We start from the raw sequence: 55,561 nt of genomic DNA on the forward strand, positions 1-55,561 counted from the left end.
GGCGCGGCGGGGTGGCGAGGTTATACCAGAGCCAGTCGCCCTCGGCCACGCGGCTTGGCTGCTCGGTCACCCGCACCAGCCAGGGTTCGATGGCGAGCTGGAAGTGGCTGAAGGTGTGGGTCAGGCCTTCTAGTTCGCGGCGTTCGCCGAGTTCGAGCTGTTGCTGCTGGCCGAGGTCGTCGAGCTGAGACAGGTCTTCCAGTTCCGGCAGGCTCCAGAGGCCGCCCCACAGTCCCGTTGACGGGCGGCGATAGAGCAGGATGTCGCCGGCGGCATTGGTGAGCAGTGGCATCAGGGTGCGCTTTTGCGGCAGCGTCTTGCGTGGCTTGGGGATGGGGTAGCGGATTTCCAGGCCGAGCAGATGCGCCTGGCAGCCGCTGCGCACCGGGCATAGCAGGCAGGTGGGCTTGCTGCGGGTGCACAGGGTAGCGCCGAGGTCCATCATCGCCTGGGTGTAATGCCCGACCCGTTCGTGCGGCGTAAGGCGCTCGGCGACGTCCCAGAGCTGCTTGGCCACCTTCGGCTCGCCCGGATAGCCCTCCTGCGCCACGTAGCGCGCCAGCACGCGCTTGACGTTGCCGTCGAGGATCGGCGCACGCACGCCCATGCTCAGGCTGGCGATGGCGCCAGCGGTGGAGCGGCCGATACCGGGCAGCTCGCTGAGTGCCTCGACGCTGCGCGGGAACTCGCCGCCGTGCTCGTGCATGATGATCTGCGCGGTTTTCTGCAGGTTGCGTGCGCGGGTGTAGTAGCCCAGGCCCGTCCACAGGTGCAGCACTTCGTCTTCCGGTGCTTCGGCCAGGTCTTTCACCGTCGGCAATGCAGCCATGAAACGGTCGAAGTAACCGAGCACGGTGCTGACCTGGGTCTGCTGCAGCATGATTTCCGAAACCCAGACGCGATAAGGCGTGATGTTCTGCTGCCAGGGAAGATCCTTGCGCCCGTGCTGGTCGTACCAGGCCAGCACGGCGCCGTTGAACTGCTCGGGACTCATCGGTTGAACAGGCCCTTGAGTGCGTCTTTCAGATCCGGGCTGACCTTGTCGCCAAGTTTCTCTTCCAGCTTCTCGGTCAGCTTGTTGCCAGCCAGGCGTGCGGCGATCTTGCCCAGGCCGTCCTGATCCAGGCGGCAGGCCTTGGCGCCCAGCTCCAGCGGACCGCGGCAGCGCAGCGGCCATTCGATGCCGACGTAGCGTTCGTTGACCTGACAGGCCGGGTCCGGCATTTCACGCTTGTCGCCTTCGATGGTGATGCCGACCTTGTAGTCGAGACCCAGTACGCGCAGGTCGAGATCGCCATTGCCGCTGACCGCCAGGCCGGGAACCTGGGCCTTGAGGTCGGGGTTGTGAGCGACGCCGTCGCGCACGCTGAGGCTGCCCTTGAGCTCGCGGAAGGGGGTGTCCTTGCCGGTTGGCGGGTTGCTCAGCGACTTGCGGTTGAGCGTGGCGATGCCGCGACACAGCTGCTGTTCGAGGTTGGCATCGACCAACACGCCGTCGTTGAGGACGAAGCTGGCGTTGCCGTTGAGTGCCTCGACCCACTCCTTCTGGCTGTTGCCGCGGGTGTTGAACTTGGCATCGAGGTCGAGCTGACCTTTGATTGGAGACGGCTGATCATCCTTCTTCAACAGCGGCTCCAGCGGGATGCGGCTGAGGCGTTTTTCCACGCTGATCATCGGCTCGGCCTGGCGCACGTCGATGCGCCCGCTGCCAGCGAAACTGCCGCCTTGCATCTTGCCGCGCGCTTCCTCCAGGGTGATCAGGCCGCCACGGCCATTGGCCTTGAGATTGACGTCAGTGAAAGGCTGTTTGTCGTAGGTGAGCTGGCCGAGGCTGAGCGCCAGTTGCAGGTCGAGTTTGCGCAGCTGGTCCACCGGCAGCACCTTCTCGTTGCTCCAGGCCTGCTGGGTCGGGGCATTGGGCAGCGGGGTGGTGCCGTCCTTGCCGGCGATCGCGATGCTTTCCTTGACCTCGGCCTTGCGCGCAGCAGCGGGGCTGTCCTTGGCTTTCGGTGGCAGGTAGCGATCGAGGTCGAGCTTGTCGCCCTTGAGGTCGACGCGCAGCGCCTGCTTGCTGACATCGGCCACGCCGAGCTTGCCGGTGAAGGTGCTGCCGTCGAGCTTGAGGTTGAGCTCTTCGAACATCATGCCTTTGCTCGAACCGTTCAGGCGGCTGACCAGCTCGAACTGGTTAAGGGCGTCGCTGGCCTGCATGGCCGGCAGTTCGACGCCGATGCCGTCGAGAAACTCGCGCAGGTTCAGCGAGGCGATGGACAGCCCGCCGGAAATCTTGGCGTCCTCGCCCAGCTCGCGCGCCTTGATCTCGCCGAGGGCGCGCAACTGGTTGGCAGAGAGCTTGAGGCCGTTCCATTCGGCGATATTGGCGGCCTGGTCGACCAGCAATTGGCCTTGGGCAGAGAAGTTCAGGGTCTTGCCCTTGAGCGGTTCGCCGGACGCCTCGCCGGTCAGCTTGAGGTCTTCGAACTGGTAGCGCTTGAGGGCGCGGTCGAAGCGCAGTTGGCCTTCGACTTCGCTGCGTGCACGCAGCACCGGCTGGTTGGTGCCGAAGAAGGCGCTGAACTTGACCGGAATGCTGGCGCCTTCGCGAATCGCGCCGGTTTTCAGCTCGATATTCTCGACGGTGAATTGCTGGCCCTTCTGTGCGTCGCTGTAGTCAACACGCGAGTTGCTCAGGGTCAGGCTGTCGATATCCAGCTTGACCGGCTGGGCGGCCGGCTTTTCGTTCGGCTGGCTCGGCGGTGTGTCTTCACTCGGTGTAGGTTCGCTGGGCGCTGGTTGCGTGGTGCTGGCCTGGGCCGGGCGGCCGACGCCTTCCCAGTTGCCATGGCCCTTGTCGTCGCGCTGCAGGTTGAGATTGAGGCCGTCGACACGGATGTCGCTCATCTGCACTTCCTTGCGCAGCAGCGGCATCACGCGCACCGACAGGCCGATCATGCGCAGGTCGGCGAAGGGCTTGTCCGGCGTGTCGGCGCTGGCCAGGGTAGCGTCGGTCAGCTCCAGGCCCAGCCAGGGGAACAGGCTCCAGCCGATATCACCCTTGAGCTGCAGGTCGAGGTTGGCCTTGTCGTGGGCGATCTGGCGGATTTCGTCCTTGTAATCGTTGGGGTCGAACAGATGAGTCAGGGCGAACAGCAGCGCCACTACGATCAGCAGCAAGCCGAGAAGGAAGAGGCCCAGGATCTTGCCGAGCGCTTTCATGGACGAGTCCTTGTTTCGATAACGAAATGTGCGGGCGGCCAGTGGAGGCGCAGCCGTCGATAATGGCGCCGATTATAGCCTTACAGGGCTTCTGCGACCCGCTCGGCAATGGCCAGGCTGGCGGTGAGTCCTGGCGATTCGATGCCGAACAGGTTGGCTAGGCCCGGCAGGCGGTGGTCGGCAGGGGTTTGGATCAGGAAGTCGGCAGCCGGTTCCCCGGGCCCGCTGAGCTTGGCGCGCACGCCGGCATAGCCGGGTTGCAGGCGGTTCGCATCGATTGCCGGGAAGTAGCGGGCAATGGCAGCGGCGAAAGGCGCGCGCAGGTCCTCGTCGACTGCGTAGTCGAGCGCATCCAGCCAGCGCACGTCCGGGCCGAAGCGCAGTTGGCCGGCGAGATCGAGGGTGGCATGGATGCCCAGGCCGGCAGTATTGGCCTCCGGCATCGGGTAGATCAGCCGGGAGAACGGCGAGCGCCCGCTATAGCCGAAGTAGCGGCCCTGGCACAGATGCAGTGGCGGCACTGGCAGGCCTTCGATGGTGCTGGCCAGGCGCTGGGCGAAGGGGCCGCCGGCGTTGATCACCCGTTGTGCGCGCAGGGTAAAGATTTCGCCGGCGCTGTGGCCGCTGGCGATCCAGGCGTCGCCGTCGCGCTGCAAGCGTTCGACGCGGCTGTGCAGCACCAGTTGTGCACCGCGACTCTCCGCCACCGCCAGCAGCGATTGCAGATAGGCATGGCTGTCGATGATGCCTGTGCTCGGCGAGAGCAGGGCGTGGACACCACGCAGGGCGGGTTCCAGCTCCCGCAGGCGCGACCGGTTGACGGGTTGCAGATCGTTCACGCCGCTGGCCTCGGCATTGCTGGCCAGCGCCTCGAGCTTGCCGATTTCGTTCTCCTGCACCGCCACCAGCAGTTTGCCGATCCGCCGATGCGCCACCCCGTGCTGGTTGCACCAGGCGTACAGACGTTCGCGACCCTCCAGGCACAGCTCGGCCTTGAGCGAGCCGGGCGGGTAATAGAGGCCGGCATGAATGACCTCGGAGTTGCGACTGGAGGTGTGGCTGCCGATCAGCCCCTCCGCCTCCAGAATCAGCGTATCGGGCCCGCCCAGGCGGGCGGCGCAGGCCAGGCCAAGGGCGCCGGCGCCGATGATCAGGGTGTCGACTTCGTGCATGGCTGTATCGCTGTGTTTGCTGGTTGGCGGGAGCATAGCAAGAGCTGCGTTGCGCTTTTCGGCATGGGCGCGTCGGTCTGCGCTGCGGATCCGACCATCGCCGGTAGCCGTTGCCGCCCCGGCACGCCTATAATGCTGGCCTTTTTCCGTTAGCAATTCGTGGAGCTGGTGATGGCCGAACGTACGGCATTCGTCGAGCGCAACACCCTGGAGACCCAAGTCAAGGTCTCGATCAACCTGGATGGCACCGGCAAGGCCAAATTCGATATTGGCGTGCCGTTTCTCGAGCACATGCTCGACCAGATCGCCCGTCATGGCCTGATCGACCTCGATATCGAGTGCAAGGGCGATCTGCATATCGACGACCACCACACCGTCGAGGACGTCGGCATCACCCTCGGCCAGGCTTTCACCAAGGCTATCGGCGACAAGAAGGGCATGACCCGCTACGGTCATTCCTACGTGCCGCTGGACGAAGCACTGTCGCGCGTGGTGATCGACTTCTCCGGTCGTCCCGGCCTGCAGATGCACGTGCCGTTCACCCGCGCGGTGGTCGGCAACTTCGACGTCGACCTGTTCCAGGAATTCTTCCAGGGCTTCGTCAACCACGCGCTGGTGTCCCTGCACATCGACAATCTGCGCGGGCACAACACCCACCACCAGATCGAAACCGTGTTCAAGGCCTTCGGCCGCGCGCTGCGCATGGCGGTGGAGCTGGACCCCCGTATGGCCGGGCAGATGCCCTCGACCAAGGGCTGCCTGTAAATGCAGACGGTAGCCGTAATCGACTATGGCATGGGCAACCTCCACTCGGTGGCCAAGGCGCTGGAACACGTCGGCGCCGGCCGCGTGCTGGTAACCAGCGACGCCAAGGTGATCCGCGAGGCCGACCGCGTGGTGTTCCCCGGCGTCGGTGCAATCCGCGATTGCATGGCCGAGATCAGGCGTCTGGGCTTCGACGAGCTGGTGCGTGAAGTCAGCGCCGACCGTCCGTTTCTCGGCATCTGCGTCGGCATGCAGGCTTTGCTCGAACGCAGCGAGGAGAACGATGGCGTCGACTGCATCGGCCTGTTCCCCGGCCAGGTACGCTTCTTCGGCAAGGACCTGAGCGAAGACGGCGAGCGCCTCAAGGTGCCGCACATGGGTTGGAACGAGGTCAGCCAGGCGGTGAAGCACCCGCTGTGGCACGACATCCCGGAAAATGCGCGCTTCTACTTCGTGCACAGCTATTACATCGAGGCCGGCAAGCCGCAGCAGGTGGTCGGTCGCGGTCACTACGGCAAGGACTTCGCCGCGGCACTGGCCGAGGGCTCGCGCTTCGCCGTGCAGTTCCACCCGGAGAAGAGCCACACCCACGGCCTGCAGCTGCTGCAGAACTTCGCCGCCTGGGATGGGCGCTGGTAATGGCCCGCAACAAGGCTCCCAGTCTCGCGCTCGAGCCTGCCCAGGAGCAGGCCGCGCTGCTGATGCTGCAGCGCTTTCTCGACGAGCGTTTCGAGCTGCAGCTAGGCACCTTCGAAGTGCAGGAAGTCCTCGACCAGATCACCCGCGAGCTGGCGCCGCACTACTACAACAAGGCGATTCTCGACGTGCAGGCGCACCTGAAAGACAGGTTCGAAAGCATCGAGAGCGACCTCTGGGCGCTCGAAAAGAGCTGAGCGCCTTACCGAATTCAAACTTGAGCAGGTTCAACCGATGCTGATTATCCCCGCTATCGATCTCAAGGACGGCGCTTGCGTGCGTCTGCGTCAGGGCCGCATGGAAGACTCCACGGTTTTTTCCGATGACCCGGTGAGCATGGCCGCAAAATGGGTCGAGGGCGGCTGCCGTCGTCTGCATCTGGTCGATCTGAACGGCGCCTTCGAAGGCCAGCCGGTCAACGGCGAAGTGGTCACCGCCATCGCCAAGCGCTACCCGAACCTGCCGATCCAGATCGGCGGCGGCATTCGTACCCTGGAGACCATCGAGCACTACGTGCGCGCTGGCGTCAGCTACGTGATCATCGGCACCAAGGCGGTGAAAGAGCCGGAGTTCGTCACCGAGGCGTGCAAGGCCTTCCCCGGCAAGGTCATCGTCGGCCTGGATGCCAAGGACGGTTTCGTCGCCACCGACGGCTGGGCGGAAGTCTCCAGCGTGCAGGCCACCGACCTGGCCAGGCGCTTCGAGGCCGACGGCGTGTCTGCCATCGTTTATACCGACATCGCCAAAGACGGCATGATGCAGGGCTGCAACGTCGAAGCTACCGCCGCGCTGGCTGCCGCCAGCAAGATTCCGGTGATCGCCTCCGGCGGCATCCACAACCTCGGCGACATCGAGAAGCTGCTGCTGGCACGCTCGCCAGGCATCATCGGTGCCATCACCGGCCGGGCCATCTACGAAGGCACCCTGGATGTGGCCGAAGCGCAGGCCTTTTGCGACAACTTCAAAGGTTAAACCGAAGGGCGGGTGAAACCCGCCACCACTGACGCAATCTTTATCGGTGGGTTGCACCCACCCTACGGGAGCTCCGTATGGCACTGGCTAAACGCATCATCCCTTGCCTGGACGTGGACAACGGCCGCGTGGTCAAGGGCGTCAAGTTCGAGAACATCCGCGATGCCGGCGACCCGGTGGAAATCGCCCGCCGCTACGATGAGCAGGGCGCCGACGAGATTACCTTCCTCGACATCACCGCCAGTGTCGATGGCCGCGACACCACACTGCATACCGTCGAGCGCATGGCCAGCCAGGTATTCATCCCGCTGACCGTGGGTGGCGGGGTGCGCAGCGTGGCGGACATCCGCAATCTGCTCAATGCCGGCGCCGACAAGGTGTCGATCAATACCGCCGCCGTGTTCAACCCTGAGTTCGTCGGCGAGGCCGCGGCGCGCTTCGGTTCGCAGTGCATCGTCGTCGCCATCGACGCCAAGCGCGTGTCCGCGCCGGGCGAGCCGGGCCGCTGGGAGATCTTCACCCATGGTGGGCGCAAGCCGACCGGCCTGGATGCCGTAGCCTGGGCGAAGAAGATGGAAGACCTTGGGGCTGGCGAGATCCTGCTCACCAGCATGGATCAGGACGGCGTGAAGAGCGGCTACGACCTGGGTGTGACCCGCGCCATCAGCGAGGCCGTGCGCGTGCCGGTGATCGCCTCCGGTGGCGTCGGCAACCTGCAACACCTGGCCGATGGCATCCTCGAAGGCAAGGCCGATGCCGTGCTGGCGGCGAGCATCTTTCACTTCGGCGAATACACCGTGCCGGAAGCCAAGGCTTACCTGGCCAGCCGCGGTATCGTCGTGCGCTGATCTGTCGCGCCGCTGGGGGCTGTACAGCAGCCCCGAGTGGCGTTGTCATTTGCCTAAATCGCCCGATTGACGCTGCTTTCGCTAAAAGCTGCGGGCGAGTCGACGGCAAAGTGCCAGCGATCCGGCTAGCATGAGCTCATATCCCTTCACTCTGCTTCTCCGCGCTTGCGGAGGGCTGCTTTTTGCCGAGCATTTTCGACACGGAGTCTTCATGTTCCTTCTTCGATTCGTGACCATCCTGGCCCTGACCTGCGGCCTCAGCCTCGCCCGTGCAGAACCGCTGGTGCTGCTCACGGAGAATCTGCCGCCGTTCAACATGTCGGTCAGTGGCAACAACTTCGCCCGGGACGACAACGTCACCGGTATCAACGCCGATATCCTGCGCGCCGTCTGCGAGCGCGCCGAGGTCGACTGCCAGATGATCCTGCGTTTCCCCTGGCGCCGCGTGTACCAGCAGACGCTGGACGATGTCGGCTACGGCCTGTTCTCCACTGCACGCACCGCCGAGCGTGAAAACCAGTTCAAATGGGTCGGGCCGCTGGCCAACAACGAGTGGGTGCTGTTCGCCCGCGGTGACAGCGATATCCAGCTGGCCTCTCTGGACGATGCGCGGCGTTACCGCATCGGTGGCTACAAGGACGATGCCAAGACCCAGTTCCTGCTTGACCGCGGCTTCGAGGTGCAGACGGCGCTGCGCGATAACGAGAACGTGCACAAGCTGGCACGCGAGCAGATCGATCTGTGGGTCACCTCGAATCAGGCTGGGCGGTACATGGCGCGCCAGGAGGGTATGCACGACCTCAGGGTGGTACAGCAACTGCACACCGCTGAACTCTACCTGGCGCTCAACCTGCAAACCCCGGATGAGCTGGTGCAGAAGTTGCAGAGTGCATTGGATTCGCTGCGGGCCGAGGGTGCGTTGAAGAGCATCGAGGCACGCTATTGAGGCACACTGCCAGTAATCGCTGGGCCGGGGAGGGCATGGCGGTTATCCTGACGCGGTCTGCCTTTTATTAGAAAGAGAAATGCCATGTTCAAACGCCTGCTGATCTCGCTGGCTGGCACCCTTATGGTGCTTGCCGGCGCCGCACGCGCCGAAGTCGACCCGGACTACACCGTGGTCCTGTTGACCGAGAACTTCCCGCCCTACAACATGGCCATCAATGGCAAGAACTTCGCCCAGGAGGACAATATCGACGGCATCGCCGTGGATATCGTCCAGGAAATGTTCAAGCGTGCCGGGGTCCGCTACAACCTGACCCTGCGCTTCCCCTGGGATCGCATCTACAAGCTGGCCCTGGAAAAGCCGGGCTACGGGGTATTCGTGACTGCCCGCCTGCCCGAGCGCGAAGAGACGTTCAAGTGGGTCGGCCCCATCGGCCCGGACGACTGGGTAATGCTCGCTCAGGGCGACAGCCCGGTCACACTGACCGGTCTCGACGATGCCAAGCGATACCGTATCGGCGCCTACAAGGGCGATGCCATCTCCGAATACCTGAGCGAAAAGGGCGTCGAGCACAGCACCTCGCTACGTGACCAGGAAAATGCGCGCAAGCTGGCGACCGGGCAGATCGACCTCTGGGCTACGGGTGACCCGGCCGGTCGTTACCTGGCCAAGCAGGAGGGCATCTCCGGCCTCAAGACCGTTTTGCGATTCAACAGTGCCGAGCTCTACCTGGCGCTGAACAAGGAAACGCCTGACGAGATCGTCGCCAGGCTGCAGGCCGTCCTGGATCGGATGCGCGCCGAAGGCTTCGTCGAAAAGACCCTGAACAGCTACCTGTAAGCACCGAACATGCGACCGGCCACGTGCCGGTCGCTTGCCATGGATGGCAGCGCCACCGAGTGCCGATGACCGGGCTCGGGCCCATGCAAGGATGTGGCTAGCCATAACCACAAATCACGCGAGCGGTACGTCTTATGCTGAAAACTCTGAAGAAAAGCCTGTTCGTCGCCCTGTTTCTCGCCTCCGGCTTCGCCCATGCGGAGCTGCCGGCGGACTACAAGGTGGTGCTGCTGACCGAGAATTTCCCGCCCTTCAACATGGCGGTGGACGACAAGAACTTCGCCCGTGACGACGGTATCGATGGCATCAGCGCCGACATCGTGCGCGAGATGTTCAAGCGTGCCGGCATCGATTACACCCTGACCCTGCGCTTCCCCTGGGATCGCCTCTATCGCCTGACCCTGGACAAGCCCAACTACGGCCTGTTCTCCACCACCTATACCGAAGAGCGCAAACCGCTGTTCAAGTGGGTCGGCCCGCTGGCCAAGACCGGCTGGGTGCTGCTCGCCGCGCCGGGCAACGACATCAGGGTGTCGAGCTTGCAGGACGCTGCCAAGTACCGCGTCGGCGCCTACAAGAACGATGCGGTCAGCCAGCATCTGGAAAGCCAGGGGCTGGAGCCGATCAACGCCCTGCGTGACCAGGAGAACGTGAAGAAGCTGGTGCGTGGGCAGATAGACTTGTGGGCCACCACCGACCCGGTCGGCCGCTACCTGGCCAAGCAGGAAGACGTCAGCGGCCTCAACACCGTGCTGCGTTTCAATGACGCCGAACTTTACCTGGCGCTGAACAAGGACACCCCGGACGAGGTCATCGAGCGCCTGCAGAAAGCGCTGGACGAGATGCGTGCCGACGGCTTCATCGACGACATTACCGAGAACTATCTGTAACCGGTTGCCGGGCACAGGCTCGTGGCTCGCGGCGCGCGTCCTACGGGTCGCGTGCCAGGCAGGGCGGGCGTAACCCGCGACGGATAACGCGCTGGGTTATACCCGGCCTAGATGAAAACGCCGCAATTTCGCGAGGAAATTGCGGCGTTTTTCATTACCGTTCGGCTCAATTGCCGCGCGTGACGCTCAGGCCCTTGAGCAGGTTGAGTGCCTGGCTCAACTGGTAGTCATCGTCCTGCGGGCGCTCGGTGCGAGCGGCCTGGGCGATTCGGCTCGGGCGATCCGCGCCACCGTTGCCATTGCCCAGGTGGCCCTGCAGATCGGCTTCCTTGATGCCTTCAGCGTCCTGCTCGCGGGTGACCTTGGCGCGTGCCACTTCGATATCGGGGACGATGCCCTGAGCCTGGATCGAGCGGCCGTTGGGGGTGAAATACAGCGCCGTGGTCAGCTTTAGCGCGCGGTCGTTGTTCAGCGGCAGCACGGTCTGTACCGAGCCCTTGCCGAAGCTGTCGGTGCCCATCAGTACCGCGCGTTTGTGATCCTGCAGGGCGCCGGCGACGATTTCCGAGGCCGAGGCGCTGCCGCCGTTGATCAGCACCACCAATGGCACGCCTTCGCTGGCATCGGCCGGGTCGGCGTTGAAGCGCAGCTCGGAGTTGGCCAGGCGGCCTTCGGTGTAGACGATCAATCCGTTCTTGAGGAAGTGGTCGGCCACTTCCACCGCAGCCTGCAGCACGCCGCCCGGGTTGTTGCGCAGGTCCATGACCAGGCCGCGCAGCTTCTTGTTGCCGTTCTCCTGGCGCAGCTTGGTCAGCGTCTTGCCGACCTCCTCGCCGGTGTTGACCTGGAACTGCGAGATACGCAGGTAGCCGTAGCCGTCTTCGAGCATCTGGCTCTTGACGCTACGCACCTTGATCACCGCGCGGGTCAGCGTCAGGTCGAACGGGCGGCCGCCGTCGCGCACCAGGGTCAGCTCGATCTCGCTGCCGGCTTTGCCGCGCATCTTTTCCACCGCTTCCATCATCGACAGGCCCTTGGTCGGCTGGCCATCGATCTTGACGATCAGGTCACCGGGCTGGATGCCGGCTTTCGAGGCGGGCGTGTCGTCGATGGGCGAAACCACCTTGACGAAGCCATCCTCCATGCCGACCTCGATACCCAGGCCGCCGAACTCGCCGCTGGTGCTTTCCTGCAGATCGGCGAAGGCTTCCGGCTCGAGGTAGGCCGAGTGCGGGTCGAGGTTGCTGAGCATGCCCTTGATGGCATTCTCCAGCAGGGTCTTGTCGCTGACCGGCTCGACATAGGCGGCCTTGATGCGGTCCATCACCTCGGCAAAGGTGCGCAGATCATCCAGCGGCAGCGGGGCCTTTTCGCTTGCTACCGCTGCTGGCGCGGGGGCAGGCTCGGCGGCATGCAGGGCTGGAACGCCGAGCAGCAGCCCGAGGGCCAGGGCCAGGCAGGTGGGGCGAAAGCGATGAGACATCAAGAGAACTCCTAAATGGATAAGGCGCTTATCCCTGCGCGCGGCACCACTGTGCCGGATCACTCGGGCGACCGTTCTGGCGAATGGCGAAGTACAGTGCCGATGCATCCTGGCCGCCGCTACTGCCGACGGTGGCGATGGGGTCGCCGGCCTTGACCACGTCCCCGGCATTCTTCAGCAGGCTCTGGTTGTGGCCATACAGGCTCAGATAACCATTGCCATGGTCGAGAATGACCAACAGACCGGCGCCACGCAACCAGTCGGCGAAAACCACTCGGCCGCCGTGCACGGCACGCACCTGGCTGCCGGCGGCGGCGCCGATCAGCACGCCATCCCACTTAGTACGAGCGTCGCCGCCGCGAGGGGTTCCATAGCGTGCTACCAATCGGCCATCGACCGGCCATGGCAACTTGCCGCGCGCGCTGGCGAAAGGCCCGCCATAGACAGCGCCTGAGCTGACCAGTGGCCCGCTTTGCTGGCTGGCTTGCTGATTGCCCGGGCGCGCCTGCTCTGCCTTCTGAGCAGCAAGCGCGCGCTTGCGCGCTTCCTCGGCCTCGCGCGCTTGGCGCGCGAGGGTTTCCTCGATGGTCTTGAGTACGCGGCCCAGTTCGGCCTGTTCCTGCTCGCGTGCCTTGAGCCGCTGATCGCGGCTGGCGAAATCACGGTTGAGCTTGGCCAGTGCCTGCTGGCGCTCCTTACGCGCCTCGGCGAGTTTGGCGTGACGTTCATCGAGGCCCGCCTTCTGCGCCTGTAGCTGGGCCTGGTGACTGGTGATTTCCTCTTCGACGTTGGCCAACTGGCGCAGGGTCTCGTTGAACGCGGCGAGCTGCTCGACACGCGCCTGGCTGAGGTAGTCGTAGTAGGTGAGGGTGCGCGAGAACTTTTCCGGGTTCTGCTGGTTGAGCAGCAGCTTGACGTACTCCTGGCGGCCGCTCTGATAGGCGGCGCGGGCCTGGATGGCGATCAGGCGTTGCTGTTCAGTACGCGCGCCCTGGAGTTTTTTTTTCTCCTGATCCAGGCGCTGGATTTCGTCCTCGCTGCCCTTGAGTTCGCGCTGCAGTTCCTTGACCTGGTTTTCCAGGTCGCCCATCTCGGTCTCGGTCTTCTTCAACTGCTGCTGCACGCCGGATTTCTCCTGCTGCAGTTTTTCCAGCAGTTTCTTCAGCTCGGCGACGTCCTGGCGCGCGGCTTCCAGCTGGCGCTGGGTATCGGCGCGCTGATCGGCGATGGCCGGAGCGATCAGGCTGCTGAGCAGAATCAGGGCAAGGATGCGAAGCATGGGCGAGGCGACACCTGGCGGAGTAGCGAATGGCGCTTAGTATGCCTAAAAAAGCAGCGGCAAGCTGCAAGCCGCAAGCGGTAAGAAGAGCGAAAGTGGCGCGTAGCCCGGATGCAACCCGGGGGGCGATCTCCGGATTGCATCCGGGCTACGATTCTTGCGTTCTATTCCAGTTCGACGATGGTCTTGCCGGTCATCTCGGCCGGTTGTTCCAGGCCCATCAGCTTGAGCAGGGTCGGCGCCACATCGGCCAGCACGCCGCCTTCGCGGATGCGCGCCGGACGCTGGCCGACGTAGATGAACGGCACCGGCTCGCAGGTGTGGGCGGTGTGCGCCTGGCCGGTGCATTCGTCTTCCATCTGCTCGACGTTGCCGTGGTCGGCTGTGATCAGCGCTTCGCCGCCGACCTTCTCCAGCGCGGCGGTGATGCGGCCGACGCAGCTGTCGAGGGTTTCCACGGCCTTGACCGCAGCCTCGAACACGCCGGTATGGCCGACCATGTCGCCGTTGGCGTAGTTGACGATGATCACGTCATAACGCTGGTTTTCGATGGCATCGACGATCTTGTTGGTGACTTCCGGCGCGCTCATTTCCGGCTTCAGATCGTAGGTGGCGACGTCCGGCGACGGAATCAGGATGCGCTCTTCGCCCTCGAACGGCTCTTCGCGGCCGCCGGAGAAGAAGAAGGTGACGTGGGCGTACTTCTCGGTCTCGGCGATGCGCAGCTGGGTCTTGCCGTTCTTCGCCAGGTATTCGCCGAGCACGTTGGTCAGGGCTTCCGGGGCGAAGGCGCTGGGGGCTTTGATGCTCGCCGCATACTGGGTGAGCATGACGAAGCCGACCTGCGGCGCACGCTTGCGCTCGAACTCCTTGAAGTCGGGTTCGACGAAGGCGCGGGTCAGTTCGCGGGCGCGGTCGGCGCGGAAGTTCATGAATACCACGGCGTCGCCGTCCTCGACCTGCACCGGCGCGCCGATGGTGGTGGCCTTGACGAACTCGTCGCTCTCGCCGCGCTCGTAGGCGGCCTGCAGGCCGTCGGTGGCGCTGGCGGCGTTGAACTGGCCGGCACCGTCGACGATCAGGTGGTAGGCCTGCTCGACGCGGTCCCAGCGGTTGTCGCGGTCCATGGCGAAGTAGCGGCCGGTGATGCTGGCGATGCGGCCCTTGCCGAGGCGGGCGAAGGCGGAGTCGAGCAGCTCGATGGACGGTTGCGCGCTTTTTGGCGGGGTGTCGCGGCCGTCGAGGAAGGCATGCAGGTAGATCTTCTCGGCGCCGCGCTTGGCGGCCAGTTCGGCCATGGCGACGATGTGATCCTGGTGGCTGTGCACGCCGCCGTCGGAGAGCAGGCCGAGGATGTGCACGGCCTTGCCGGCGGCGACGGCCTTGTCCACGGCCTGGTTGATCGTCGCGTTATCGAAGAATTCGCCGTCGCGGATCGCCTTGGTCACGCGGGTGAAGTCCTGGTAAACCACGCGACCGGCGCCGAGGTTCATGTGGCCGACTTCGGAGTTGCCCATCTGCCCGTCCGGCAGGCCGACGTCCATGCCGCTACCGGAGATCAGGCCGTGCGGGTAGGTGGCGCGCAGGCGGTCGTAGACCGGCGTGCTGGCGGCGTGGATGGCGTTGTATTCGGGGTTGTCGCTGTGACCGAAGCCGTCGAGGATGATCAGGACCAAGGGTTTTGGCGTGGCACTCATTAAACTGGCTCGCTCTGCGTCTGAGGGGGCAAGGGAACAGCCCGGCATTTTAGGGCCAAGCGCCTGGCGCGTCACTGCCAGACGGGGTTTGGCCGACCTGTGGGGCTGTGTATACTGGCCGGCATTTTACCGTCCTGGGCCATATAGATGTTCGCCAACCTGATTGAATTCATCATTAATCACTACGTCCTGGCAGGAATGTTCGTCGTTCTGCTGGTGCTGCTGATCGTCACCGAAATGCGCAAGGGCGGGCAGAGCCTGTCGAGCCGCGAACTCACCGCGCTGGTCAACGGCGACAAGGGCGTGGTGCTCGATGTGCGCGCGCAGAAGGACTTTTCCGCCGGCCATATCGTCGGCTCGCTGCACATCCCTTATGACAAGGTGGTTGCACGTATCGGCGAACTGGAAAAGCACAAGGCCAAGACTATCGTCGTCGTCGACGCCATGGGTCAGCACGCCGGCAGTATCGCTCGCGAGCTGAAGAAGGCCGGCTTCACCGCCGCCAAGCTGTCCGGTGGCATCGCTACCTGGCGCGGCGACAACCTGCCGCTGGTGAAGTGATATGAGCCACGTTGTCATCTACTCCAGCGACTGGTGCCCCTATTGCATTCGTGCCAAGCAACTGCTGACCAGCAAAGGGGTGGACTTCGAAGAAATTCGTGTCGACGGGCAGCCGGCCATCCGCGCAGAGATGACCCGCAAGGCCGGGCGCACCTCGGTGCCGCAAATCTGGATCGGCAGCACCCATGTCGGTGGCTGTGACGACCTCTATGCCCTGGAGCGCGCCGGCAAGCTCGACGCGCTGCTCAAGAGCTCCGAATAATCCCGCTATTTAAGGAAGACAAGGCCATGACCGAACAAGCAAACAATCCAGCTGCCGCCGCTGACGAGCAGAGCCCGCAATTTTCCCTGCAGCGCATTTACGTCAAGGACCTGTCCTTCGAAGCGCCGAAGAGCCCGGAAATCTTCCGTCAGGAGTGGACGCCGAGCGTCGGTCTGGACCTCAACACCCGCCAGAAGGCCCTGGAAGGAGACTTCCATGAGGTGGTGCTGACTCTGTCTGTGACCGTGAAGAACGGCGAAGAGGTCGCCTTCATCGCTGAAGTGCAGCAGGCCGGTATCTTCCTGATCAAGGGCCTCGACGCCGCCTCGATGAGCCACACCCTCGGCGCCTTCTGCCCGAACATCCTGTTCCCGTACGCCCGTGAAGCGCTGGACAGCCTGGTGACCCGCGGCTCGTTCCCGGCCCTGATGCTGTCGCCGGTGAACTTCGACGCACTGTACGCCCAGGAGCTGCAGCGCATGCAGCAGGCCGGCGAGACCACGGCTCAATAAGCCGCCTCTGGTTTCAGGAAACGCCGTGATTGCATCAAGCAATCGCGGCGTTTTCATTTGTGCATCGGCGTGGGTGAGTCCATGTCCGCGGATCGGGGCAGAAAGCTTCGCGGTCAAGACCGCTCCCGCAAGGTTCGCGCAAGCCGGTAGTCCGGAAGGCAAGCCGCGCCAGGCCGTTTTTGTGGGAGCGGACTTGTCCGCGAGTCGGGGTGGGAAAGCTTCGCGGTCAAAACCGCTCCCACAGGGTTCGCGCAAGCCGGCAGTCCGGCAGGCAAGCCGCGCCAGGCCGTTTTTGTGGGAGCGGACTTGTCCGCGAATCGGGGCGGGAAAGCTTCGCGGTCAAGACCGCTCCCACAGGGCTCGCGCAAGCCGGTAGTCCGGAAGACAAGCCGCGCCAGGCCGTTTTTTGTGGGAGCGGACTTGTCCGCGAATCGGGGCGGGAAAGCTTCGTGGTCAAGACCGCTCCCACAGGGTTCGCGCAAGCCGGCAGTCCGGAAGACAAGCCGCGCCAGGCCGTTTTTGTGGGAGCGGACTTGTCCGCGAGTCGGGGTGGGAAAGCTTCGCGGTCAAAACCGCTCCCACAGGGTTCGCGCAAGCCGGCAGTCCGGAAGATAAGCCGCGCCAGGCCGTTTTTGTGGGAGCGGACTTGTCCGCGAATCGGGGCGGGAAAGCTTCGCGGTCAAGACCGCTCCCACAGGGCTCGCGCAAGCCGGCAGTCCGGAAGACAAGCCGCGCCAGGCCTTTTTGTGGGAGCGGACTTGTCCGCGAGTTGGGGCGGGAAAGCTTCGCGGTCAAGACCGCTCCCACAGGGTTCGCGCAAGCCGGTAGTCCGGAAGGCAAGCCGCGCCAGGCCGTTTTTGGGGGAGCGGACTTGTCCGCGAGTTGGGGCGGGAGAGCTTCGCGGTCAAGACCGCTCCCACAAGGTTTGCGCAAGCCGGTAGTCCAGTAGGCAAGCCGCGCCAGGCCTTTTTGTGGGAGCGGACTTGTCCGCGAATCGGGGCAGGAAGCTTCGCGGATGAGTCCGCTCCCACAGAATGCCGCTGCGTCAACCTGTGGGAGTGGCTTCTCAGCTGCCTGCGAAACCGTTCTGCCGCCAGGCCTCGTACACGGTGACGGCTACGGTATTGGACAGGTTCAGGCTACGGCAACCCTCGCGCATCGGCAGGCGTACGCGCTGCTGTGGCGGCAAGGCGTTGCGCACCTCTTCCGGCAGGCCACGGCTTTCCGGGCCGAACAGGAAGGCGTCGCCGGGCTGGTAAGCAATCTCGTGGAACGGCTGCGAGCCCTTGGTGGTGAAGGCGAACAGGCGTGGCTGGCCGAGGGATTCAAGGCAACTCTGCAGGTCAGGGTGGCGCTTGAGCGTGGCGTATTCGTGATAATCCAGGCCAGCACGGCGCAGGCGCTTGTCGTCCAGCTCGAAGCCCAGCGGCTCGATCAGGTGCAACTGGCAGCCGCTGTTGGCGCACAGCCTGATAATGTTGCCGGTATTCGGTGGAATTTCCGGTTGAAAGAGGATGACGTGAAACATGCAGCACTCCGAGCACTGGGACGAGCGCCATTCTACGCCGCCGGAAGATCCGCGGCCGCGTTTGCGCTGGCGTTTTATGGCGTCGGTGATGCTGATCGCCTTTCTCGTCGGGTTGATGCTCGGGCGTCTGTTCGATCCGCCACGTTTGCATATCGAGGAGATCGAGCCCTGGGAACAGGGGCTGCAGCTCTCGCTCAACCGCGAGCCGCAGGCACAAAGCGAGCATATCGACGGCGCCCTGGTGTATCGCTACGAGGATGCCTATGGGCGAGTGCGTGCTGGCCAGCTCCAGCTACCGCTGGGTCTGGTGAACTGGCGCCTGGAACGTGACGGACGGGATCTGCTGCTGGTGCTGGTGTCAGCTCGCCCGCTGGACGGGGAGTGGCGCGGTGCGTGGGAGGATGGACGTTGGCGTGCGCGCCTGGCGCTGCGTCCCAAATAAAGAGGGGATTCCCCGGCCTGCCTGTACCAAGGTCCCCGAAACGGGTGGCGCCGTGCTCGTTGACCGAGCCGTGGCGCACTGCATGACGCGTTGTCGCGTTGAATAAAGAAGGGGATTCCCCGGCCTGCCTGTACCAAGGTCCCCAAAACTGGGATTGCCTTAGCATATGCAGGTGGTGTGCCAATTTTATTACCGAAGCGGCAAGGCCGCGATTTCTCTGGGCTCCAGGCCCTCGGGCGAGGGCCACGGCGCCAATTGCGGCGCCGTGGTGCACCAGCGTGCAGCGCGGTGCACCGCAGGTGCACCACACCGCAGTTAGGCGCGTCAGCGAGGCAGCAGCTTCAGCGTGCCCTGGCTGTTGGCTTTGATGTCGGCTTCGCTCAAGTGCTGCGGCTGATACTCGCCAGCCACATGGACAGCGGCCTGATCGCCATAGTGCCTGTCGAAAGGTACGCCGCTCTGGCCCACGGGAACGCCGCCCAGGGCGTTGCCTGCGTCACCCAGGTCGACCAGGCGTCGGGTCGAGGGACCATAGACCACGGGCCAGGGCGCCGGGCCGATCTTGTGCGACAGGTTATTCGGCGTTTCATGGCCGCCAGGCGCGGCCAACGGGCCGACGTTGAGCAGCCAGGCCAGCGGCTGCTGCTGGCCAAGCGGATGGCTGTGAGTGAGGGTGTGGCCACGGCCCCAGGCCCACGCTTCGACATCGTCGCCAAAAACGCTGCGCAGGTGCTCCAGGCTGGCGCGCCAGGCCTCGGCGACGATCTGCGCGCGGCTCTCGCGCTGCTCGCTACCCTGGCGATTCCACCAGGGCGAGTCGGCATTGGCGGTCAGGCGCGGCAGCGCAGTGTCGAGCGCGCGGGTTTGCAGCAGGCTGTCGAAGAACACCTCGCCCAGTTCGTCGGCCATGGCTTCGTGGGCGAGTTGATAGGTCAGCTGGTTGAACAGGGTGGCCGCCACGGAATCGAGTGCGTGGTCGCCATTCCACTGCGCCAGTTGCTCCACCAGCGCGCGCTCCTGATCGTTCGCCGCTGCGCTGCGCAGTTCGTCGAGAATCGGCGCAAGCAGGCGTGGGCCGTAGCCGGTGCCTGGATCGAGCTGCAGCGCCTGGCTGTTGTGCGTATCCCATTTCACCGAGGCATCGCTCAGGTGCTGGTTCAGGCGTTGGCCGCGATCAGGCAGGTTGTAGTAGCCGGGAATCTCGATACCGCTGGCCGGCACGGGCTGGTAGTTGGCCGAGAGGATGTAGCCGCGCTGCGGATTCTCCTCCTGCGGGTTGGCGCTGAAGGGGTGATAGCCGAGCTTGTCGGCATCACCGCTGGCGCCGTCGAGAATGAAGGTCGGGTTGACGCCTTCCGGGCGCAGCGGCAGCTTGGCCGCGGCCCACCAGCCGATATCGCCGCCGGCGTTGGCCCAGATCACGTTGAGCCCGGGTGCCTCGATCTTCTCGACCGCAGCGCGGGCCTTGTCCAGGCTGTCGGCACGGTTGAGCTGGTAGAAGGCATCGAGCATAGGGTTGTCGGTTTCGAGGAAGGCCCACCACATGGCGATCGGCGTGCTGCCGGTGGTCTGGCCCAGGGCATCGTTGATGATCGGCCCGTGCGGCGAACGGCGCAGAGTGATCTGCACCGGCTCGGCGTCCTTGACGCGGATGGTTTCCGTGCGTTGCTCGAGGTCGACCCAGCCGCCCTGGTACCAGACCTGATTGGGGTTGCCCGGGTTGACTCGCTCGGCGATCAGGTCGAGGTCGTCGTTCTGGAACATGGTCAGGCTCCAGGCGAAGTCGCGGTTATGCCCGAGCATGGCGCTGGGAATCAACGCATGGTGGTAGCCGTACAGCTCGTAGCCGGGTGCCTGCAGATGCGCTTCGTACCAGACGGCCGGCAGCGAGAAGCGAATGTGCGGGTCGCCGGCCAGCAACGGCTTGCCGCTGGCGGTGCGGCTGCCGGAAACGGCCCAGGCGTTGCTGCCCTCGAACTGGGGCAGGCCGGTGCCCTCCAGGGCGCCGTTGCTGAGCTGGGCGAGGGCGGATAGGTCCTGCCAGTCGCTGGCGGCGAGGGCGGTACCGACCACACCCTGCGGGTGCCAGTCGAGATCGAAGAGCTTGAGGTAGTCGGCGCCCAACTGGTCGCGGATATGGGTCATCACCGGCTCGGTGCGCAGGGCTGCAGCGAAGCTGTAGGCCATGTAGCCGGCGACGCTGAGGGTGTCGGCGATGGTGAAGGGGCGCGGCTCGATGCCCAGCAGGTCGAACTCCAGCGGGTGCGGGCGGCTGGCCTGGTACTGGTTGACCCCTTCGAGGTAGTGCTGCAGGGCCTGGGTGGATGGGCTGTCCGCGTCCAGGCGCGCGGCGTAGGCGTCGGCATGACGGCCGATTTCCAGGGTGCGGAACAGGCGGTCGGTGGGCACCAGCTTCTCGCCGAGCACCTCGGCCAGTTCACCGCGCGCCAGGCGCCGCAGCAGCTCCATCTGGAAAAGGCGATCCTGGGCGTGGACGAAACCGAGGGCGCGGTACATGTCCGCTTCATCTTCGGCGTGGATATGCGGCACGCCGCGTTCGTCGTAGTCGACAGTGACCGGTGCCTGCAGCGCGCCGAGCACCAGCTCGCCGTCGCGTTGCGGTTGTTTGTCGTGCAGGTACCAGGTCAGGCCGCCTGCGGCTGCGGCAATCACCAGCGCAAGGGCGGTCAGGGAACGTTTCATCCAGCGATCCTTATTGTTGTGAGGCAAGCGTGCAGGCATTTTGCTCAGGCGCATACGTATCGGCATTGACCATATGCCTCAATGCTGAAAGTCTATGGTCAATACATATTCGAAGCCGCCATGACCGATAACGCATTCGTTGCCCTGACCCATTCCTCGACCCTGCGCCGGCTGCTCTACGAGGCCCTGGCTGCGCTGGGGTTCGATCCGACCGATACCTACCGCCGTGCCTATGCCGGTGTGCCGCTGGCGGCGCCGCTGCTGGAAGCGCGCGAGGAGCACGACAACGCACCGCGCTTCTGGCAGGCGTTGGAAGGCATCAGCGGCGATGTCGACATCGGCCTGCATCTGGGCGAGAGGATGCAGCCGCGGCCGATGGATGTGGTCAGCTACCTGTTGCTGGCGGCGCGCGATCTTCGCCAGGGCCTGCAGGCCTTCGTGCGCTTCCAGCACATCCTCTCCGGTGGTTTTGCTGCGCGCTTGGAGGAGCAGGGCGATGAAGCGCGCCTGGTGATCGATCTCAACTACCGCGAAGTCGGCTCATTGCGCCAGCAAATGGAATGCCTGGCGGTGCTGCTTAGCAAGATGCTGGCCGCGGCTGCCGGCGGCGAGCTGCCGCTGGTGGGCGTCGAGTTTCGCCACCGGGCGCCGCGCAAGCTCGCCGAGCATCGCCGTCTGCTCGGCGTCGAGCCGCGGTTCGCGCAGCCGCACGATGCGCTGATTCTGCCGCGTGCACTGCTTTCGCGGCCCTCGCGCAGCGCCAACCCGCGGCTGTTCGATGTGCTCAGCGAGGAGGCCGAGAAGCAGTTGGCGGAGCTGGTGGAGAACCAGTTGCTGGTGCGGGTGCGCTACTGGCTGGAGGTCAATCTGGGCAATGCGACCTGCAGTCTGGAGGCCTGTGCGCTGGCTCTGGGTAGCAATCGCAGTGCCTTGCAGCGGGCCCTGAGCGAGCAGGGCAGCAGCTTTCGTACGTTGCACGATGAAGTGCGCCGTTTGCGTGCGCTGCGCCTGCTCGATCAGGGCCTGGGCGTCCGCGAAGTGGCACGAGCCTGCGGTTTCGCCGAACTGTCGCCGTTCTACCGCGCCTTTCGCCGCTGGCAGGGCGACACGCCACGTGGTTTGGTGGCGCGCCACGGATTGACTAGCGGTTGAGGCGCTTTCGTAAGATGGGTTAGCCGCCTGTCGCAATTATCAGTCGACTCGCCATATCAGCTGCGGTGTAACCCACCGCCGGCGCAACGCGATCTACCGCCTGGTGGGTTACGCGACGCACTACCTGCGCGGCGCCTGTGCGATTTGCCACGAGCGTCGCTAACCCACCCTGCGGGGTCATTCGGCGTCGGGTTCGGCCCACTCACAGAAGCAGCCCACCGCCAGGGTGTTGCTGGCGTCCACCTTGCGTCCGGCTGCCAGCGCTTCGAGTATGGGTTCGATGAAGCTGTTGCTCGAGTTGCACACCAGGCCTTCGCTGTAAGGGCCAAAGTAGGCCAGTCGGCCCTGCCTGTCCCAGATCGCGACGGCGGGGCTGGCCGGCAGGTTGGCGCTGCCGGGCAGTTCGCCCAAGGGCTGCAGCGCAGCCAGTTCGGCGGGCAGGCGGCCCTGGCTGCCGGGCTTTTGTACGACATGGAACTGCACGCCTTGCGGGGCATAGTGTTCGATCAGCTCGGCGAGATGCTGCTGGTTGCCGACGTTGCACGGGCAGGCCGGGTCCCAGAAGTGCACCAGGCGGATCGCGCCGGGTCCGCTCAGCTCGGCGGGCAGCTGCAGCTCGGCGCCGGAGAACACTGCTGCGCGCTCGTCGAAGGTGCGCAGGTAACGCGTTTCGAACCAGCGGTAGGCCAGCGCCAGACCGACCAGCGAGGCCAGGGTGAGCAGGGCAATGAGCAGGTTCTTGCGGGACAGGCGGGGCATGATCGGGCCAGGTAAAAAAGGGCGTGTAGCTTGCCACGATGCGCCTGGCAGCTGAATATCGCAGCATTCGAGGAGTTGTCGCGGGGATCGCCCAACATTCGCCCGCAATTGATGGGAAGCCTTATGTCAGAGCCGTTTCAGCCCGATCAACTACGCCCTCTGCTGCGACCCTTGGCCGCAGCACGCCTGGATTTGCCCGCACTGCAGGCCTATCGTAGCTTCTACGGCTTCGACCTGGCTGCGCGCTTTGCTGGTCTGGACAACCGCCTCGGCAGCTTCAATGCCGCCGGCTACCAGATCGCCGTGCAGCTGTGGGCGCCGGCCGAGCCGCAGGGCACCCTGCTATTGCTGCACGGCTATTACGATCATATGGGCCTGTACCGGCACGTGGTCGATTGGGCGCTGAGCATGAATTTCGCCGTGCTCGCCTGCGATCTGCCGGGGCATGGCCTGTCCAGCGGTGCACGCGCCAGCATCAGTGACTTCGCCGAATATCAGCAGGTTCTCAGTGGCCTGTTCGAGCAGGCCAGCGACCTCGGGCTGCCACAACCCTGGCATCTGTGTGGCCAGAGCACGGGCGGCGCGATTCTGCTGGATTATCTGCTCGCCGATGGCAAACGGCCGGAGCTGGGGCAGAGCATCCTCCTCGCGCCGCTGGTGCGGCCGCGTGCCTGGGGCTGGTCGAAGCTCAGCTATCGCCTGCTCAGCCCTTTCGTGCGCGAGATCCCGCGGCGCTTCAGCGACAACTCCAGTGACGCCACCTTCATCGATTTCGTGCACAACCTCGACCCGCTGCAGCCGCGCAGCCTGCCGACCTCCTGGGTTGGTGCGTTGGCTCAGTGGGTGCCGAGGATCGAGGCGGCCGGGCGCAGTGAACACAGCCCGCTGATCATTCAGGGCGAGGCGGACATGACGGTGGACTGGCGCTATAACCTCGAGGTATTGCAGGACAAGTTCCGTCAGCCCGAGGTTCTGCGCCTGACTGAGGCGCGCCATCATCTGGCCAATGAGAACGAGGCGCTGCGGCGGCGCTACTTCGATTTCCTGCGCGAGCGACTGGCGTGATTCCTTGCGGCCTCAGGTAGGAGCGGATTTACCCGCGATGGGCGTTAGCGCCGGAACCGCTGGGATCGCGAATAAATTCGCTCCTACAAGGGGCGTCGCATTTCAGATATCCTGAGGCGACGGTTGCCAGGAGAGGGGTAGGAGCGGATTTATCCGCGATGGGCATTGGCGCCGGAACCGCAAGAATCGCGAATGAATTCGCTCCTACATGAGCGCGCCGACTCACGCTGGTTTCAGATGCCCTGGGGCGCGGGCTCCAGCTCGTTGGTGCTCATGCCCACGGCCAGGCCGGCACGCAGCGATTGCAGGGCGGCCTGGTAATAGGCCTTGCCGGCGTCGGATTGGGCGAATTCGACGAATTGCTCCAGCTCCGGATCGCTCAGCTCGCGGTAGACGTGCAACAGGGTGTTGTCGAGGTCCTGCTCGATCTGCGCCATCAGGCGCTCGCGCTGGCCATTGAGCAGCCCCTGGGCCTCGCCGCCGCCGAGCAGGCCGGGAATCATCTGGCTGAGGCTGTCGGCCGCCACGCCGGCCAGTGCCAGGCTGACTTCGGCGCCGGCCTCCTTGGCGGGAATGGCCTGGGCCAGGTGACGAATCAGCAGGCGACGGGTGGCGTCGGCGTCGGTGCGCGGTAGGCCGTTGGCGTACTTGGCCAACTGATCGCTGCGGGTAGCCAGCGTCTCTGCGGCGACGATCTTGCGACCCAGCGCAGATTCGAAGAAGGCCAGCGCCGGCTGCGGGTCGGCCAGCTCCACGCGTAGGCTGTTCTGCGCGCGCTGATCGATGGCGGCAGCGGCGAAGCGGCGGTTGCTGTTATCCACCAGTGCCTGGAACACCGCCGGTGGCAGTGTGCTGCGGTAGCGCTGCTGGGCGGCGTCGAGTGCCTGGTTGAAATGTTCGCGCTGTTGCGGCCAGCCTGCAGCCTGGTAAAGGCGCAGGTGATCGTCGGCCAGGGCCGGCCAGCTCAGGCCAATCAGCAACAGGGCAAACAGAACGCGCATCGAGAACTCCTTGGCAAACTTTCCCAGCCGGCCGCAGGCTGCTGCGGCCGGTTATTTTCGGTGGCTGACAGGGGCTTGTCGAGCTATGTCTAGCGGCCATCCGGCGCTGTACAATCGCCGCCATGACCGAACCCTGCCAGCAAGACATCTTTTCCAACCTTATAGACGACCTCGACAGCCAGGGCTGGTCGCAACGGGCGTTGTTCGCCCCTGAGATTCTGACCCGCGAACTGGCCAGCGAGTGCCGTAAGCGTGAGCGCAGTGGCGAGCTGAGCGCGGCCAGTGTTGGCCGTGGCAGCGCCCAGCAGGTGCAGGAGGGCATTCGCGGGGATCGTATCCAGTGGCTGGAGCCAGGCGAGAGCGAGGCCTGTGACCGCTATATGCAACTGATGGACGAGCTGCGCCAGACGCTGAATCAGGAGCTGTTTCTCGGGCTCGAGGATTTCGAGTGCCATTTTGCCTGCTACGAGCCGGGCGCTTTCTACCTGCGCCATCTCGACCGCTTCCGTGACGATGATCGACGTACGGTCTCGGCGGTGCTGTACCTGAACGACAACTGGCAGGCCGAGCAGGGCGGCGCGCTGCGCCTGTACCTGAATGACGGGCGCGAGCATGACGTGCTGCCGCAGGCGGGCACCCTGGCGCTGTTTCTTTCCGGAGAAATGCCCCATGAGGTGCTGCCCGCCACCCGCGAGCGGCTGTCGCTGACGGGCTGGTTCCGGCGCCGCGGCACGGACGTGCTCTGAGCGAGGGAGGGAGTCGATGCACAAGATACTGGTCAGCCGCTGCCTGCTCGGGCACCGGGTGCGCTACGACGGTGGCGCCCATGGCCCCTTCGATCTGCTTCAGCAGTGGCTGGACGAGGGGCGGGTAGTGGCGCTGTGTCCGGAAGTGGCGGGAGGCTTGCCTACACCGCGTCCGCCGGCGGAGATCCGTGGTGGCCAGGGCAGCGCGGTGCTGGACGGCCGATTGCCGGTGCTGACGATCGAGGGTGAGGATGTTACCGCCGCCTTCGTCGACGGCGCCGAGCAGGCGCTGGCCTTGGTGCGTGAGCATGGCATCCAGCTGGCCCTGCTTAAGGCGCGCAGCCCATCGTGCGGCAATCTGGAGAACTACGACGGCAGCTTCGGTGGTGTGCGGGTGCCGGGCGAGGGCGTCACTGCGGCCTTGTTGAAGCGAGCCGGGGTGACGGTGTTCAACGAAACGCAGCTCGGTGATGCGGCTGCCGAGCTGGCGCGGTTGGAGCAGGCTTGATGTAGCCCGGATGCAATCCGGGGCATGAAACTGTCGCGGCCTTTAGCCGGTGCGTACGGCGCACCCCTAGGATTACGAAGGCTGCGCCAGTGCCGCGCGAGGGCGTCACCGTGGCCTTGTAGGAGCGAGCTCTGCTCGCGAACAGATGCTTCGCGAGCAGAGCTCGCTCCTACAATTGCCCGCCGACAAATCGCGGGCAAAGAAAAAGGGAGGCCGAGGCCTCCCTTTTTCATTTCTACATACCACCGGGGCTCGCGAGCTAGAGCGAGACAAGGCAGGAGCGACCGCGGAGAGCGGAGTTTACGTCAGTAAATGAGCATCTCCGAGGTCGTTCCCAACGCCGTATCGCCGACGCGCAGCAGCTCCGGCTTAGAACAGCACGCGGCTGCGGATGGTGCCGTTGACCTGCTGCAGTTTCTCCAGTGCCAGGTCGGAGTAATCGGCGTCGACGTCGATCACCACGTAGCCGACCTTGTCGTTGGTCTGTAGGAACTGGCCGGAGATATTGATGCCGTTGTCGGCGAACACCTTGTTGATCTCGCTCATCACGCCCGGCACGTTCTCGTGGATGTGCAGCAGGCGGTGCTTGCCCGGGTGCGCCGGCAGGGCGACTTCCGGGAAGTTGACCGAGGACACGGAAGTACCGTTGTCGCTGTACTTGACCAGCTTCTCGGCGACTTCCAGGCCGATGTTGGCCTGCGCTTCGGCGGTGGAACCACCGATGTGCGGGGTCAGGATCACGCGATCCAGACCGCGCAGCGGGCTTTCGAACTCTTCGTCGTTGGACTTGGGCTCGACCGGGAACACGTCGATAGCCGCGCCGATCAGGTGCTCGTCCTTGATCGCATTGGCCAGGTGATCCAACTCGACCACGGTGCCGCGTGCGGCGTTGATCAGGATGCCGCCCTTCTTCATGGCGCGGATTTCCTTCTCGCCGATCATCCACTGGGTGGACGGCAGCTCCGGTACGTGCAGCGAGACGATGTCGCACAGGCCCAGCAGCTCGTACAGGTCGCCGATCTGCGTGGCGTTACCCAGCGGCAGCTTGGTCACGGTGTCGTAGAAGAACACCTGCATGCCCATGGCCTCGGCCAGTACCGAGAGCTGGGTACCGATGGAGCCATAGCCGATGATGCCCAGCTTCTTGCCGCGGATCTCGAAGGAGTTGGCTGCCGACTTGATCCAGCCACCGCGGTGGCAGGAGGCGTTCTTCTCGGGAATGCCGCGCAGCAGCAGAATGGCCTGGGCCAGTACCAGTTCTGCCACCGAACGGGTGTTGGAGTAGGGCGCGTTGAACACGGCGATACCGCGCTCGCGGGCAGCGTCCAGGTCGACCTGGTTGGTGCCGATGCAGAAGCAGCCGACGGCCACCAGTTTCTTCGCGCAATCGAAGACCTCGGCGGTCAGCTGGGTGCGCGAGCGGATGCCGATGAAGTGCGCGTCGGCGATCTTCTCTTTCAGCTCATCGCCGGACAGGGCGGTCTTGAGGTACTCGATGTTGCTGTAGCCGGCGGCCTTCAGCGTGTCTACGGCATTCTGGTGGACGCCTTCGAGAAGAAGGAACTTGATCTTGCTCTTGTCGAGAGAGGTCTTGCTCATCGGAGTACCTGTTGTCCCAGGGGTGTTTTCAGGGAAGGGCCGAGAAACTCAGCCAGCGCCCGCAGATCGCTGCATGGCTCGATTCACGGGGTGCGTATGCTAGCATGTTCGCCTTTTTCAATGCTCGGTTGCGACCTGAATGGTTCTCAGGGCGACCATGAATCCTTTGAGAGTTCCGTAGATGACCACCCCCGCCCAGATCGAAGAGCTGAAGACCCTGGTTGAGCCCGGCAAGGTGCTGACCGATGCCGATTCCCTGGAAACCTACGGCAAGGACTGGACCAAGCAGTTCGCTCCGGCGCCTTCGGCCATCGTCTTCCCCAAGTCCACCGAGCAGGTGCAGGCCATCGTGCGCTGGGCCAATCAGCACAAGATCGCTCTGGTGCCGTCGGGCGGCCGCACGGGGCTGTCCGCCGCTGCGGTGGCGGCCAATGGTGAGGTGGTGGTGTCGTTCGACTACATGAACCGCATCGTCGAATTCAACGAATACGACCGCACCGTCGTCTGCCAGCCGGGCGTGGTGACCAAGCAGCTGCAGATGTTCGCTGAAGAGAAGGGCCTTTATTACCCGGTGGATTTCGCTTCAAGCGGTTCCAGTCAGATTGGCGGCAACATTGGCACCAATGCCGGCGGAATCAAGGTCATTCGCTACGGCATGACCCGTAACTGGGTCGCTGGCCTGAAGGTGGTCACCGGCACCGGCGAGCTGCTGGAGCTGAACCGCGATCTGATCAAGAACGCCACCGGCTATGACCTGCGTCAGCTGTTCATCGGCGCCGAAGGCACGCTGGGCTTCGTCGTCGAGGCCACCATGCGCCTGGAGCGCGCGCCGAAGAACCTCACCGCGATGGTGCTCGGCACGCCGGATTTCGATTCGATCATGCCGGTGCTGCACGCCTTTCAGGGCAAGCTCGACCTGACCGCCTTCGAATTCTTCTCCGACCGCTGCCTGGAAAAGATCCTCGGCCGTGGCGACGTGCCGGCACCGTTCGAGAGCCGCACGCCGTTCTACGCCCTGCTGGAGTTCGAGGCGCTGAACGAAGACGTGGCCAACGAAGCCTTGGCGACCTTCGAGCACTGCGTCGAGCAGGGCTGGGTGCTCGATGGCGTGATGAGCCAGAGCCAGCAGCAGCTGGAAAACCTGTGGAAGCTGCGCGAGTACATCTCCGAGACCATCAGCCACTGGACGCCCTACAAGAACGACATCTCCGTGACCGTCGGCCAGGTGCCGGCCTTCCTCAAGGACATCGACGACATCGTTTCGGCCAACTACCCGGATTTCGACGTGCTCTGGTACGGCCACATCGGTGACGGCAACCTGCACCTGAACATCCTCAAGCCTGAAACGCTGGCCAAGGAAGACTTCTTCGCCAAGTGCGCGGTGGTCAACAAGTGGGTGTTCGAGATTGTCGACAAGTACAACGGCTCGATCAGCGCCGAGCATGGCGTTGGCATGACCAAGCGCGACTACCTGCAATACAGCCGCTCGCCAGCCGAGATCGCCTATATGAAGGCGATCAAGGCGGTGTTCGATCCCAACGGCATCATGAACCCCGGCAAGATCTTTAACTAAGAGGGGTGCGCCGGCATGAGGGGTAGCAAGGCTGGAGCTGTATAAACCGCTCCAGCCTTACCTACCCCTGGGACCCTTGGTGGGAGCGGACTTGTCCGCGAAGCTTTTGCTCTTTGAAGACTGCCTGGCGGTTTCCCTGTGAAATTGCCAACATGCTCGCCTGATCGATCCCGGCCATTCATTCGCGGACAAGTCCGCTCCCACAGGTAGGGCTGTGCCCGGCGCGACACCGCGCAGCATTCGCGCCCTCGCTAAGCGCTAACTCCGGCAGCATCTTTCGTATTAAGGTACGGCTCCGGCCACAAGCCGCGATGCCCACAATACGAACAACACAGGAGTCGGTGATGAGCTATCAGCACCAGTACGTCGACGGTACCACCGTCCACTTCCCGCTCGGCAAGGTCGTCTGCATCGGCCGCAACTACGCCGAGCACGCCAAGGAACTGAACAACCCGGTGCCCAGCGAGCCGTTGCTGTTCATCAAGCCGGGCTCCTGCGTGGTGCCGCTCGATAGCGGTTTCAGCATTCCCGATGATCGCGGCTCGGTGCACTACGAGGCGGAGATCGCCGTGCTGATCGGCAAGCCACTGTCATCGAGGCCCGATGCCGAGGAAGTGCGCGACGCCATCAGCGGCTTCGCCCCGGCTTTGGACCTGACCCTGCGCGACGTGCAGGCCAAGCTCAAGGAGAAGGGCTACCCCTGGGAAATCGCCAAGAGTTTCGATGGTGCCTGCGTACTGGCGCCCTTCGTGCCGGGCGATGCCATCGAGGACCTGGCCGATATCGGCATTCGCCTGGTCATCAACGGTGAGACCCGCCAGGACGGCAACAGCCGCGACATGCTCAACCCCATCATCGCCATGATCCAGCACATGGCCGGGCATTTCGCCCTGCAGCCGGGCGACGTGATTCTCACTGGCACGCCGGTCGGCGTCGGCGCCCTGAACAAGGGCGACGAGCTGGAGCTGGAGCTGGTCGGTCACAGTCGCTTCAGCAGCCGCGTGTTGTAAGCGCTAGTAGACGCGGCGGGCTCGGTACAGATCACCCTTGGGCGTTGGGGGCGTCAGGCAGCCCCGCCAGAGACGACGAGGACAGCGTCCTCGTCGTCGTTTCACTCCGTCTTCAGCGAACCGGTACCGCTTGCCAGCGAGTGATGGCGGATTCAGCTTGGCTTAAGCGGCGATTCAGTCTGGCTTCAGCTAGCGGCACTAATCTGACCCCGTCACTTACGAACAACGAGGTTCACACCATGAAACGTACCGCTCTCGCTCTGATGGTTCTGCCGCTGCTCAGCACTGCCGCTTTCGCCACTGGCTACACCGGCCCGGGCGCCACCCCGCAGGTCACCACCGTGTCCGCCGCGCTGGAAGCTGCCGACGATACCCATGTGGTACTGGAAGGCCAGATCGTCAAGCGCCTGCAGGACGAGCTCTACGAGTTCAAGGACGCCACCGGCACCATCCAGGTCGAGATCGACGATGAAGACTGGCCGGGTCAGCAAGTTTCGGAAACCGCCAAGGTGCGTCTGACCGGTGAAGTCGACAAGGACTTCAACAGCCGCGAGATCGATGTGGATCGCGTCGAGCTGATCAACTGATCGCGATGCCCCCAGCCCGCCCGCCACGTCAGTTCGTGGCGGGCTTTTTCGTGTTAGTCAGAGTAATCCACCATGCGTCGTCTGCTCTCCATCAATCCCTGGCTGTATCTGCTGCTCTTCGTGCTGGTGCTCACCGCTGTACTGGGCCAGCAGTACCGGCTGTTCGAGCGAGCCTGGTTCTCCGTGCAGGAATGGCAGCATGGCGCGCAATGGCGCGGGCAGTCGTTGTGGCTGGGCGACTACCGCGTAGTGATTGAGGCCAAGCCCATCGCCGATATCAGCGACGTCTCGGCGCTGACCTACGACCCGGACCGGCGCAGCCTGTTCAGCGTCACCAACAAGCCGGCCAAGGTGATCGAGCTGAGCCTGCAGGGCGACCTGCTGCGCACCATCGACCTCGAAGGGTTTGGTGATCCCGAGGCCATCGAATATGTGGCGCCTGGCATCTATGTGATTGCCGATGAGCGCGAGCAGCGCCTAGTCAAGGTGCGTATCGATGGCGCCTCGCGGGTGATCGATGCCGCCGACTTCCAACAGCTTTCGCTGGGTATCGGTCGTAACGGCAACAAGGGTTTCGAAGGCCTTGCCTACGACGCGCAGAACCAGCGCCTGCTGGTGGCCAAGGAGCGCGACCCGGTGCGCATCTTCGAAGTGCTCGGCTTCCCGCATGTCGATGACAGCAAGCCGTTGGCGCTGCAGGTCAATACCGATCCCAAGCGCGATGCGCGGCTGTTCGTGCGCGACCTCTCCAGCCTCGACTTCGATACGGCGACCGGTCATCTGCTGGCCCTGTCGGACGAGTCGCGCCTGGTGATCGAGCTAAATGCCGCAGGCAAGCCGGTCAGCACCCTGTCACTGCTGCGCGGCCAGCATGGCCTGCAACACAGCGTGCCGCAGGCCGAGGGCGTGGCGACGGATGACGCGGGCAATCTCTACCTGATCAGCGAACCGAATCTGTTCTACGTCTTTCGCAAGCCGCAGTGACTGCCCTCAGTGCGCGTGGCTCTTGCCGACGTGGGTATGGCCGTCATCGGGCAAGGGCTGCACGCCGCCGCTGACATTGAGCTGGCGCAGGATGCCGCAGTCCTCCGCCTCCTGCGGGCCATTGCAGCGGTCGCGCAGTTCGCTTAGCTGGTCGCGCAGCGCCAGCAGACTGGTGATGCGCGCCTCCACGTGCTCGATATGTTCGTCCACCAGGCTGTTGATGCCGGCGCAGCTTTCGTGGGGCAGGTCGCGCAGGGCCAACAGCCGCTGGATTTCTTCCAGGGTCATGTCCAGCGTCCGGCAATTGCGGATGAACACCAGGCGCTCCAGGTGCTCGTCGCCGTACAGGCGGTAATTGCCTTCGCTTCGCGCGGGCGCCGGCAGCAGCCCCTCGCGCTCGTAATAGCGCACGGTTTCCACCTGGCAGCCGGCCTTCTTCGCCAATTCACCGATTTTCATGCGATCGCCTCCGTGGGTGCTTGACCCTATAGTGACTACAGGGTGTGTACTGCGCAACAGAGACCTGACGGAGACTTGCCATGAGCCGCTGCTGCGATCACTCGCACCAAAAGCCACCCACCCGCCACGAGCATGACCATGAACCGGCGCCTCAGGCGTCCGTGGTCGAGCCGCTAGACGGGGCAGTGACCACCCGCATCCGCATCGAGCAGATGGACTGCCCGACCGAGGAACGCCTGATCCGCGATGCGCTGGGCCGGCTGCCTGGCGTGGCGGGCCTGCAATTCAATCTGCTGCAGCGGGTGCTCGTCGTCAGCCATGACGAAGGGGCGCTGGCTCAGGTAGTGCCAGCGATTCAGGCGCTGGGCTTTACCCCTCAAGTGGAGGATCAAGGCGCTGCTCAACAGCCGGCCGCCGCGCCGGCGAAGAAGCCCTGGTGGCCGCTTGCGCTGGCCGCAGTGGTGGCCACCGCTTCGGAGGTAGTGCATTTCGCCGCGCTCGGGCCGGACTGGTTGGTGGCCATGCTGGCCCTCGCTGCCATCGGTCTGTGTGGGCTGAATACCTACAAGAAGGGCTGGATCGCCCTGAAGAACCGCAACCTCAACATCAACGCTCTGATGAGCATCGCCGTGACGGGTGCAGTGCTGATCGGCCAGTGGCCGGAGGCGGCGATGGTGATGGTGCTGTTCACTCTGGCCGAGTTGATCGAGGCGCGTTCGCTGGATCGGGCACGCAACGCCATCCGTGGCCTGATGGACCTGGCGCCGCCGCGCGCCACTGTCAGGCAGGCCGACGGCAGCTGGCTGGAAGTCGACGTTCAGGCCATCGCCCTCGGCGCCGTGGTGCGCGTTCGTCCGGGCGAGCGTATTAGCCTCGATGGCGAGGTGGTCGGCGGCAGCTCGACGGTCAACCAGGCGCCGATCACCGGGGAAAGCCTACCGGTGGAAAAACGTGCGGGCGATTCCGTCTTCGCCGGCACCATCAACGAGGCAGGTTCGCTGGAGTTCCGCGTGACTGCCGCGGCGCGCGACACCACGCTGGCGCGCATCATCCATGCGGTGGAAGAGGCGCAGGGCTCGCGTGCACCGACCCAGCGCTTCGTCGACCAGTTCTCGCGCATCTATACCCCGGCGGTGTTCGCCTTCGCCCTGGCGGTGGCCGTATTGCCGCCGCTGCTTATCGGCGGCGCCTGGTTCGACTGGGTCTACCGCGCCTTGGTGTTGCTGGTGGTGGCCTGCCCCTGTGCGCTGGTGATTTCCACTCCGGTGACCATCGTCAGCGGCCTGGCGGCGGCGGCGCGCAAGGGCATTCTGATCAAGGGCGGCGTATATCTGGAGAATGGCCGCCACCTGGCCTTGCTGGCGCTGGACAAGACCGGCACCCTGACCCACGGCAAGCCGGTGCAGACCGACAGTCTCCACCTACTGGAGGTGGAAGAGCCCGTGCATGCGGTTTGGGCGGCGAGCCTGGCCGCGCGTTCCGACCACCCGGTTTCCAGGGCGCTGGCCCTGCGGGCTGAAGAACAGGGGCAGGCACTGCTCGACGTCGAGGACTTCGAAGCGCTGCCGGGGCGCGGCAGCAAAGGCCGTATCGATGGCAGGCTGCTGTATATGGGCAATCACCGTCTGGTCGAAGATCTCCGGCTCTGCTCGGCGCAGTTGGAGCAGCGCCTCGAAGCACTGGAGCGTCAGGGCAAGAGCGTAGTAGTGCTGTGTGACGAGCAGCGCGCGCTGATGCTCTTCGCCGTGGCCGATACGGTGCGCCAGACCAGCCGCGAGGCGATTGCCGAGCTGCATGGGCTGGGCGTGCGTACCTGCATGCTCACTGGTGACAACGCCCACACTGCGGCGGCCATCGCCGAGCAGGTCGGCGTCGATGAGGCGCGCGGCGACCTGCTGCCGGCGGACAAGCTGGCCTGGATCGAGACGAGCCAGGCGCGCGGCAAGGTGGTCGGCATGGTGGGCGATGGCATCAACGATGCGCCGGCGCTGGCCAGGGCCGAGATCGGCTTCGCCATGGGCGCCGCTGGCACCGATACGGCGATCGAGACGGCCGACGTCGCACTGATGGACGACGATCTGCGCAAGATTCCGGCTTTCGTCCGTCTTTCCCGGCAGACCCACGCGATCCTGCTGCAGAACATCGTCCTGGCGCTGGGCATCAAGGCGATCTTCCTGGGCATGACCCTGGCGGGCGCGGCGACCATGTGGATGGCGGTGTTCGCCGACATGGGCGTCAGCCTGATGGTGGTGTTCAACGGCCTGCGCCTGTTGCGCAAATAAGGAAGCTGCCATGAAGTTGCAAGAAGCCATCGACGAAGCCTTCAACCAGGCGCTGCACGAACTGGCTGCCCGCCGTAGCGCCGCAGCGCTGGTCTGGCTGGAGCGGGCACACATCCTCACCCAGCGTCGCCCATGGCTGCATGCACGTTCACATTGGCTGATGCTGCGCGCCGGCTGGCAACAAGGCGATATGCGTGAGGTGCTGGGGCAAGTGCCGCGCATCCTGGCGGCGCTGTTGTTCTCGCGCATCTGGGTACCCGTCGGCAACACCGGACGGGCGCGGGTCAGTGCCTTTCAACCGATGCCGGTCACTGAGGATTTACAGGCATTGCTGGCATCTGAACGTCAGCAGCGAGTGCCGGAAGCCTAGGCATCCGGCACTCGCCTCGTCATATCAGAACAGGTAATGCAGGCCCAGGGTGTAACCGGCCTGGTCACCATTGTCGTGCTGTAGACGTGCATTGGCCTCGGCGTAGACGGCAAAGGCTTCGCTGACCGCCAATTGTGCGCCCAGGCGCGCGCGGGCGAAGTGTTTGTCGTTCTCCAGGCCATTGGCCACGCGCCGCGCCGAGCCATCGGCGAGACTGGTCACCACGAAGTCCTCGCTCATGCCATCGCCCAGTTCCTCGATCCAGGCCAGGCTTGCGTAGGGCTGCAGGCGTATCGCCCCATCCAGGGCGAAGTGGCCGCGTACCTGCCAGCCGAGGCTCAGCTCCATGGAGTCGAAACGGTCGTCATCGAAGCGCAGGGCAGTGCGTTGCGTGGACTTTTCACTGAAACCGTCGAGCTTGTAGTGGCGATAGTCGATGCCCACTTGCGGGCCGGTACGCCAGTCGCCGAAGAGCAGGTCATAGCCACCGAGCAGGCGCGCCCCCCAGAAGGTCGCGTCGGTCTCGCCGGAGAGCCGCTGGTTGAGCAATACGGGCCCGCCAGCGTTGCCCTGGATGAGCACCGAACGGTCCAGGTCGAAGCGGGTACGGCCCGCGCTGATGTCGGCATTCAGCCACAGCGGTCCGGCATTGCTCAGCAGCGCATAGAGGCCCGCCTGCCAGGTATCGCTCTCGACCTTGCCGCCGTGCTGCAGGTCATCCTTGCCGCGGGTGAAGCTCAGGCCGGCGCCAAGGTTCAGCCATTCGCTGAGCTGGGTGTCGCCGAACATATAAGCGGTAGCCTGGCGCGAGCGCTGGTCCAGCGGGCTATCGAAGCCGCCGCTGGGCGAGAGCTGGCCTTCCACGCCAACGCTGCCGTCGACGCTGCCGACTTCGCGCGGTGTGGCCCGCAGGGTCTGCCAGCGGCGTTCGAGCAGTTGCTGGTGGGTCTGCTGCTGGCGTGCCAGGGTGTCTTCCAGTGTGCCCAGCATGGCGCCACCGGATTGCGCCGCGTAGCGCAGGTCGGTGTTGGTGGCTTCCAGCACCAGGCGGGTCAGCAGCCGGGAATAGTCACGTAGGCGTTGTGCGATGCGCTCCTCGCCGAAAGCGCCGACCAGCACGGTCTCGTTGTCCAGGGCCGGGTTGTGCCAGGTCGCGCCGCCTGGGATGGCCGGGTTGGTGGTCTGGTCATAACCATCGAGCGCGCCGATTTCCCAGTTGGTGGCTTCCAGGAACAGCACCGGAATACCCAGCCCCTCGAAGCTTTCGGCGTCGCTGCAGCAGCCGGTGCCTGCCGGGTAGCCGGCGTTGAGGCCTGGGTTGGTGTGCAGGTCGATGCCCAGCTCCTCGGCGATGCGGAAGGTGTGTTCGCGCAGCGACGCCAGCTCTGGCGCGGCAACGCTGTCGGAGCCGGCGTGGGCGTACATCATGTCGCCGGTGATCAGGCTGTCGATGTTGATCATGCCGGTCAGGCGGGCACGTGCCTCGGCGTCCAGGGAGGCGACGTAGGCGCGCGAGCCCCTGAGCCCTTCTTCTTCTGCGCCGAAGCCGATGAAGGTCACGCCGTCCTCGAAGGAAAGCCCCGCCAGGTTGCGGGCGATCTCCGTCAGCACGCCGGCGCCCGAGGCGTTGTCGTCCAGGCCCTGCAGGGTGGGGCGGCCGAAGTAGGTATCGAAGTGGGCGCCGATCACCAGGTTGTTGCCGGTAATACCGCGCGTCTCGGCGATCACGTTCTGCGAGTTGCGGTTACCTGCCCAGGTGAAATCCTGGCGATAGTTGTCGTAACCGGACGCAGACAGGCGTTGTTCCATCCAGGCGGTCGCACCGGCAAAACTGGCGGTATCGCGGTAGCGGCCCGGGTAGTCGTTGATCAGCGTGTCGACGGTCACGCCGGCATACTCGCCGTACTGGTAGGCCATGGCCAAGGGGGATAACAGCGTGCCGGCCAGGCCCAGTCCCAGGATGAGGGGTTTGATCACATCATGCTCCTTATGGTGTTTTTGTGGCATTCAGCGCAGAGCAGTATGTGGGCCTGAAAGCGAAACGTGCAGGGAAATGACGCAGAAGATGGTGGCAGGTGTCGCGTCATCGTAAAAAAACGGGCAGGTGCCGCGATGGCGCCGATTGCGTATGCGCGAATAACTGGCAGGCCGGGCGCTTATTTGGTGCAAGCAAGCGGCGGGTTGGGCGGGGGGATGCCCCGCCCGGAGGGTTCAGCGCTTGAGCGTTTTCACGCCTTCGGCGGTGCCGAGCAGCAGCAGATCGGCCGGGCGGGCGGCGAACAGGCCGTTGGTGACCACGCCGACGATGGCGTTGATGTCCGCTTCCAGCTTCACCGGATCGGTGATCGACAGGTTGTGCACGTCGAGGATGACGTTGCCGTTGTCGGTCAGCACGCCCTCGCGGTACACCGGGTCGCCGCCGAGCTTCACCAGCTCGCGCGCCACGTGGCTGCGGGCCATGGGGATGACTTCCACCGGCAGCGGGAAGGCGCCGAGCACCGGTACCAGCTTGCTGGCGTCGGCGATGCAGATGAAGGTCTTGGCCACGGCGGCGACGATTTTCTCGCGGGTCAGCGCGGCGCCGCCGCCCTTGATCAGGTGCAGGCGCTCGTCGCTCTCGTCGGCGCCGTCGACATAGAACTCCAGCTCGGCGGTGCTGTTGAGGTCGTAGACCGGGATGCCATGGCCCTTCAGGCGCGCAGCGGTGGCTTCGGAACTGGCGACGGCGCCGTCGAAGTCCATCTTGTGCCTGGCCAGTGCGTCGATGAAGAAATTGGCGGTGGAGCCGGTGCCGACGCCGACGATGCTCTTGGCGTCGAGGCGGGGAAGAATGTGGTCGACGGCGGCCTGGGCCACGGCCTGTTTCAACTGATCCTGGTTCATCGCGGGGGAATGCCTGGAAAGGTGGGAGATGTGGCGCGAATTATAGCCGCAAGTGGCGCGTTGACGGGGCAGAACCCGCGCGTTTCGTATGGTCGCCCGGCGCGGCGCTGGGGTAGACTCGGCAGTCCCTCAAAGCCCGAACGCCTGCGAAATCGCCATGCTCGAACAGTACGTGAAGAAGACCCTCACCTCGCGCGTCTACGACGTCGCGGTGGAAACCCCGCTGCAACCCGCCCGTCAGCTCAGTGAGCGGCTGGGCAGCCAGATTCTGCTCAAGCGCGAGGATCTGCAGCCGGTGTACTCGTTCAAGATTCGTGGCGCCTACAACAAGCTGGCACAACTGTCCGCCGAAGAGCTGGCGCGTGGCGTGGTCACTGCTTCGGCCGGCAACCATGCGCAGGGCCTGGCCCTGGCGGCCAAGCATCTGGGGGTGAAGGCGACCATCGTCATGCCGCGTACCACGCCGGAGCTGAAGGTGCAGGGCGTGCGCTCGCGTGGCGGCAAGGTGGTGCTGCACGGCGATGCCTTCCCCGAGGCGCTGGCGCATTCGCTGAAGCTGGTGGAGGAGAAGGGCTACACCTACATTCACCCGTACGATGATCCGCTGGTGATCGCCGGCCAGGGCACCGTGGCCATGGAGGTGCTGCGCCAGCACCAGGGCCACATCGACGCCATCTTCGTGCCGGTCGGTGGCGGCGGCCTGATCGCCGGCATCGCTGCGTACGTGAAATACCTGCGTCCGGAGATCAAGGTGATCGGCGTCGAGCCGGACGATTCCAACTGTCTGCAGCAGGCCATAGCTGCAGGCGAGCGCGTGGTGTTGCCGACGGTCGGCTTGTTCGCCGATGGCGTGGCGGTGGCGCAGATCGGCCAGCACACCTTCGATATCTGCAAGCATCACGTCGATGAGGTGATCACCGTCAGCACCGACGAGATCTGCGCGGCGATCAAGGACATCTACGACGATACCCGCTCGATCACCGAGCCGGCCGGCGCACTGGCCGTCGCCGGGATCAAGAAGTACGTCGAGCGTGAGGGCATCAGGGGCGAAGTGCTGGTGGGCATCGATTCCGGCGCCAACGTCAACTTCGACCGCCTGCGCCACGTTGCCGAGCGCGCCGAGCTGGGCGAGAAGCGCGAGGCGATCATCGCCGTGACCATCCCCGAGCAGCCGGGCAGCTTCAAGGCCTTCTGCGAGGCGGTGGGCAAGCGCCAGATCACCGAATTCAACTACCGCTATCACAGCGAAGGCGAGGCGCACATCTTCGTCGGCGTGCAGACCCACCCGGAGAACGACCCGCGTCAGGCGCTGGTCGAGGGGCTGCGCGAGCAGGGCTTCCCGGTGCTGGATCTGACCGATAACGAGCTGGCCAAGCTACATATCCGCCATATGGTTGGTGGCCATGCTGCCGGTGTCGGTGACGAGGTGGTGCTGCGCTTCGAGTTCCCCGAGCGTCCCGGTGCGCTGTTCAACTTCCTGCAGAAACTGGGCGGGCGCTGGAACATCTCGATGTTCCACTACCGCAACCATGGTGCCGCCGATGGCCGGGTGCTGGCCGCGCTGCAGGTGCCGGAAGACGAACGCCACCTGGTGCCGGCGGCGCTGGACGCCATCGGTTATCCCTACTGGGATGAAAGCGACAACCCGGCCTATCGCCTGTTTCTGGGCTGAACACTGCCTTCGACGTAACCCGCCGCAGCGCGCTGGCGGGTTGCACCCGCCCTACGTAATCGCCTGATAACAATGGAAGCCTCAATGGAACACTATCTGCTGGTTCGCATTCTCCACAGCGCCCCGGGCATATTGCTGCTGCTCGGCCTGATCGCCCACGGCGTCATGCTGTTCAAGGCGCAGCGCGGCGGTGATGCGGTCGTGCTGGCGCGTAAGCTGCGCGTGACCCTGCTGTTCAGCTTCCCGGCGTTCGCCGTGCTGGCGCTGAGCCTGCCGGTTACCGGCTACTGGATGGTCGATACTGCCGGCTGGCCGCTGGGGCAGACCTGGCTGCTGCTGGGCAGCATTCTATATGGCGTGATGATGCTGCTCGGCCTGCTGTTGGCTGGTCGTCTGGCAGCCTGGCGCGCGCTGGGCGATACGCCGGCGCCGACAGGGTTGAAGCGCCTGTGCCTGATCTATGCCGGGCTGATCCTGGTGTTGCTGATCGTCATCATGGCGCTGATGGGCGCCAAGCCCGCCTGAGCCGGGGAGCCGGACAGCATCCGGGCTGCGCTTTTTTGTAGGAGCGAATTTATTCGCGATCCTCGCGAGTACGAAGACAAAGCTCTTCGCGGATAAATCCGCTCCTACAGTATCGCAGGCGTGCTCGCGTCAATGTGCGATCAGGGCTTGCCTCAGCGCAGCGAGATCACCGGCCAGCCGCGCTCGATGGCGGTGGCGCGCAGCACGTCGTCCGGGTCGACCGCCACCGGGTTGGCTACCGCCTCCAGCAGAGGCAGGTCATTGCGCGAGTCGCTGTAGAAGTAGGCGTCGTCCAGGTTGTAACCCGATTCGGCCAGCCATTCCTTCAAGCGCGTCACCTTGCCGCCCTGGTAGCACGGCGTGCCGGTGATCTGCCCGGTATAACGGCCGTCCTGCATGCCGCATTCGGAGGCGATCAGCGTCTCCACACCCAGGCGCTCGGCGATCGGCGTGGTGATGAAGCGGTTGGTGGCGGTGATGATCACCAGCTTGTCGCCCGCGGCGCGGTGCTTCGCCAGCAGCGCCTCACCCTTGGCCAGGATGATCGGCTCGATCACCTCGGCCATGAACTCGCCATGCCACTGCGCCAGTTGCGCCATTTCGCTACGCCCAAGGATGGCCTGGCTGAAATTCTGGTAGGCCACGATGTCCAGCTTTCCGGCGCAGTAGTCGGCATAGAAGGCATCGTTGCGCGCCAGGTACTCGGCTGCGTCGACCAGGCCGCGCTGACAGACGAATTCGCCCCAGCTGTGGTCGCTGTCGCCAGCCAGCAGGGTATTGTCGAGATCGAAAAGGGCCAAGCGCACGGTTCTGTACCTGTTCTTCACATGTTTGGGGCGCGCCAGAATAGCCGCTTTGACCGGGCTTTCCCACTGCCGCCAAACCCGCGTTGCTGCTGGACTCGGCTTTGTGGAACAATGCCGGAACTTGCGTGTACGAGGTTGCTTGCCGTGATCGACTCCGATGGTTTCCGCCCGAATGTCGGCATCATCCTGACTAATGATGTCGGCCAGGTGCTTTGGGCCAGGCGTATCAATCAGGACGCCTGGCAGTTTCCGCAGGGCGGCATCAATGATCGTGAATCGCCGACCGATGCGCTTTACCGTGAACTGAATGAAGAGGTCGGGCTCGAAGAGCAGGACGTGAAGATCCTCGCCTGCACCCGCGGCTGGTTGCGTTATCGTCTGCCGCAGCGCCTGGTGCGCACGCACAGCCAGCCGCTGTGCATCGGGCAGAAGCAGAAATGGTTCCTGTTGCGCCTGACCGGCGGTGAAGACCGCGTACGCATGGACCTGACCGGCAAGCCGGAGTTCGACGGCTGGCGCTGGGTCAGCTACTGGTACCCGCTGGGGCAGGTGGTCACATTCAAGCGCGAGGTGTATCGCCGTGCGCTCAAGGAACTTGCCCCGCGCCTGATAGTGCGCGACTGATACGGACCCCAATCGAGCATGCTCAATACGCTGCGCAAGATCGTCCAGGAAGTGAATGCCGCCAAGGATCTCAAGGCGGCATTGACGATCATTGTGCAACGGGTGAAGGAAGCGATGGGCAGTCAGGTCTGCTCGGTCTACCTGCTCGATCCGGAAAGCAACCGCTTCGTGCTGATGGCCACCGACGGCCTCAACAAGCGCTCCATCGGCAAGGTCAGCATGGCGCCGAGCGAGGGTCTGGTCGGCCTGGTCGGTAGCCGCGAGGAACCCCTGAACCTCGAAGATGCCGCAGGCCACCCGCGCTATCGCTACTTCGCCGAGACCGGCGAGGAGCGCTATGCCTCCTTCCTCGGTGCACCGATCATCCACCACCGCCGCGTGATGGGCGTGCTCGTCGTGCAGCAGAAGGAGCGCCGCCAGTTTGACGAGGGCGAAGAAGCCTTCCTGGTCACCATGAGCGCGCAGCTCGCCGGGGTCATTGCCCATGCCGAGGCTACCGGTTCGATACGTGGTCTGGGGCGTCAGGGCAAAGGCGTGCAGGAGGCCAAGTTCGTCGGCGTGCCGGGTGCGCCGGGGGCAGCGGTCGGTACCGCTGTCGTGGTGCTGCCCCCGGCCGATCTCAATGTAGTTCCAGACCGTAGCGTCGATGACATTGCCGCCGAACTGGAACTGTTCGACAAGGCGCTGGGTTGGGTGCGCGAGGACATGCAGGAGCTGTCCGAGAAGCTCGCCACGCAACTGCGCAAGGAAGAGCGCGCGCTGTTCGACGTCTACCTGATGATGCTCGAGGATGCCGCGCTGGGTAACGAGGTGCGCAAGGTCATCCGCACCGGCCAATGGGCGCAGGGCGCCTTGCGCCAGGTGGTGCTCGACCACGTCAAACGCTTCGAGCTGATGGACGATGCCTACCTGCGCGAGCGCGCCAGTGATGTGCGCGACCTCGGCCGGCGCCTGCTCGCCTACCTGCAGGAAGAGCGCAAGATTTCCCTGGTCTATCCCGACAACACAATCCTGGTCAGCGAAGAACTGTCGCCGGCGATGCTCGGCGAGGTGCCGGAAGGCAAGCTGGTCGGCCTGATCTCGGTGACCGGCTCGGGCAACTCCCACGTGGCGATCTTCGCCCGCGCCATGGGCATCCCCACGGTGATGGGCGTGGTCGACCTGCCGTATTCGAAGATCGACGGCATCAAGCTGATCGTCGACGGCTACCACGGCGAAGTCTTCACCAACCCCAGCGAGTTGCTGAGCAAGCAGTACGCCGATGTAGTCGAGGAGGAGCGCCAGCTCACCGAGGGCCTCGACGCCCTGCGCGCTCTGCCCTGCGAGACGCTCGACGGCCACCGCATGCCGCTGTGGGTCAACACCGGCCTGCTCGCTGACGTAGCCCGTGCCCAGCAGCGCGGTGCCGAGGGCGTTGGCCTGTACCGCACCGAAGTGCCGTTCATGATCAACGAGCGCTTCCCCAGCGAGAAGGAGCAGCTCGCCACCTATCGCGAGCAGCTGCAGGCCTTCCACCCGCTGCCGGTGACCATGCGTACCCTGGATATCGGCGGCGACAAGGCGCTGTCTTACTTCCCGATCAAGGAAGAGAACCCCTTCCTCGGCTGGCGTGGCATCCGCGTCACCCTCGACCACCCGGAAATCTTCCTGGTGCAGACCCGCGCCATGCTCAAGGCCAGCGAGGGGCTGGACAACCTGCGCATCCTGTTGCCGATGATCTCCGGCACCCAGGAACTGGAAGAGGCGTTGCACCTGATCCATCGCGCCTGGGGCGAAGTGCGTGACGAAGGCACCGACGTGCCGCTGCCGCCCATCGGTCTGATGATCGAGATTCCGGCGGCGGTCTACCAGACCCGCGAACTGGCGCGGCAGGTGGACTTTCTCTCGGTGGGTTCCAACGACCTGACCCAGTACCTGCTGGCGGTGGACCGCAACAATCCGCGCGTGGCCGATCTCTACGACTTCCTCCACCCGGCGGTGTTGCAGGCGCTGCAAAAGGTGGTCAACGACGCGCATCTCGAGGGCAAGCCAGTGAGCATCTGCGGCGAGATGGCCGGCGACCCGGCTGCGGCCGTGCTGCTACTGGCCATGGGATTCGATTCGCTGTCGATGAACGCCACCAACCTGCCCAAGGTGAAATGGCTGCTGCGCCAGGTGACCCAGAGCAAGGCCAAGGAGTTGCTCGGTCAGGTAATGACTATGGACAACCCCCACCTGATCTACAGCACCCTGCACCTGGCGCTGCGCAATCTGGGCCTGGGTCGGGTGATCAACCCGGCTTCGAATATTCAGGCCTGATTCGCATAGCAGGCCGTTGAAAAACTACCTGCGTTGCCATTGCTGCGTTAAAAACAGCCTCGCGTGCGAGCCCAGGCTAGGCGCCCCCGTCAAAAATGCTCATGTACAACACGTAAAGTCGAGCGCGACTCCGAGCGTTTTTCGGCTGTTTTTGTGGGGCCGCCATCGGTATGCACTGGCTGCCTCGGCTCGGGCTTCCTGCTTCGCTCTGCCTCCTGCATCCGTGCAGTCGTCGCCTACGTTTTTCAACAGCCTGATAGGTAGGAGCGAGCTTTGCTCGCGAACCCTGGCTACGCAGAAAAGCTTCGCGAGCAGAGCTCACCAGTGGGAGGCGCTTCAGCGGCGAAAAGCTCGCGGCTAAAGCCCCTCCTACAAGGGCTGTACTCCGCAGAACTGTTCCCCGGATTACATCCGGGCTACCCGCTGAATGCCACCTCGCCCAACACTGTGCCATGCGGGCCGAAGCTGCGCTCGGTGATGCTCCAGCGCCCATCTCCGTACAGATTCAAAGCCGTACTGGCGCGGGTGCCGTAGGCCTCGCCGATGATGAAGGCAGTCGACAGCAGGCGTTCCGTCGCCAGCCCTACGCCAGTGTCCGGCAACAGATGATCGGCCGGCGGGCTGTTGTCGGCGAGCAGCGCCATTAACGCTTCATCTTCGGCATCGATGCGCTCGCCGAGGGCGTTTCTGGCACGCAGCAGCTTCGGCCAGGGCGTATCGAGGTTGGCGTTGGACAGGCCATAGAGGCCGCCCTGCAACTGCCGGGCTCGTCCTTCCTGGGAATTGAAATGCCAGAGCTGATGGCGATCACCGACCAGCAGGTTGAAACCGGCATATTCGGCGGCGTCGCGCATGATCCTGTCGAGGTAGGCGGGCGGCGAATCCTGGCCCTGCAGGTAGTCGGCCGTCAGCGCGCCGCGTGAGCGTGGGCCGGCCTTCTGCTCCAAGTCGCGGATGTTGGTCAGTGCGGCAAAGCGGCCTTGCGTGGTGACGCCAAGCCAGGTGCCGCCGGCTTGCAGGTCGCGGCCGGCGAATACGCCGGGTGCATCCTGCCACTCGCCCAGCGCTGTGCTGGGGCGCGCATAGAACTCGTCGCGATTGGATGCCAGGCGCAGCACCGTCGGGCTTTCCGGCTGCCAGGCGAAGACGATCAGGCACATGCGCATTCCTCCAATGACGGAGTCTGGCAGGCTAGCGAGCTGAGGCGCGAGCGGCAACCGTTCCGTCGATCCGTGTGCCGTTGCGAGGGCATTTCCGCTACCATGCCCCTTTGTTTTTGGGGGTGTCGATGGAACTGCTGCTCTACCTGGTGCTGGGCTCGGCTGCCGGTGTGCTGGCTGGCCTGTTCGGCGTGGGTGGCGGTCTGATCATCGTGCCGGTGCTGGTGCTTAGCTTCACCTCGCAGGGCATTGCCACGGAAATTCTCACCCATTTGGCAGTGGGCACGTCCCTGGCGACCATCGTCTTCACCTCGATCAATTCGCTGCTCGAACATCATCGCAAGGGCGCGGTGCGCTGGCCGCTGTTCCGCTGGCTGACCCTGGGCATTGTGCTCGGTGCAGCGCTGGGGGCTGTGACCGCTGCGCTGATTCAGGGGCCGCTGCTGCAGAAGATCATCGGGACCTTCGCCATCGTCGTGGCCGCGCAGATGGCGCTTGACCTGAAACCCAAAGCCAGCCGCGGTGTCCCAGGCAAGCCGACGCTGACGGTGGCCGGTGGTGTGATTGGCTGGGCGTCGGCGATTTTCGGCATCGGCGGTGGTTCGCTGACCGTGCCCTTTCTGGTCTGGCGCAGCGTGCCGATCCAGCAGGCGGTGGCGACGTCTGCGGCCTGTGGTTTGCCGATCGCCATCGCTGGTGCGTTGAGTTTCATGTTTACCGGCTGGGGAAATGCGAATCTGCCGCCATGGAGCGTCGGTTACGTGTACCTCCCGGCCTTGCTGGGTATCGCCGTGACCAGCATGTTCTTTGCCCGTTTTGGTGCGCGCCTGGCTCATCGCCTGTCGCCGCAGTTGCTCAAGCGCCTGTTCGCCCTGCTGCTGTTCAGCGTGGGCGTGAGTTTTTTCATTTAAGGAGTCCTGGATGCTGCCTTATCCGCAGATCGACCCGGTGGCCATCGCCCTCGGCCCCCTGAAAATCCATTGGTACGGCCTGATGTACCTGATCGGAATCGGTGGCGCCTGGTTGCTGGCCTCGCGCCGGCTGGAGCGTTTCGACGCGAGCTGGAACAAGGACAAGCTGTCCGACCTGGTGTTCTGGGTGGCCATGGGGGTGATTCTCGGTGGGCGCCTGGGCTACGTGTTGTTTTACGACCTGGCGGCCTATGTCGCCGATCCGGCGAAAATCCTGCGGGTCTGGGAAGGCGGCATGTCCTTCCATGGCGGCCTGATCGGGGTGATGCTGGCCACCTGGTGGTTCGGCAAGCGCAACGGCAAGAGCTTCTTCGAGCTGATGGACTTCATCGCCCCGTTGGTACCGATCGGTCTGGGCGCCGGGCGCATCGGCAACTTCATCAACGCCGAGCTGTGGGGCAAGGCCACCGACGTGCCCTGGGCGATGATCTTCCCCACCGATCCGCAGCAACTGGCGCGCCATCCGTCGCAGCTTTACCAGTTCGCCCTGGAAGGCGTGGCGCTGTTCACCATCCTCTGGTTCTATTCGCGCAAACCGCGCCCAACCATGGCCGTGTCCGGCATGTTCGCCGCCTGCTATGGCGTGTTCCGCTTCATCGTCGAATTCGTCCGCGTGCCGGATGCCCAGCTTGGCTACCTGGCCTGGGGCTGGCTGACCATGGGGCAGATTCTCTGCCTGCCGATGATTCTCGGTGGTATCGGTCTGATCGCCTACGCCTACAAGCGCCAGCCCGTTCAAGGAGTCGCCTGATGAAACAGTACCTCGACCTGATGCGCCACGTGCGCGAGCACGGCACCTTCAAGGAAGACCGCACCGGCACCGGCACCTACAGCGTGTTCGGCTACCAGATGCGCTTCGACCTGGCTGATGGCTTCCCCATTGTCACCACCAAGAAGTGCCACCTGCGCTCGATCATCCATGAACTGCTGTGGTTCCTGCAGGGCGACACCAACATCAAGTACCTCAAGGAAAACGGCGTCAGCATCTGGGACGAGTGGGCCGACGAGAATGGCAACCTCGGCCCGGTGTACGGTTACCAATGGCGCAGTTGGCCGGCGCCCAACGGCGAATCCATCGACCAGATCGCCAAGCTGATCGAGATGATCAGGAAGAACCCGGACTCGCGTCGCCTGATCGTCTCTGCCTGGAACCCGGCGCTGGTCGACCAGATGGCCCTGCCGCCATGCCACGCGCTGTTCCAGTTCTACGTGGCTGACGGCAAGCTGTCCTGCCAGCTGTATCAGCGCTCGGCGGACATCTTCCTCGGTGTGCCCTTCAACATCGCCAGCTACGCGCTGCTGACGTTGATGGTGGCGCAGGTCTGCGACCTGCAGCCGGGCGAGTTCATCTGGACCGGCGGCGACTGCCACCTGTACGCCAACCATATCGAGCAGACCGACCTGCAGCTGACCCGCCAGCCGCTGCCGCTGCCGACCATGAAGCTCAACCCCGAGGTGAAGGACCTGCTGGCTTTCAAATTCGAGGACTTCGAACTGGTGGGCTACGAAGCGCACCCGCATATCAAGGCGCCAGTGGCGGTCTGAGACTTGCGTCTGGGCAGTTAGTCGGGCGCGGTTTGCTACCCTTTCACCGAACACGTGAAGAGGGAGTCCCTGGTGAGCCGAATTGCACTGGCCCTGCTGCTGGTACTGAGTTGCCTGACAAGTCATGCCATGCCGACCCCCAACCGCTGCGGGTCGGCATCACCGAAGTGCCGCCGTTCGTGATCCAGGGCGAGGATGACAGCTGGAGTGGCATCAGCATCGATCTGTGGAATGCCATAGCCGAGAAAAACGGCTATACGTTCGAGTACCGGCCGATGCCCTTCGGCCAGCTGTTCGACAGCCTGGAGCAGGGCGAGGTCGACGTGGTGGTCGGAGCGCTGACCATGACGCCCGAGCGCGAGGTACGCTTCGACTTCACCCATCCGTTCTACTACACCGGCCTAAGCATCGGCGTGCCGGCGACATCGTCGGCTGGTGGCTGGAGGACTTTCACGCGGCTGTTCTCCTGGGGCTTCATCAGCGTAGTGCTGGGCCTGGTTGCGGTGTTGATGCTGGTGGGCACGGTGATCTGGCTGTTCGAGCGGCGGCGTAACCAGGCGCAGTTTCCCGAGGCGCCCGTGCGCGGCCTGGGCGATGGGTTCTGGTGGGCAGCAGTGACCATGACCACCGTTGGTTATGGCGACAAGTCGCCGGTGACCCTGGGCGGGCGGCTGGTGGCCGTGGTGTGGATGTTCGCTGCGCTGATCATGGTTTCGACCTTTACCGCGGCGATGACCACGGCGCTAACGGTGAGCAACCTGCAAGGCAGCATCCAGGGGCCCGGCGATTTGCGAGGCGCGAATGTCGCCAGCGTGCAGCGCACCGTCGCCGCGCGCTGGCTGGAGGAGCAGCGCATTCGCCAGAGCAGCTACCCGAACCTGACCGAGGCGCTGCTGGCTGTGCAGCAGGGCAAGGCCGATGCCATCGTCTATGACAAACCCATTCTGCAATATCGCAATCGCGAGTTGCTTGGCGCGCGCCTGCAGATACTCCCGGGCACCTTCGAGAACCAGAGTTACGGCTTCCTGGTGCGTAACGGCAGCCCGCTGCGTGAGCCGATCGGTCGGGCCATCCTGAGCACCTTGAGTGAACCGCAGTGGCCGCGAACGGTGAGCGATTACCTGGGCGAGGAGCTTTGAGCTCCGTCGGGGCGTGGTGATAGCCAGCCACCGACGCAACGCATCAGGGGCGTGCCTGTTACGCCTGTCCCAGCTCTGCCGCCACGCGCTGCACCTGTTCATGTCGCTCGGCGTCTTCAAGGCGTGCGCCGGGATTGAGCGACGACCACTCGGGGTGCGCCCGCGCCACGTTCAGCGGCGTGGGCAGCTTGCCCTGGCGCCACAGGGTTTCCTGCGGGGCACCGAGGCTGATGGCGTCCATCGCCGCGTGGCCACGCACGTCCAGTGCAGCCAGCAGTTGCTGCTGGCGCAGGGCGAGCAGACGCAGCACGGCGTCGTCGACGGTCAGCTCGCGCTGGCCTTTCAATTTGCCCTTCAGTCTCTCCCCATAGTTGCGCAGGGTCTGTGCGCTCCCGCCGATCACTGCGCCCAATGCGGCAGCTGCACCCATGGTCAGGCCGCCGACCAGCAGGTCGACGCCAACGCCGGTGGCCGCACCCGCGGCCATGCCGCCGCCAACCTTGATCCCCAGTTGCTTGATGGTTTCCGGATTGAACAGGTCGTCGCCCCAGCGCCCGTCGAGCAGCGGCAGGTCGGCCGCTTTGGCGTCGCTGCTGCGGAAGGCATACAGGCGCAACAGCGCCTCGACGCAGCGCTGCTCGCGCTGACGAATGGCTTCGCGCAGCTCGCTCACCGCGGCCTGCTCCAGCAGTGGCTGAGCGGCGACGCTGCGGCGACAGGCGGCGCAGTCGATCAGCAGTTCGGCGATCAGCCGGTTGCCGGCCTGGCGTCGGGCTTGGCGCTGCGCTTCGTGATCCTCGATCAGGCGCTGCAGTTGTGGACGCGAACGTTCCAGCAGCAGGGCCAGGCTCTCATAGAGGCGCCGCTCGCCATCCTCCGGCGGTGCCACGCTGTCGAACGCCACCAGGGCGTGCAGGCCGAGGCGGGCCAGGGCCTCGCGCCACTCGCCTTCGCGGTGGTGGGCGCTGGCAACGAAGTTGAGCACCGGCAGCAACGGGCGGCCACACATGGTGAGCACCGCCAGTTCGTCACGGTACTTGGCCAGCACCGGCTCGCGCACGTCGATCACGTACAGCCCGGCATCGGAAGCCATGAGCTGGCGCAGCACCTTGGCCTCCTGCTCGTAGCGCTGGCGCGCCTCGCTGCCTTCGAGAAAACGCCCCAGGCGCGCCGGGCCATCCAGCCGCTCACCGGGGCGGTCGAGGCGCTCCAGATAATCGAACAGGGCGATGGCGTCTTCCAGGCCGGGGGTGTCGTACAGCTCCAACAGCGCCTGGCCGTTCACCGACAGGCGCGCACCCTCGACATGGCGCGTGGTGCTGGCGCGCGGTGAGACCTCGCCGAACTCCACGTCACGGGTCAGGGTGCGCAGCAGCGACGTCTTGCCGACATTGGTATGGCCGACCAGGGCGAGTTTCAGCGGCGGGCTCATGGTGTGGTCTCGGCCGGGTAGCTCGGAGGCAAGAGAGCGGGCATTGGGGTAGGAGCGAGCTCTGCTCGCGAACCATGGCAAACGGCAAAAGCTTCGCGAGCAGAGCTCGCTCCTACATGAAGGCCGTGTGCCTGCGGCTCTCTAGTCATGCCCTGTCTCCAGCCAGTTCAGCGGCGCCGTGTCGCCATGCGGCAGTCCCAGCGTGCCGAGGGCCTGATGCCAGTCCGCCAAGCGTGCGCTGTCCAGGCTTTCGCCGGGGGCAGGTGGCAGCAGCCAGATGCGTGTGGCAGAGGCCGAGCGCGCCAGCTCGCCGAGCAGCGCCAGCGTGCCGCGGTCCGGCGAACGACGCGGGTCGCAGGCGATGGCCAGGCGTTCGGGCGGGAAGCGGGTCAGTTGCTCCAGCAATTGGCGGCGCTGCTCGCGACTGTCGATCACCCCGGCATCGGCCACACCCTTGGGTAAGGGGCCCGGTGGCCAGGTGCGGCGGTCGTCCAGCTCCAGGCCTAGCAGCAGGGCGCCGCTGCCCGTCTGGGAATTGGCGCCGCCTTGCGGCTGGTGCAACTCGGCGGGGGCCAGATCGCAGACACCGAGGCGTTCGCTGTCCGGCTGCAGGCGCTGGCGCAGCAGGCCGTAACCGGGCAATTCAAGATCCAGGCGCAGCGCGCCCTTACCCGATTGCCAGCGCCACAGGCACAGCAGCATCAGCAGCACGCGTGGCAGCAGGCCATAGACCAACAGCACGCCGACCAGCCAGGCAGCCCAGCTTTGCCGCGCCGCTTCGCTGGCAATCGCGGCATCGCCGCTGGCGCGGATCAGTTCCACGTTCGGCAGGTTGAAACCGAGCAGGGCAGGCAGGGCGCCGATGGCCTGAGTCAGGGCGATGAAGGTGTCGCCGCCGAGGATGGTGGTCTCCCAGACGAAACCGTAGCGCCGCGTAGCGAGCATCAGCAGCAGGGTGGCCAGGGCGCTGAACATGGCCAGTGCCCATAGGCCGTGCACCAGCAAACCCAGGCCCCAGCGAGTCAGGCGCTGGCGCTGCAGCATCACCAGCAGGGCGGGCATCAACTGCGCAGCGCTGGCGTCGCGTGCCAGCTTCGCGCTTAGCCACAGCCACACATGGCCGAGAGCGCCGGCGCTGTCGCGGCTCAGCGACAGGCCAAGCAGCCAGCCGATCAGCATCAGCAAATTGAGGCCCAGAAGGCTACCCAACGCCCAGAACACATTGACCGGGCGGCTGCCGTCACCGAGGGCGGTCAGCGCCAGGCCGAGGCCACTGAACGCGGCCAGCACGGCCAGAGCCAGCAGCGCCAGGCGAGCACCCTGGAGCCAGTGCTGCAGGGCCTGCCACTGGCCGTCGCGGCGACTCAGCAGCAGCGCACGCTGCTGGATGCGCTCGGCAAGTTCGCCGCCCTGTGCACGCACCTGGCGGTTGGCTTCGGCGTCGTCGAGCGGGCCGGCATGTTCCTCGCGCACGCGAATGGTCTCGCTGAGCCAGAGGCGCTGGAAGGGTGTGGAGGAGGAGGCGTCTGTCACGCGGCGTCTCGTCGTTTGGATCAGAGGTTGAGAATAACCCCTGATCCGCCCCGGCGCGACTCAGTGCTGCTCGCGCAGACGCACCGCGATGTCCGGCTGGTCGATGAACAGGCCGTCGATGCCGGTGGCGATAAAGGCGTGCAGTTCCGCCTCGATGTCGCCGCGCTCGCTCGGCTCGCTGCCATTGCGCAGGCTGGTCGGCAGGAAGGCGTTCTCGGCGCGGAAGGTATAAGGATGAACCTTGAGTCCGGCAGCATGGGCGTCACGTACCAGGCGGGTCGGCGTGGTCAGGTTGCCGGCGGCGTCGCGCGGGATGACCATGCCTTTCTCCGGGCCAATGCCGCTGGCGTAGCGGGCGATGGCCTTCAGACCCTCTGGCGCGATCATCTGCGCGTAGCCGAGGCCGGTGCCGAGTACGTGCTGGTCATAGGGCTGGCCCTCGGTCCACAGCAATTGCACCAGGCGTACCTGGGTCAGGCGGCTGAGGGTCTTGAGGTTCTCCACCTCGAAGGACTGGATGTATACCGGCGCCTTGGCGCTGTTGTAGCCGTTGTGCTTGAGCACCTTGACCAGCGGTTGCTCCATGGCCAGGCCGATCTGCTGGAAGTGGGTCGGGTGCTTGGTTTCCGGATACAGGCCGATCACCCGCTGCTGGCTGAGCTGCAGGCTCTTCACCAGGTCGATGATCTCCTGCAGGGTGGGAATCTCGAACTGGCCATCGAAGCGTTGGTTGGCCGGGCGCTGCTGGGGAATACGCTCGATGGCGCGCAGGGTCTTGAGTTCGGCCAGGGTGAAGTCCTCGCTGAACCAGCCCTCCAGGCTGACGCCATCCACCGTCTGGGTGCGCTTGCGGCTGGCGAATTCCGCACGCTGCGCGACGTCGGTGGTCAGTCCCAGTTCGTTATCGTGACGGGCCACCAGTTGGCCGTCGCGAGTCATCACCAGGTCAGGCTCGACATAATCGGCGCCCTGCAGCACAGCCAGGGCATAGGCTGCCAGAGTGTGTTCGGGGACGTAACCGCTGGCGCCGCGGTGGGCGATCACCAGCGGTTTGGCGTCGCCACGAGGTTTGCCCTTGTGCGCCAGCGGCTGCTGCTGTGCCCAGTCGATGGCGGCTTGTACGCTATCGGACTCGGCGGGTGCGGCAAGGCCGAGGGTTGGCAGCAGCAGGCCAGCGTAGAGCAGCCAGCTGCGAAGCGGTTTCTTCAACATGGGGGTACCTCCTTGCACGGGGTGGGAGCCCAAGCCTGCACCGGTAAGGGTGACGATTGTGCGACAGAGGTCCAAGCCTAGACGGTTCTGTGCGCCATCGGGAAGGTAAAGGTAGGCTGCGGGTGCGCCGGCCCCTCTGCTATGCTCGCGGCCATGAAAACCACTCTACCTCTTTCGCTGATCGCCGCGCTCGCGCGCAACCGCGTGATCGGTCGCGACAATCAACTGCCTTGGCATCTGCCGGCGGACCTCAAGCACTTCAAGGCCATGACGCTGGGCAAGCCCATCATCATGGGGCGCAAGACCTGGGACTCGCTCGGGCGCCCGTTGCCAGGGCGGCTCAATATCGTGGTCAGCCGTCAGCCTGGGCTGATCCTGGAAGGCGCCGAGGTGCTCGCCACGCTGGAGGCGGCCATCGAGCGTGCCGATGCCTGGGCGCGTGCAGAAGATGCTGAGGAGCTGATGCTGATCGGCGGCGCGCAGCTCTATGAATTGGGTCTGGCCCAGGCCGATCGCCTGTACCTGACGCGTGTGGGGCTTGAACCCGATGGTGACGCTTTCTTCCCCGAAATCGACGAGTCTGCCTGGCGCATGGCGTCCAGCGTCGAGCATCCGGCTTCTGCCGAGACGCCGTTCTACGCCTTCGAGATATGGGAACGACGCGGCGCATAACGATAACGATCCTTCCGGCCGTCGCTGTCGCCAGCTTCTCCTGCGCGGCGTGACGGCCATTGCCTTGCCTGCGGTTACTTCTTTTCGCTTCTGATGCAGGTATTTCGATGACAGATCAATCGTCCACCGACGAGCGCCCGAGCGCCGTCGCCGCACTCTTCGTGCGCCACCCACTTTGGGAGGATGCGTTGGCGTTGCTGTTCGGCACCGCCCTGGTGGCCTTGGGCATCGCCTTCTACGCCCACGCTGGCTTGCTCACGGGCGGTACCGTCGGCATCGCGTTTCTGGCCAACTACCAGGCCGGCTGGCCGTTCGGGTTGGTGTTCTGCCTGGTCAACCTGCCGTTCTACCTGCTCGGTATCTGGCGCATGGGCTGGGGCTTCACCTTGCGTACCGGCTGCGCGGTGCTGCTGGTTTCACTGCTGGCCGAACTGACGCCGCATTGGGTCGCCTTCGCCCACCTCAGCGCGCTCTATGCCGCTCTGTTCGGTGGGGCTGCGATGGGCCTGGGGTTGCTCATGCTGTTCCGCCATCGCGCCAGCCTGGGCGGGGTGAACATTCTCGCCCTGTACATGCAGGAACGCTTCGGTCTGCGCGCGGGCGCGGTGCAGATGGCCATCGACGCGAGCATCGTGCTGGCGGCCATCTTCGTGGTGTCGCCAGACAAGGTGCTGCTGTCGGTGCTGGGGGCGGTGATGCTCAATCTGGTGCTGGCGATCAATCACCGGGCCGATCGTTACGTCGGTGTCAGTTGATCCCTGCAACGAACGAGGGGCTGCCTCGCTGAAGCAGCCCCTCGTCGGTTTTCGCGGAGGCGAAAATCAGATCACTTCGGTGAACTGGATGATCTCGACCCAGTAGCCGTCCGGGTCCTTGATGAAGGCGATGTCGCGCATGCGACCGTCGGTCAGACGCTTCTGGAAGTCCACACCGAGGTCTTCGAAGCGCTGGCAGGCGGCCTTGATGTCCGGCACCGACACGCACAGATGGCCGAAACCGCGCGGGTCGCTGTTGCCGCTGTGGTAGGAAAATTCCGGGTTCTTCTCGGTGCCGTAGTTGTAGGTCAGCTCCAGCACACCGGGGATGGATTTGCGCCACTGGTGGCGGGCGGCCGGGTCAGCCGGGATCTGCGACTTGTCATTGATCAATGCGAGGAAGTACAGGCTGAATTCGGCATCCGGGAAATCCTTCTTCTCCAGCAGGGTGAAGCCCAGCACGCGGGTGTAGAAATCCAGCGACTTCTGCAAATCCTTCACGCGGATCATGGTGTGGTTGTAGACGAAGTCGGCGGTGGCGACGTCGGGCTTGGCGGTCACGCCGGCAATGGCGTTGAGCTCGTCGAGGGTCATGGGATTCTCCATCAGGCGGTGATTGGGCGAGTCGGCAAGTTGAATCGACATAGATGGCTGCGTGGCAGGCGTTTTTCAAGGCTGGCGCTGCAGGCCGCCTGGATGGACTGCCCTCGAATGGTATCTGGGTAGCTGTAGGAGCGAATTTATTCGCGATTAGCGCGCGGAGCATCGGATGGATCGCGAATAAATTCGCTCCTACAAGGGGCTGCGTTCCAGAGGTAAGGGACGCAGGCTCAGACGTTCAGCGTGATCAGCTCGGCCCTAAACTGGTCGCCTTCGATATGCAGGATGCCCAGGCCGATGGGCAACTTGAAGCGCCGCGGTCCGGCACTGCCGGGGTTGAGGAAGAGCACGCCGTCGCGCTCTTCCTGCAGCGGCTTGTGCGAATGCCCGGCGATCACCACGTCGATGCCTTCAACCTTGGGGTCGATGGCCAGCTGCTTGAGGTCGTGCAGCACATACAGCCTGATGGCGCCGAAGCTCAGGGTTAGGTGCTCGGCAATGCCATCGGCCCAGTCGTCCTGGTCGTTGTTGCCGCGCACCACCGAAAGCGGCGCGATGCGCTCCAGTTCGGCGAGGATATGCGGCCCACCAATATCGCCGGCATGGATCAGATGATCCACGCCCTGCAGCGCGGCCAGCGCCTGGGGCCGCAGCAAGCCGTGGGTGTCGGCGATCAGGCCGATCTGCATGTTCGTCTCCAGTGCTTTAACGTAGGCGCCAGCTTGCGGGCGATCACGGTCGGATGCAAAGCCTGCGGCCAGGATAAGCCCGGTAGTGGGGCTGTTGTCAGTCAGCAACTATTTCTGGTGCGCCACCAATCATTAGGC

At 64.6% G+C, this 55,561-nt stretch carries 53 protein-coding genes (1 of these 53 running past the window's edge); 32 read left to right on the plus strand and 21 right to left on the minus strand.

What is annotated here, in order from left to right; genetic code table 11:
- From mutY to B2U07_RS11705, 3 genes are all read right to left on the minus strand, one after another.
- A protein-coding gene (gene mutY / locus B2U07_RS11695) for an A/G-specific adenine glycosylase (RefSeq protein WP_275546806.1) crosses the window boundary here: on the minus strand, positions 1-994 show its 5' portion. The gene continues 74 nt to the left of window position 1, outside the view; the window shows 994 of its 1,068 coding nt (coding positions 1-994); the start codon lies at positions 992-994; the stop codon falls past the left edge of the window.
- Positions 991-3,216, minus strand: coding sequence for an AsmA family protein (locus B2U07_RS11700; protein WP_275546807.1), 2,226 nt, complete (start codon positions 3,214-3,216; stop codon positions 991-993). The genes mutY and B2U07_RS11700 overlap by 4 nt, the downstream gene beginning before the upstream one ends.
- 80 nt (positions 3,217-3,296) lie before the next feature.
- Positions 3,297-4,388 carry an NAD(P)/FAD-dependent oxidoreductase gene (locus B2U07_RS11705; protein WP_275546808.1) on the minus strand — a complete coding sequence of 364 codons (1,092 nt, stop codon included), beginning with the start codon at positions 4,386-4,388 and terminating at the stop codon, positions 3,297-3,299.
- A gap of 171 nt (positions 4,389-4,559) precedes the next feature.
- Between B2U07_RS11705 and hisB the strand changes: the two genes are divergently transcribed.
- The 8 genes from hisB to B2U07_RS11745 all read left to right on the plus strand — a co-directional run bounded on the left by hisB (position 4,560) and on the right by B2U07_RS11745 (position 10,345).
- Positions 4,560-5,153 carry an imidazoleglycerol-phosphate dehydratase HisB gene (gene hisB, locus B2U07_RS11710; RefSeq protein ID WP_099526028.1) on the plus strand — a complete coding sequence of 198 codons (594 nt, stop codon included), beginning with the start codon at positions 4,560-4,562 and terminating at the stop codon, positions 5,151-5,153.
- Entirely contained in the window at positions 5,154-5,792 is a 639-nt protein-coding gene (gene hisH, locus B2U07_RS11715) for an imidazole glycerol phosphate synthase subunit HisH (RefSeq protein WP_090429589.1), read from the plus strand.
- Positions 5,792-6,046 carry a DUF2164 domain-containing protein gene (locus tag B2U07_RS11720; RefSeq protein WP_024309931.1) on the plus strand — a complete coding sequence of 85 codons (255 nt, stop codon included), beginning with the start codon at positions 5,792-5,794 and terminating at the stop codon, positions 6,044-6,046. Before hisH ends, B2U07_RS11720 begins: the two co-directional genes overlap by 1 nt.
- Positions 6,047-6,083: 37 nt before the next feature.
- On the plus strand, positions 6,084-6,821 hold the full coding sequence (gene hisA, locus B2U07_RS11725) for a 1-(5-phosphoribosyl)-5-[(5-phosphoribosylamino)methylideneamino]imidazole-4-carboxamide isomerase (RefSeq protein ID WP_275546809.1): 738 nt from the start codon (positions 6,084-6,086) through the stop codon (positions 6,819-6,821).
- A gap of 77 nt (positions 6,822-6,898) precedes the next feature.
- A complete protein-coding gene (hisF, locus tag B2U07_RS11730; protein WP_197859247.1) occupies positions 6,899-7,669 on the plus strand; it encodes an imidazole glycerol phosphate synthase subunit HisF in 771 nt (256 codons plus the stop codon).
- Between the two features lie 211 nt (positions 7,670-7,880).
- Positions 7,881-8,615: a substrate-binding periplasmic protein gene (locus B2U07_RS11735; RefSeq protein WP_275546810.1), complete on the plus strand. Its 735-nt coding sequence runs from the start codon at positions 7,881-7,883 to the stop codon at positions 8,613-8,615.
- An 84-nt stretch (positions 8,616-8,699) separates the two neighbouring features.
- Entirely contained in the window at positions 8,700-9,455 is a 756-nt protein-coding gene (locus B2U07_RS11740; protein ID WP_275546811.1) for a substrate-binding periplasmic protein, read from the plus strand.
- 134 nt (positions 9,456-9,589) lie between these two features.
- On the plus strand, positions 9,590-10,345 hold the full coding sequence (locus B2U07_RS11745) for a substrate-binding periplasmic protein (protein ID WP_275546812.1): 756 nt from the start codon (positions 9,590-9,592) through the stop codon (positions 10,343-10,345).
- Positions 10,346-10,511: 166 nt separating this feature from the next.
- Here the strand turns inward: B2U07_RS11745 and B2U07_RS11750 are convergent, their stop codons facing one another.
- The 3 genes from B2U07_RS11750 to gpmI all read right to left on the minus strand — a co-directional run bounded on the left by B2U07_RS11750 (position 10,512) and on the right by gpmI (position 14,804).
- Positions 10,512-11,828, minus strand: coding sequence for a S41 family peptidase (locus tag B2U07_RS11750; RefSeq protein WP_275546813.1), 1,317 nt, complete (start codon positions 11,826-11,828; stop codon positions 10,512-10,514).
- A 28-nt stretch (positions 11,829-11,856) separates the two neighbouring features.
- Positions 11,857-13,107, minus strand: coding sequence for a murein hydrolase activator EnvC family protein (locus tag B2U07_RS11755; protein ID WP_275546814.1), 1,251 nt, complete (start codon positions 13,105-13,107; stop codon positions 11,857-11,859).
- A gap of 164 nt (positions 13,108-13,271) precedes the next feature.
- Positions 13,272-14,804, minus strand: coding sequence for a 2,3-bisphosphoglycerate-independent phosphoglycerate mutase (gene gpmI / locus B2U07_RS11760; protein ID WP_275546815.1), 1,533 nt, complete (start codon positions 14,802-14,804; stop codon positions 13,272-13,274).
- A gap of 147 nt (positions 14,805-14,951) precedes the next feature.
- Here gpmI and B2U07_RS11765 point away from each other — a divergent pair, with 147 nt between their 5' ends.
- The 3 genes from B2U07_RS11765 to secB are packed head-to-tail and all read left to right on the plus strand — an operon-like array spanning position 14,952 to position 16,139.
- Entirely contained in the window at positions 14,952-15,365 is a 414-nt protein-coding gene (locus tag B2U07_RS11765; RefSeq protein WP_197859257.1) for a rhodanese-like domain-containing protein, read from the plus strand.
- A gap of 1 nt (position 15,366) precedes the next feature.
- A complete protein-coding gene (gene grxC / locus B2U07_RS11770; RefSeq protein ID WP_275546816.1) occupies positions 15,367-15,627 on the plus strand; it encodes a glutaredoxin 3 in 261 nt (86 codons plus the stop codon).
- Positions 15,628-15,653: 26 nt separating this feature from the next.
- Positions 15,654-16,139: a protein-export chaperone SecB gene (secB, locus tag B2U07_RS11775; RefSeq protein WP_275546817.1), complete on the plus strand. Its 486-nt coding sequence runs from the start codon at positions 15,654-15,656 to the stop codon at positions 16,137-16,139.
- A 1,066-nt stretch (positions 16,140-17,205) separates the two neighbouring features.
- Here secB and trmL read toward each other — a convergent pair.
- Complete coding sequence (gene trmL / locus B2U07_RS11780) at positions 17,206-17,667, minus strand: tRNA (uridine(34)/cytosine(34)/5-carboxymethylaminomethyluridine(34)-2'-O)-methyltransferase TrmL (RefSeq protein ID WP_275546818.1); 462 nt, start codon at positions 17,665-17,667, stop codon at positions 17,206-17,208.
- On the opposite strand from trmL, the gene B2U07_RS11785 reads away from it, so the two are divergent.
- Complete coding sequence (locus B2U07_RS11785) at positions 17,666-18,109, plus strand: hypothetical protein (RefSeq protein WP_275546819.1); 444 nt, start codon at positions 17,666-17,668, stop codon at positions 18,107-18,109. The two genes, trmL and B2U07_RS11785, sit on opposite strands and share 2 nt — an antisense overlap.
- Positions 18,110-18,433: 324 nt before the next feature.
- Here B2U07_RS11785 and B2U07_RS11790 read toward each other — a convergent pair whose 3' ends face one another.
- Positions 18,434-20,812, minus strand: a complete 2,379-nt coding sequence (locus B2U07_RS11790) for a penicillin acylase family protein (RefSeq protein WP_275546820.1) — start codon at positions 20,810-20,812, stop codon at positions 18,434-18,436.
- Between the two features lie 120 nt (positions 20,813-20,932).
- Here B2U07_RS11790 and B2U07_RS11795 point away from each other — a divergent pair, with 120 nt between their 5' ends.
- Positions 20,933-21,964: an AraC family transcriptional regulator gene (locus B2U07_RS11795; RefSeq protein WP_275546821.1), complete on the plus strand. Its 1,032-nt coding sequence runs from the start codon at positions 20,933-20,935 to the stop codon at positions 21,962-21,964.
- Positions 21,965-22,141: 177 nt separating this feature from the next.
- On the opposite strand, the gene B2U07_RS11800 is transcribed toward B2U07_RS11795, so the two are convergent.
- Positions 22,142-22,723 carry a DUF6436 domain-containing protein gene (locus B2U07_RS11800; protein WP_275546822.1) on the minus strand — a complete coding sequence of 194 codons (582 nt, stop codon included), beginning with the start codon at positions 22,721-22,723 and terminating at the stop codon, positions 22,142-22,144.
- Positions 22,724-22,846: 123 nt separating this feature from the next.
- Between B2U07_RS11800 and B2U07_RS11805 the strand changes: the two genes are divergently transcribed.
- Complete coding sequence (locus B2U07_RS11805; RefSeq protein ID WP_296277030.1) at positions 22,847-23,788, plus strand: alpha/beta hydrolase; 942 nt, start codon at positions 22,847-22,849, stop codon at positions 23,786-23,788.
- A 233-nt stretch (positions 23,789-24,021) separates the two neighbouring features.
- Here B2U07_RS11805 and B2U07_RS11810 read toward each other — a convergent pair whose 3' ends face one another.
- Positions 24,022-24,789 (minus strand): hypothetical protein, encoded by a 768-nt coding sequence (locus B2U07_RS11810; protein WP_296277032.1) that lies wholly within the window; start codon positions 24,787-24,789, stop codon positions 24,022-24,024.
- Between the two features lie 122 nt (positions 24,790-24,911).
- Here B2U07_RS11810 and B2U07_RS11815 point away from each other — a divergent pair, with 122 nt between their 5' ends.
- Together B2U07_RS11815 and B2U07_RS11820 are read left to right on the plus strand one after the other, a co-directional pair.
- Complete coding sequence (locus B2U07_RS11815; protein ID WP_296277035.1) at positions 24,912-25,535, plus strand: 2OG-Fe(II) oxygenase; 624 nt, start codon at positions 24,912-24,914, stop codon at positions 25,533-25,535.
- A gap of 16 nt (positions 25,536-25,551) precedes the next feature.
- Positions 25,552-26,043: a DUF523 domain-containing protein gene (locus B2U07_RS11820; protein WP_296277037.1), complete on the plus strand. Its 492-nt coding sequence runs from the start codon at positions 25,552-25,554 to the stop codon at positions 26,041-26,043.
- Positions 26,044-26,412: 369 nt separating this feature from the next.
- Here the strand turns inward: B2U07_RS11820 and serA are convergent, their stop codons facing one another.
- Positions 26,413-27,642 (minus strand): phosphoglycerate dehydrogenase, encoded by a 1,230-nt coding sequence (serA, locus tag B2U07_RS11825; RefSeq protein ID WP_296277040.1) that lies wholly within the window; start codon positions 27,640-27,642, stop codon positions 26,413-26,415.
- 181 nt (positions 27,643-27,823) lie between these two features.
- Here serA and B2U07_RS11830 point away from each other — a divergent pair, with 181 nt between their 5' ends.
- The 4 genes from B2U07_RS11830 to B2U07_RS11845 all read left to right on the plus strand — a co-directional run bounded on the left by B2U07_RS11830 (position 27,824) and on the right by B2U07_RS11845 (position 31,796).
- Entirely contained in the window at positions 27,824-29,215 is a 1,392-nt protein-coding gene (locus B2U07_RS11830; RefSeq protein WP_296277042.1) for an FAD-binding oxidoreductase, read from the plus strand.
- A 344-nt stretch (positions 29,216-29,559) separates the two neighbouring features.
- Positions 29,560-30,225 carry a fumarylacetoacetate hydrolase family protein gene (locus B2U07_RS11835; protein WP_197856751.1) on the plus strand — a complete coding sequence of 222 codons (666 nt, stop codon included), beginning with the start codon at positions 29,560-29,562 and terminating at the stop codon, positions 30,223-30,225.
- A 239-nt stretch (positions 30,226-30,464) separates the two neighbouring features.
- Complete coding sequence (locus B2U07_RS11840; protein WP_197856752.1) at positions 30,465-30,812, plus strand: NirD/YgiW/YdeI family stress tolerance protein; 348 nt, start codon at positions 30,465-30,467, stop codon at positions 30,810-30,812.
- A gap of 72 nt (positions 30,813-30,884) precedes the next feature.
- On the plus strand, positions 30,885-31,796 hold the full coding sequence (locus B2U07_RS11845; RefSeq protein WP_296277044.1) for an SdiA-regulated domain-containing protein: 912 nt from the start codon (positions 30,885-30,887) through the stop codon (positions 31,794-31,796).
- A gap of 6 nt (positions 31,797-31,802) precedes the next feature.
- Here the strand turns inward: B2U07_RS11845 and cadR are convergent, their stop codons facing one another.
- Positions 31,803-32,255, minus strand: coding sequence for a Cd(II)/Pb(II)-responsive transcriptional regulator (gene cadR, locus B2U07_RS11850; protein ID WP_296277046.1), 453 nt, complete (start codon positions 32,253-32,255; stop codon positions 31,803-31,805).
- Between the two features lie 80 nt (positions 32,256-32,335).
- Here cadR and B2U07_RS11855 point away from each other — a divergent pair, with 80 nt between their 5' ends.
- Both B2U07_RS11855 and B2U07_RS11860 read left to right on the plus strand, forming a co-directional pair.
- Positions 32,336-34,537, plus strand: coding sequence for a heavy metal translocating P-type ATPase (locus tag B2U07_RS11855; RefSeq protein WP_296277048.1), 2,202 nt, complete (start codon positions 32,336-32,338; stop codon positions 34,535-34,537).
- A 10-nt stretch (positions 34,538-34,547) separates the two neighbouring features.
- Positions 34,548-34,907, plus strand: coding sequence for a DUF3703 domain-containing protein (locus B2U07_RS11860; RefSeq protein WP_296271135.1), 360 nt, complete (start codon positions 34,548-34,550; stop codon positions 34,905-34,907).
- Between the two features lie 24 nt (positions 34,908-34,931).
- On the opposite strand, the gene B2U07_RS11865 is transcribed toward B2U07_RS11860, so the two are convergent.
- Positions 34,932-36,884 carry an autotransporter domain-containing protein gene (locus B2U07_RS11865; RefSeq protein ID WP_296277049.1) on the minus strand — a complete coding sequence of 651 codons (1,953 nt, stop codon included), beginning with the start codon at positions 36,882-36,884 and terminating at the stop codon, positions 34,932-34,934.
- A 234-nt stretch (positions 36,885-37,118) separates the two neighbouring features.
- Positions 37,119-37,790: a ribose-5-phosphate isomerase RpiA gene (gene rpiA, locus B2U07_RS11870; RefSeq protein WP_275546833.1), complete on the minus strand. Its 672-nt coding sequence runs from the start codon at positions 37,788-37,790 to the stop codon at positions 37,119-37,121.
- A gap of 88 nt (positions 37,791-37,878) precedes the next feature.
- On the opposite strand from rpiA, the gene ilvA reads away from it, so the two are divergent.
- Both ilvA and B2U07_RS11880 read left to right on the plus strand, forming a co-directional pair.
- On the plus strand, positions 37,879-39,462 hold the full coding sequence (gene ilvA / locus B2U07_RS11875) for a threonine ammonia-lyase, biosynthetic (RefSeq protein ID WP_275546834.1): 1,584 nt from the start codon (positions 37,879-37,881) through the stop codon (positions 39,460-39,462).
- 84 nt (positions 39,463-39,546) lie between these two features.
- The gene (locus tag B2U07_RS11880) at positions 39,547-39,987 is read left to right on the plus strand and encodes a DUF2269 family protein (protein WP_275546835.1); all 441 of its coding nucleotides are present in this window, start codon (positions 39,547-39,549) and stop codon (positions 39,985-39,987) included.
- 152 nt (positions 39,988-40,139) lie between these two features.
- On the opposite strand, the gene B2U07_RS11885 is transcribed toward B2U07_RS11880, so the two are convergent.
- Positions 40,140-40,793 (minus strand): HAD family hydrolase, encoded by a 654-nt coding sequence (locus tag B2U07_RS11885; RefSeq protein WP_275546836.1) that lies wholly within the window; start codon positions 40,791-40,793, stop codon positions 40,140-40,142.
- Positions 40,794-40,937: 144 nt separating this feature from the next.
- Between B2U07_RS11885 and B2U07_RS11890 the strand changes: the two genes are divergently transcribed.
- Entirely contained in the window at positions 40,938-41,417 is a 480-nt protein-coding gene (locus tag B2U07_RS11890; protein WP_275546837.1) for an RNA pyrophosphohydrolase, read from the plus strand.
- Between the two features lie 18 nt (positions 41,418-41,435).
- Entirely contained in the window at positions 41,436-43,715 is a 2,280-nt protein-coding gene (gene ptsP, locus B2U07_RS11895; RefSeq protein ID WP_197856763.1) for a phosphoenolpyruvate--protein phosphotransferase, read from the plus strand.
- 416 nt (positions 43,716-44,131) lie between these two features.
- Here the strand turns inward: ptsP and B2U07_RS11900 are convergent, their stop codons facing one another.
- Positions 44,132-44,875 carry an NRDE family protein gene (locus B2U07_RS11900; protein ID WP_197856764.1) on the minus strand — a complete coding sequence of 248 codons (744 nt, stop codon included), beginning with the start codon at positions 44,873-44,875 and terminating at the stop codon, positions 44,132-44,134.
- 128 nt (positions 44,876-45,003) lie between these two features.
- On the opposite strand from B2U07_RS11900, the gene B2U07_RS11905 reads away from it, so the two are divergent.
- The 4 genes from B2U07_RS11905 (at position 45,004) to B2U07_RS11920 (ending at position 48,530) form a co-directional block, all read left to right on the plus strand.
- Entirely contained in the window at positions 45,004-45,786 is a 783-nt protein-coding gene (locus tag B2U07_RS11905; RefSeq protein ID WP_275546838.1) for a sulfite exporter TauE/SafE family protein, read from the plus strand.
- Between the two features lie 10 nt (positions 45,787-45,796).
- On the plus strand, positions 45,797-46,597 hold the full coding sequence (lgt, locus tag B2U07_RS11910) for a prolipoprotein diacylglyceryl transferase (protein ID WP_197856766.1): 801 nt from the start codon (positions 45,797-45,799) through the stop codon (positions 46,595-46,597).
- The gene (locus tag B2U07_RS11915; RefSeq protein WP_275546839.1) at positions 46,597-47,391 is read left to right on the plus strand and encodes a thymidylate synthase; all 795 of its coding nucleotides are present in this window, start codon (positions 46,597-46,599) and stop codon (positions 47,389-47,391) included. Before lgt ends, B2U07_RS11915 begins: the two co-directional genes overlap by 1 nt.
- Positions 47,392-47,501: 110 nt before the next feature.
- Entirely contained in the window at positions 47,502-48,530 is a 1,029-nt protein-coding gene (locus tag B2U07_RS11920; RefSeq protein WP_275546840.1) for a transporter substrate-binding domain-containing protein, read from the plus strand.
- Between the two features lie 58 nt (positions 48,531-48,588).
- Here the strand turns inward: B2U07_RS11920 and B2U07_RS11925 are convergent, their stop codons facing one another.
- From B2U07_RS11925 to B2U07_RS11935, 3 genes are all read right to left on the minus strand, one after another.
- The gene (locus B2U07_RS11925) at positions 48,589-49,962 is read right to left on the minus strand and encodes a GTPase/DUF3482 domain-containing protein (RefSeq protein ID WP_275546841.1); all 1,374 of its coding nucleotides are present in this window, start codon (positions 49,960-49,962) and stop codon (positions 48,589-48,591) included.
- A 141-nt stretch (positions 49,963-50,103) separates the two neighbouring features.
- Positions 50,104-51,495: a DUF2868 domain-containing protein gene (locus B2U07_RS11930; RefSeq protein ID WP_296277053.1), complete on the minus strand. Its 1,392-nt coding sequence runs from the start codon at positions 51,493-51,495 to the stop codon at positions 50,104-50,106.
- Positions 51,496-51,555: 60 nt separating this feature from the next.
- Positions 51,556-52,707: a glycerophosphodiester phosphodiesterase gene (locus tag B2U07_RS11935; RefSeq protein WP_275546843.1), complete on the minus strand. Its 1,152-nt coding sequence runs from the start codon at positions 52,705-52,707 to the stop codon at positions 51,556-51,558.
- A 141-nt stretch (positions 52,708-52,848) separates the two neighbouring features.
- Here B2U07_RS11935 and B2U07_RS11940 point away from each other — a divergent pair, with 141 nt between their 5' ends.
- Both B2U07_RS11940 and B2U07_RS11945 read left to right on the plus strand, forming a co-directional pair.
- The gene (locus B2U07_RS11940) at positions 52,849-53,379 is read left to right on the plus strand and encodes a dihydrofolate reductase (protein WP_419096342.1); all 531 of its coding nucleotides are present in this window, start codon (positions 52,849-52,851) and stop codon (positions 53,377-53,379) included.
- A gap of 107 nt (positions 53,380-53,486) precedes the next feature.
- Positions 53,487-54,134: a YitT family protein gene (locus B2U07_RS11945; protein ID WP_275546845.1), complete on the plus strand. Its 648-nt coding sequence runs from the start codon at positions 53,487-53,489 to the stop codon at positions 54,132-54,134.
- 66 nt (positions 54,135-54,200) lie between these two features.
- On the opposite strand, the gene gloA is transcribed toward B2U07_RS11945, so the two are convergent.
- Positions 54,201-54,728 carry a lactoylglutathione lyase gene (gene gloA, locus B2U07_RS11950; protein ID WP_275546883.1) on the minus strand — a complete coding sequence of 176 codons (528 nt, stop codon included), beginning with the start codon at positions 54,726-54,728 and terminating at the stop codon, positions 54,201-54,203.
- Between the two features lie 236 nt (positions 54,729-54,964).
- Positions 54,965-55,423, minus strand: a complete 459-nt coding sequence (locus B2U07_RS11955; protein ID WP_275546846.1) for a metallophosphoesterase family protein — start codon at positions 55,421-55,423, stop codon at positions 54,965-54,967.
- Positions 55,424-55,561: the final 138 nt, after the last annotated feature.

This window comes from Pseudomonas sp. UBA7530 (assembly GCF_002479365.1).
Lineage (GTDB): Bacteria > Pseudomonadota > Gammaproteobacteria > Pseudomonadales > Pseudomonadaceae > Aquipseudomonas.

Bases quoted from the DNA above. Each gene is read 5' to 3' on its own strand.
- B2U07_RS11700 (WP_275546807.1), bottom strand. From the start codon at position 3,216: ATGAAAGCGCTCGGCAAGATCCTGGGCCTCTTCCTTCTCGGCTTGCTG.
- B2U07_RS11705 (WP_275546808.1), bottom strand. From the start codon at position 4,388: ATGCACGAAGTCGACACCCTGATCATCGGCGCCGGCGCCCTTGGCCTG.
- hisB (WP_099526028.1), top strand. From the start codon at position 4,560: ATGGCCGAACGTACGGCATTCGTCGAGCGCAACACCCTGGAGACCCAA.
- hisH (WP_090429589.1), top strand. From the start codon at position 5,154: ATGCAGACGGTAGCCGTAATCGACTATGGCATGGGCAACCTCCACTCG.
- B2U07_RS11720 (WP_024309931.1), top strand. From the start codon at position 5,792: ATGGCCCGCAACAAGGCTCCCAGTCTCGCGCTCGAGCCTGCCCAGGAG.
- hisA (WP_275546809.1), top strand. From the start codon at position 6,084: ATGCTGATTATCCCCGCTATCGATCTCAAGGACGGCGCTTGCGTGCGT.
- hisF (WP_197859247.1), top strand. From the start codon at position 6,899: ATGGCACTGGCTAAACGCATCATCCCTTGCCTGGACGTGGACAACGGC.
- B2U07_RS11735 (WP_275546810.1), top strand. From the start codon at position 7,881: ATGTTCCTTCTTCGATTCGTGACCATCCTGGCCCTGACCTGCGGCCTC.
- B2U07_RS11740 (WP_275546811.1), top strand. From the start codon at position 8,700: ATGTTCAAACGCCTGCTGATCTCGCTGGCTGGCACCCTTATGGTGCTT.
- B2U07_RS11745 (WP_275546812.1), top strand. From the start codon at position 9,590: ATGCTGAAAACTCTGAAGAAAAGCCTGTTCGTCGCCCTGTTTCTCGCC.
- B2U07_RS11750 (WP_275546813.1), bottom strand. From the start codon at position 11,828: ATGTCTCATCGCTTTCGCCCCACCTGCCTGGCCCTGGCCCTCGGGCTG.
- B2U07_RS11755 (WP_275546814.1), bottom strand. From the start codon at position 13,107: ATGCTTCGCATCCTTGCCCTGATTCTGCTCAGCAGCCTGATCGCTCCG.
- gpmI (WP_275546815.1), bottom strand. From the start codon at position 14,804: ATGAGTGCCACGCCAAAACCCTTGGTCCTGATCATCCTCGACGGCTTC.
- B2U07_RS11765 (WP_197859257.1), top strand. From the start codon at position 14,952: ATGTTCGCCAACCTGATTGAATTCATCATTAATCACTACGTCCTGGCA.
- grxC (WP_275546816.1), top strand. From the start codon at position 15,367: ATGAGCCACGTTGTCATCTACTCCAGCGACTGGTGCCCCTATTGCATT.
- secB (WP_275546817.1), top strand. From the start codon at position 15,654: ATGACCGAACAAGCAAACAATCCAGCTGCCGCCGCTGACGAGCAGAGC.
- B2U07_RS11785 (WP_275546819.1), top strand. From the start codon at position 17,666: ATGCAGCACTCCGAGCACTGGGACGAGCGCCATTCTACGCCGCCGGAA.
- trmL (WP_275546818.1), bottom strand. From the start codon at position 17,667: ATGTTTCACGTCATCCTCTTTCAACCGGAAATTCCACCGAATACCGGC.
- B2U07_RS11790 (WP_275546820.1), bottom strand. From the start codon at position 20,812: ATGAAACGTTCCCTGACCGCCCTTGCGCTGGTGATTGCCGCAGCCGCA.
- B2U07_RS11795 (WP_275546821.1), top strand. From the start codon at position 20,933: ATGACCGATAACGCATTCGTTGCCCTGACCCATTCCTCGACCCTGCGC.
- B2U07_RS11800 (WP_275546822.1), bottom strand. From the start codon at position 22,723: ATGCCCCGCCTGTCCCGCAAGAACCTGCTCATTGCCCTGCTCACCCTG.
- B2U07_RS11805 (WP_296277030.1), top strand. From the start codon at position 22,847: ATGTCAGAGCCGTTTCAGCCCGATCAACTACGCCCTCTGCTGCGACCC.
- B2U07_RS11810 (WP_296277032.1), bottom strand. From the start codon at position 24,789: ATGCGCGTTCTGTTTGCCCTGTTGCTGATTGGCCTGAGCTGGCCGGCC.
- B2U07_RS11815 (WP_296277035.1), top strand. From the start codon at position 24,912: ATGACCGAACCCTGCCAGCAAGACATCTTTTCCAACCTTATAGACGAC.
- B2U07_RS11820 (WP_296277037.1), top strand. From the start codon at position 25,552: ATGCACAAGATACTGGTCAGCCGCTGCCTGCTCGGGCACCGGGTGCGC.
- serA (WP_296277040.1), bottom strand. From the start codon at position 27,642: ATGAGCAAGACCTCTCTCGACAAGAGCAAGATCAAGTTCCTTCTTCTC.
- B2U07_RS11830 (WP_296277042.1), top strand. From the start codon at position 27,824: ATGACCACCCCCGCCCAGATCGAAGAGCTGAAGACCCTGGTTGAGCCC.
- B2U07_RS11835 (WP_197856751.1), top strand. From the start codon at position 29,560: ATGAGCTATCAGCACCAGTACGTCGACGGTACCACCGTCCACTTCCCG.
- B2U07_RS11840 (WP_197856752.1), top strand. From the start codon at position 30,465: ATGAAACGTACCGCTCTCGCTCTGATGGTTCTGCCGCTGCTCAGCACT.
- B2U07_RS11845 (WP_296277044.1), top strand. From the start codon at position 30,885: ATGCGTCGTCTGCTCTCCATCAATCCCTGGCTGTATCTGCTGCTCTTC.
- cadR (WP_296277046.1), bottom strand. From the start codon at position 32,255: ATGAAAATCGGTGAATTGGCGAAGAAGGCCGGCTGCCAGGTGGAAACC.
- B2U07_RS11855 (WP_296277048.1), top strand. From the start codon at position 32,336: ATGAGCCGCTGCTGCGATCACTCGCACCAAAAGCCACCCACCCGCCAC.
- B2U07_RS11860 (WP_296271135.1), top strand. From the start codon at position 34,548: ATGAAGTTGCAAGAAGCCATCGACGAAGCCTTCAACCAGGCGCTGCAC.
- rpiA (WP_275546833.1), bottom strand. From the start codon at position 37,790: ATGAACCAGGATCAGTTGAAACAGGCCGTGGCCCAGGCCGCCGTCGAC.
- ilvA (WP_275546834.1), top strand. From the start codon at position 37,879: ATGGTCGCCCGGCGCGGCGCTGGGGTAGACTCGGCAGTCCCTCAAAGC.
- B2U07_RS11880 (WP_275546835.1), top strand. From the start codon at position 39,547: ATGGAACACTATCTGCTGGTTCGCATTCTCCACAGCGCCCCGGGCATA.
- ptsP (WP_197856763.1), top strand. From the start codon at position 41,436: ATGCTCAATACGCTGCGCAAGATCGTCCAGGAAGTGAATGCCGCCAAG.
- B2U07_RS11900 (WP_197856764.1), bottom strand. From the start codon at position 44,875: ATGTGCCTGATCGTCTTCGCCTGGCAGCCGGAAAGCCCGACGGTGCTG.
- B2U07_RS11905 (WP_275546838.1), top strand. From the start codon at position 45,004: ATGGAACTGCTGCTCTACCTGGTGCTGGGCTCGGCTGCCGGTGTGCTG.
- lgt (WP_197856766.1), top strand. From the start codon at position 45,797: ATGCTGCCTTATCCGCAGATCGACCCGGTGGCCATCGCCCTCGGCCCC.
- B2U07_RS11915 (WP_275546839.1), top strand. From the start codon at position 46,597: ATGAAACAGTACCTCGACCTGATGCGCCACGTGCGCGAGCACGGCACC.
- B2U07_RS11925 (WP_275546841.1), bottom strand. From the start codon at position 49,962: ATGAGCCCGCCGCTGAAACTCGCCCTGGTCGGCCATACCAATGTCGGC.
- B2U07_RS11935 (WP_275546843.1), bottom strand. From the start codon at position 52,707: ATGTTGAAGAAACCGCTTCGCAGCTGGCTGCTCTACGCTGGCCTGCTG.
- B2U07_RS11940 (WP_419096342.1), top strand. From the start codon at position 52,849: ATGCTCGCGGCCATGAAAACCACTCTACCTCTTTCGCTGATCGCCGCG.
- B2U07_RS11945 (WP_275546845.1), top strand. From the start codon at position 53,487: ATGACAGATCAATCGTCCACCGACGAGCGCCCGAGCGCCGTCGCCGCA.
- gloA (WP_275546883.1), bottom strand. From the start codon at position 54,728: ATGACCCTCGACGAGCTCAACGCCATTGCCGGCGTGACCGCCAAGCCC.
- B2U07_RS11955 (WP_275546846.1), bottom strand. From the start codon at position 55,423: ATGCAGATCGGCCTGATCGCCGACACCCACGGCTTGCTGCGGCCCCAG.